57 protein-coding genes and 1 pseudogene (1 of these 58 cut by a window edge) are annotated in these 54,607 nt (G+C 62.8%); 21 read left to right on the top strand and 37 right to left on the bottom strand.

Translation table 11 applies throughout. The annotated features are described in order from the left end of the window. On the top strand, nt 1-1,095 hold the 3' portion of the coding sequence (locus LOKO_RS14240) for a sodium ion-translocating decarboxylase subunit beta (protein WP_066450782.1). It extends 228 nt beyond the left edge of the window; only the last 1,095 of its 1,323 coding nucleotides appear in the window; its start codon lies off the left edge, out of view; the stop codon is at nt 1,093-1,095. A gap of 128 nt (nt 1,096-1,223) precedes the next feature. On the opposite strand, the gene LOKO_RS14235 is transcribed toward LOKO_RS14240, so the two are convergent. The 4 genes from LOKO_RS14235 to LOKO_RS14220 all read right to left on the bottom strand — a co-directional run bounded on the left by LOKO_RS14235 (nt 1,224) and on the right by LOKO_RS14220 (nt 4,546). Further along, a complete protein-coding gene (locus LOKO_RS14235) occupies nt 1,224-1,565 on the bottom strand; it encodes a 2Fe-2S iron-sulfur cluster-binding protein (protein ID WP_066450779.1) in 342 nt (113 codons plus the stop codon). Between the two features lie 204 nt (nt 1,566-1,769). Then, nucleotides 1,770-3,251, bottom strand: coding sequence for a hypothetical protein (locus LOKO_RS14230; protein ID WP_066450776.1), 1,482 nt, complete (start codon nt 3,249-3,251; stop codon nt 1,770-1,772). 195 nt (nt 3,252-3,446) lie between these two features. Continuing rightward, entirely contained in the window at nt 3,447-3,977 is a 531-nt protein-coding gene (locus tag LOKO_RS14225) for a chromate transporter (protein ID WP_066450774.1), read from the bottom strand. Further along, the gene (locus LOKO_RS14220) at nt 3,974-4,546 is read right to left on the bottom strand and encodes a chromate transporter (protein WP_066450772.1); all 573 of its coding nucleotides are present in this window, start codon (nt 4,544-4,546) and stop codon (nt 3,974-3,976) included. The genes LOKO_RS14225 and LOKO_RS14220 overlap by 4 nt, the downstream gene beginning before the upstream one ends. A gap of 178 nt (nt 4,547-4,724) precedes the next feature. On the opposite strand from LOKO_RS14220, the gene LOKO_RS14215 reads away from it, so the two are divergent. The 4 genes from LOKO_RS14215 (at nt 4,725) to LOKO_RS14200 (ending at nt 7,714) form a co-directional block, all read left to right on the top strand. Continuing rightward, on the top strand, nt 4,725-5,378 hold the full coding sequence (locus LOKO_RS14215) for a GntR family transcriptional regulator (protein WP_066450770.1): 654 nt from the start codon (nt 4,725-4,727) through the stop codon (nt 5,376-5,378). Between the two features lie 322 nt (nt 5,379-5,700). Then, the gene (locus tag LOKO_RS14210; protein ID WP_066450768.1) at nt 5,701-6,489 is read left to right on the top strand and encodes a creatininase family protein; all 789 of its coding nucleotides are present in this window, start codon (nt 5,701-5,703) and stop codon (nt 6,487-6,489) included. Nucleotides 6,490-6,556: 67 nt separating this feature from the next. Then, on the top strand, nt 6,557-6,868 hold the full coding sequence (locus LOKO_RS14205) for a hypothetical protein (protein WP_066450766.1): 312 nt from the start codon (nt 6,557-6,559) through the stop codon (nt 6,866-6,868). A gap of 186 nt (nt 6,869-7,054) precedes the next feature. Then, entirely contained in the window at nt 7,055-7,714 is a 660-nt protein-coding gene (locus tag LOKO_RS14200; protein ID WP_066450764.1) for a GntR family transcriptional regulator, read from the top strand. On the opposite strand, the gene LOKO_RS14195 is transcribed toward LOKO_RS14200, so the two are convergent. The 13 genes from LOKO_RS14195 to LOKO_RS14135 all read right to left on the bottom strand — a co-directional run bounded on the left by LOKO_RS14195 (nt 7,705) and on the right by LOKO_RS14135 (nt 19,577). After that, nucleotides 7,705-8,004 carry a DUF1330 domain-containing protein gene (locus tag LOKO_RS14195; protein WP_066450761.1) on the bottom strand — a complete coding sequence of 100 codons (300 nt, stop codon included), beginning with the start codon at nt 8,002-8,004 and terminating at the stop codon, nt 7,705-7,707. The two genes, LOKO_RS14200 and LOKO_RS14195, sit on opposite strands and share 10 nt — an antisense overlap. A gap of 74 nt (nt 8,005-8,078) precedes the next feature. Then, entirely contained in the window at nt 8,079-8,879 is an 801-nt protein-coding gene (gene nadX / locus LOKO_RS14190) for an aspartate dehydrogenase (protein ID WP_066450758.1), read from the bottom strand. 91 nt (nt 8,880-8,970) lie between these two features. After that, the gene (locus tag LOKO_RS14185; protein WP_066450756.1) at nt 8,971-9,309 is read right to left on the bottom strand and encodes a 2Fe-2S iron-sulfur cluster-binding protein; all 339 of its coding nucleotides are present in this window, start codon (nt 9,307-9,309) and stop codon (nt 8,971-8,973) included. A 30-nt stretch (nt 9,310-9,339) separates the two neighbouring features. Then, the gene (locus tag LOKO_RS14180) at nt 9,340-10,356 is read right to left on the bottom strand and encodes a 2Fe-2S iron-sulfur cluster-binding protein (RefSeq protein ID WP_066450753.1); all 1,017 of its coding nucleotides are present in this window, start codon (nt 10,354-10,356) and stop codon (nt 9,340-9,342) included. Nucleotides 10,357-10,477: 121 nt separating this feature from the next. Then, a complete protein-coding gene (locus LOKO_RS14175; protein ID WP_066450750.1) occupies nt 10,478-10,957 on the bottom strand; it encodes a GlcG/HbpS family heme-binding protein in 480 nt (159 codons plus the stop codon). Between the two features lie 42 nt (nt 10,958-10,999). After that, nucleotides 11,000-12,463 carry an aldehyde dehydrogenase family protein gene (locus tag LOKO_RS14170; protein ID WP_235588873.1) on the bottom strand — a complete coding sequence of 488 codons (1,464 nt, stop codon included), beginning with the start codon at nt 12,461-12,463 and terminating at the stop codon, nt 11,000-11,002. A 93-nt stretch (nt 12,464-12,556) separates the two neighbouring features. Next, nucleotides 12,557-13,288 carry a TenA family transcriptional regulator gene (locus LOKO_RS14165; RefSeq protein ID WP_043516801.1) on the bottom strand — a complete coding sequence of 244 codons (732 nt, stop codon included), beginning with the start codon at nt 13,286-13,288 and terminating at the stop codon, nt 12,557-12,559. A 429-nt stretch (nt 13,289-13,717) separates the two neighbouring features. Next, nucleotides 13,718-15,325, bottom strand: coding sequence for a gamma-glutamyltransferase family protein (locus tag LOKO_RS14160; protein WP_066450747.1), 1,608 nt, complete (start codon nt 15,323-15,325; stop codon nt 13,718-13,720). An 11-nt stretch (nt 15,326-15,336) separates the two neighbouring features. Further along, nucleotides 15,337-16,854 carry a tripartite tricarboxylate transporter permease gene (locus LOKO_RS14155; protein ID WP_066450744.1) on the bottom strand — a complete coding sequence of 506 codons (1,518 nt, stop codon included), beginning with the start codon at nt 16,852-16,854 and terminating at the stop codon, nt 15,337-15,339. A gap of 16 nt (nt 16,855-16,870) precedes the next feature. Beyond that, the gene (locus LOKO_RS14150; protein ID WP_066450743.1) at nt 16,871-17,341 is read right to left on the bottom strand and encodes a tripartite tricarboxylate transporter TctB family protein; all 471 of its coding nucleotides are present in this window, start codon (nt 17,339-17,341) and stop codon (nt 16,871-16,873) included. Between the two features lie 49 nt (nt 17,342-17,390). Next, nucleotides 17,391-18,365: a Bug family tripartite tricarboxylate transporter substrate binding protein gene (locus tag LOKO_RS14145; protein WP_066450741.1), complete on the bottom strand. Its 975-nt coding sequence runs from the start codon at nt 18,363-18,365 to the stop codon at nt 17,391-17,393. Nucleotides 18,366-18,474: 109 nt separating this feature from the next. Further along, nucleotides 18,475-19,005 carry a chromate transporter gene (locus tag LOKO_RS14140; protein ID WP_066452369.1) on the bottom strand — a complete coding sequence of 177 codons (531 nt, stop codon included), beginning with the start codon at nt 19,003-19,005 and terminating at the stop codon, nt 18,475-18,477. A 2-nt stretch (nt 19,006-19,007) separates the two neighbouring features. Further along, nucleotides 19,008-19,577 (bottom strand): chromate transporter, encoded by a 570-nt coding sequence (locus LOKO_RS14135; protein ID WP_066450738.1) that lies wholly within the window; start codon nt 19,575-19,577, stop codon nt 19,008-19,010. 152 nt (nt 19,578-19,729) lie between these two features. Here LOKO_RS14135 and LOKO_RS14130 point away from each other — a divergent pair, with 152 nt between their 5' ends. After that, nucleotides 19,730-20,401 carry a GntR family transcriptional regulator gene (locus LOKO_RS14130; RefSeq protein WP_066450736.1) on the top strand — a complete coding sequence of 224 codons (672 nt, stop codon included), beginning with the start codon at nt 19,730-19,732 and terminating at the stop codon, nt 20,399-20,401. Between the two features lie 13 nt (nt 20,402-20,414). Here the strand turns inward: LOKO_RS14130 and LOKO_RS14125 are convergent, their stop codons facing one another. Both LOKO_RS14125 and LOKO_RS14120 read right to left on the bottom strand, forming a co-directional pair. Beyond that, on the bottom strand, nt 20,415-21,032 hold the full coding sequence (locus tag LOKO_RS14125) for an IMPACT family protein (protein WP_066450728.1): 618 nt from the start codon (nt 21,030-21,032) through the stop codon (nt 20,415-20,417). Further along, a complete protein-coding gene (locus tag LOKO_RS14120; protein WP_066450727.1) occupies nt 21,032-21,502 on the bottom strand; it encodes a LexA family protein in 471 nt (156 codons plus the stop codon). The genes LOKO_RS14125 and LOKO_RS14120 overlap by 1 nt, the downstream gene beginning before the upstream one ends. A 204-nt stretch (nt 21,503-21,706) precedes the next feature. Between LOKO_RS14120 and ccmA the strand changes: the two genes are divergently transcribed. From ccmA to LOKO_RS20295, 9 genes and pseudogenes are all read left to right on the top strand, one after another. After that, nucleotides 21,707-22,351, top strand: a complete 645-nt coding sequence (gene ccmA, locus LOKO_RS14115) for a cytochrome c biogenesis heme-transporting ATPase CcmA (protein WP_066450726.1) — start codon at nt 21,707-21,709, stop codon at nt 22,349-22,351. Then, nucleotides 22,338-23,078 (top strand): heme exporter protein CcmB, encoded by a 741-nt coding sequence (gene ccmB, locus LOKO_RS14110; protein WP_066450724.1) that lies wholly within the window; start codon nt 22,338-22,340, stop codon nt 23,076-23,078. The genes ccmA and ccmB overlap by 14 nt, the downstream gene beginning before the upstream one ends. A 14-nt stretch (nt 23,079-23,092) precedes the next feature. After that, nucleotides 23,093-23,833 (top strand): heme ABC transporter permease, encoded by a 741-nt coding sequence (locus LOKO_RS14105; protein WP_066450722.1) that lies wholly within the window; start codon nt 23,093-23,095, stop codon nt 23,831-23,833. Beyond that, the gene (ccmD, locus tag LOKO_RS14100; RefSeq protein ID WP_066450721.1) at nt 23,833-24,072 is read left to right on the top strand and encodes a heme exporter protein CcmD; all 240 of its coding nucleotides are present in this window, start codon (nt 23,833-23,835) and stop codon (nt 24,070-24,072) included. The genes LOKO_RS14105 and ccmD overlap by 1 nt, the downstream gene beginning before the upstream one ends. Continuing rightward, nucleotides 24,062-24,592 carry a cytochrome c maturation protein CcmE gene (gene ccmE / locus LOKO_RS14095; protein ID WP_066450719.1) on the top strand — a complete coding sequence of 177 codons (531 nt, stop codon included), beginning with the start codon at nt 24,062-24,064 and terminating at the stop codon, nt 24,590-24,592. Before ccmD ends, ccmE begins: the two co-directional genes overlap by 11 nt. A gap of 12 nt (nt 24,593-24,604) precedes the next feature. Continuing rightward, nucleotides 24,605-26,611 (top strand): heme lyase CcmF/NrfE family subunit, encoded by a 2,007-nt coding sequence (locus LOKO_RS14090; RefSeq protein WP_066450717.1) that lies wholly within the window; start codon nt 24,605-24,607, stop codon nt 26,609-26,611. Then, nucleotides 26,608-27,135, top strand: coding sequence for a DsbE family thiol:disulfide interchange protein (locus LOKO_RS14085; protein ID WP_066450715.1), 528 nt, complete (start codon nt 26,608-26,610; stop codon nt 27,133-27,135). Before LOKO_RS14090 ends, LOKO_RS14085 begins: the two co-directional genes overlap by 4 nt. After that, on the top strand, nt 27,126-27,599 hold the full coding sequence (locus LOKO_RS14080) for a cytochrome c-type biogenesis protein (RefSeq protein WP_066450713.1): 474 nt from the start codon (nt 27,126-27,128) through the stop codon (nt 27,597-27,599). The genes LOKO_RS14085 and LOKO_RS14080 overlap by 10 nt, the downstream gene beginning before the upstream one ends. Before the next feature lie 69 nt (nt 27,600-27,668). Further along, nucleotides 27,669-27,818: pseudogene (locus LOKO_RS20295) on the top strand (class II glutamine amidotransferase); the annotation flags it as partial. A gap of 339 nt (nt 27,819-28,157) precedes the next feature. On the opposite strand, the gene prpD reads toward LOKO_RS20295, so the two are convergent. The 6 genes from prpD to LOKO_RS14050 all read right to left on the bottom strand — a co-directional run bounded on the left by prpD (nt 28,158) and on the right by LOKO_RS14050 (nt 36,669). Then, nucleotides 28,158-29,642, bottom strand: a complete 1,485-nt coding sequence (gene prpD, locus LOKO_RS14075) for a 2-methylcitrate dehydratase (RefSeq protein ID WP_066450712.1) — start codon at nt 29,640-29,642, stop codon at nt 28,158-28,160. Nucleotides 29,643-29,754: 112 nt separating this feature from the next. Further along, nucleotides 29,755-30,945 carry a 2-methylaconitate cis-trans isomerase PrpF gene (gene prpF / locus LOKO_RS14070; RefSeq protein ID WP_066450709.1) on the bottom strand — a complete coding sequence of 397 codons (1,191 nt, stop codon included), beginning with the start codon at nt 30,943-30,945 and terminating at the stop codon, nt 29,755-29,757. Nucleotides 30,946-31,038: 93 nt separating this feature from the next. Then, a complete protein-coding gene (gene acnD / locus LOKO_RS14065; protein WP_066450706.1) occupies nt 31,039-33,654 on the bottom strand; it encodes a Fe/S-dependent 2-methylisocitrate dehydratase AcnD in 2,616 nt (871 codons plus the stop codon). 111 nt (nt 33,655-33,765) lie between these two features. After that, nucleotides 33,766-34,893, bottom strand: a complete 1,128-nt coding sequence (prpC, locus tag LOKO_RS14060) for a bifunctional 2-methylcitrate synthase/citrate synthase (protein ID WP_066450703.1) — start codon at nt 34,891-34,893, stop codon at nt 33,766-33,768. Nucleotides 34,894-35,018: 125 nt separating this feature from the next. Next, on the bottom strand, nt 35,019-35,903 hold the full coding sequence (gene prpB, locus LOKO_RS14055) for a methylisocitrate lyase (protein ID WP_066450697.1): 885 nt from the start codon (nt 35,901-35,903) through the stop codon (nt 35,019-35,021). A 55-nt stretch (nt 35,904-35,958) separates the two neighbouring features. After that, nucleotides 35,959-36,669, bottom strand: a complete 711-nt coding sequence (locus LOKO_RS14050) for a GntR family transcriptional regulator (protein ID WP_066450693.1) — start codon at nt 36,667-36,669, stop codon at nt 35,959-35,961. A gap of 237 nt (nt 36,670-36,906) precedes the next feature. Between LOKO_RS14050 and LOKO_RS14045 the strand changes: the two genes are divergently transcribed. The 3 genes from LOKO_RS14045 to glrR all read left to right on the top strand — a co-directional run bounded on the left by LOKO_RS14045 (nt 36,907) and on the right by glrR (nt 40,305). Next, complete coding sequence (locus LOKO_RS14045; protein ID WP_235588872.1) at nt 36,907-38,304, top strand: ATP-binding protein; 1,398 nt, start codon at nt 36,907-36,909, stop codon at nt 38,302-38,304. A 2-nt stretch (nt 38,305-38,306) separates the two neighbouring features. Beyond that, nucleotides 38,307-38,861, top strand: a complete 555-nt coding sequence (locus LOKO_RS14040) for a hypothetical protein (RefSeq protein WP_066450687.1) — start codon at nt 38,307-38,309, stop codon at nt 38,859-38,861. A gap of 157 nt (nt 38,862-39,018) precedes the next feature. Then, on the top strand, nt 39,019-40,305 hold the full coding sequence (gene glrR, locus LOKO_RS14035; RefSeq protein WP_235589027.1) for a two-component system response regulator GlrR: 1,287 nt from the start codon (nt 39,019-39,021) through the stop codon (nt 40,303-40,305). Nucleotides 40,306-40,329: 24 nt separating this feature from the next. Here glrR and xseA read toward each other — a convergent pair whose 3' ends face one another. The 3 genes from xseA to LOKO_RS14020 form a co-directional block, all read right to left on the bottom strand. Then, nucleotides 40,330-41,670 carry an exodeoxyribonuclease VII large subunit gene (gene xseA / locus LOKO_RS14030; RefSeq protein ID WP_066450686.1) on the bottom strand — a complete coding sequence of 447 codons (1,341 nt, stop codon included), beginning with the start codon at nt 41,668-41,670 and terminating at the stop codon, nt 40,330-40,332. A gap of 182 nt (nt 41,671-41,852) precedes the next feature. Continuing rightward, a complete protein-coding gene (locus LOKO_RS14025; protein ID WP_066450685.1) occupies nt 41,853-42,446 on the bottom strand; it encodes a PRC-barrel domain-containing protein in 594 nt (197 codons plus the stop codon). Between the two features lie 88 nt (nt 42,447-42,534). Beyond that, complete coding sequence (locus LOKO_RS14020) at nt 42,535-42,732, bottom strand: CsbD family protein (protein ID WP_066450684.1); 198 nt, start codon at nt 42,730-42,732, stop codon at nt 42,535-42,537. A 229-nt stretch (nt 42,733-42,961) separates the two neighbouring features. Between LOKO_RS14020 and guaB the strand changes: the two genes are divergently transcribed. Continuing rightward, the gene (gene guaB, locus LOKO_RS14015) at nt 42,962-44,431 is read left to right on the top strand and encodes an IMP dehydrogenase (protein ID WP_066450682.1); all 1,470 of its coding nucleotides are present in this window, start codon (nt 42,962-42,964) and stop codon (nt 44,429-44,431) included. A 104-nt stretch (nt 44,432-44,535) separates the two neighbouring features. After that, nucleotides 44,536-46,110: a glutamine-hydrolyzing GMP synthase gene (gene guaA / locus LOKO_RS14010; protein WP_066450675.1), complete on the top strand. Its 1,575-nt coding sequence runs from the start codon at nt 44,536-44,538 to the stop codon at nt 46,108-46,110. An 834-nt stretch (nt 46,111-46,944) separates the two neighbouring features. On the opposite strand, the gene LOKO_RS14005 is transcribed toward guaA, so the two are convergent. After that, nucleotides 46,945-47,934, bottom strand: coding sequence for an IS481 family transposase (locus LOKO_RS14005; RefSeq protein ID WP_066450673.1), 990 nt, complete (start codon nt 47,932-47,934; stop codon nt 46,945-46,947). Between the two features lie 154 nt (nt 47,935-48,088). Between LOKO_RS14005 and LOKO_RS19695 the strand changes: the two genes are divergently transcribed. Beyond that, nucleotides 48,089-48,244: a hypothetical protein gene (locus LOKO_RS19695; RefSeq protein ID WP_158509951.1), complete on the top strand. Its 156-nt coding sequence runs from the start codon at nt 48,089-48,091 to the stop codon at nt 48,242-48,244. 50 nt (nt 48,245-48,294) lie between these two features. On the opposite strand, the gene LOKO_RS14000 is transcribed toward LOKO_RS19695, so the two are convergent. The 8 genes from LOKO_RS14000 to LOKO_RS19515 all read right to left on the bottom strand — a co-directional run bounded on the left by LOKO_RS14000 (nt 48,295) and on the right by LOKO_RS19515 (nt 54,547). After that, nucleotides 48,295-48,738, bottom strand: coding sequence for a DUF411 domain-containing protein (locus tag LOKO_RS14000; protein WP_066450670.1), 444 nt, complete (start codon nt 48,736-48,738; stop codon nt 48,295-48,297). Then, entirely contained in the window at nt 48,735-48,884 is a 150-nt protein-coding gene (locus tag LOKO_RS19945; RefSeq protein ID WP_201025328.1) for a hypothetical protein, read from the bottom strand. The genes LOKO_RS14000 and LOKO_RS19945 overlap by 4 nt, the downstream gene beginning before the upstream one ends. Before the next feature lie 12 nt (nt 48,885-48,896). After that, nucleotides 48,897-50,009 carry a YncE family protein gene (locus LOKO_RS13995; protein ID WP_083517601.1) on the bottom strand — a complete coding sequence of 371 codons (1,113 nt, stop codon included), beginning with the start codon at nt 50,007-50,009 and terminating at the stop codon, nt 48,897-48,899. A gap of 78 nt (nt 50,010-50,087) precedes the next feature. Beyond that, nucleotides 50,088-50,354, bottom strand: coding sequence for a hypothetical protein (locus tag LOKO_RS19525; RefSeq protein ID WP_144439672.1), 267 nt, complete (start codon nt 50,352-50,354; stop codon nt 50,088-50,090). A 136-nt stretch (nt 50,355-50,490) separates the two neighbouring features. Continuing rightward, on the bottom strand, nt 50,491-50,781 hold the full coding sequence (locus LOKO_RS19520) for a hypothetical protein (protein ID WP_144439671.1): 291 nt from the start codon (nt 50,779-50,781) through the stop codon (nt 50,491-50,493). Further along, nucleotides 50,778-53,273, bottom strand: a complete 2,496-nt coding sequence (locus tag LOKO_RS13985) for a heavy metal translocating P-type ATPase (RefSeq protein WP_235588871.1) — start codon at nt 53,271-53,273, stop codon at nt 50,778-50,780. Before LOKO_RS13985 ends, LOKO_RS19520 begins: the two co-directional genes overlap by 4 nt. 93 nt (nt 53,274-53,366) lie before the next feature. Beyond that, nucleotides 53,367-54,005, bottom strand: coding sequence for a Spy/CpxP family protein refolding chaperone (locus tag LOKO_RS13980; protein WP_066450656.1), 639 nt, complete (start codon nt 54,003-54,005; stop codon nt 53,367-53,369). A 119-nt stretch (nt 54,006-54,124) separates the two neighbouring features. Next, complete coding sequence (locus LOKO_RS19515) at nt 54,125-54,547, bottom strand: hypothetical protein (protein WP_144439670.1); 423 nt, start codon at nt 54,545-54,547, stop codon at nt 54,125-54,127. Nucleotides 54,548-54,607: the final 60 nt, after the last annotated feature.

Here is a 54,607-nt window from a genome sequence, read left to right as displayed (position 1 = left end):
GTGCTTCACCAGATCGCCTCGGCGCTGGGGGCGACGCTTGACCCGTTGGCCGGCGAAGAAGCCTGGCGGGCCACCCTCAAGGCGCTTATCGACAACGGCGCCGCGCCCGACCAGCTTCGTGCTGCCAAGGACGTGGCGATCAATGTCGGCTATGGCGACGGCCTGCTTTACACGTTCTATACCGTGGCCGTTGCCTCGGGGATCGCGCCGCTGCTGATCTTCATGGGCGTGGGGGCCATGACCGACTTCGGTCCGCTGCTGGCCAACCCGCGTACTCTCTTCCTGGGGGCTGCAGCGCAGTTCGGCATCTTCGCCACGGTGTTCGGCGCGGTGGGCTTGTCGGCGATGGGCTGGATGGACTTCTCCCTGGAGCAGTCGGCCGCCATCGGCATCATCGGCGGGGCCGACGGACCCACCTCGATCTATGTCTCCAGTGTGCTGGCCCCGGAGCTGCTGGGTGCAATCGCTGTGGCCGCCTACGCCTACATGGCGCTGGTACCCATGATACAGCCGCCGATCATGAAACTGCTGACCAGCAAGAAGGAACGCGAGATCACCATGACCCAGCTGCGGCCGGTGTCGAAGCTGGAAAAGATCGTCTTCCCTCTGTTGCTGTTGATGCTGGTGGCGGTGTTCCTTCCAGACGCAGCACCGCTGCTGGGCATGTTCTGCTTCGGCAACCTGATGCGTGAGTGTGGCGTGGTGGAGCGGCTTACCGACACCGCGCAGAACGCACTGATCAACATCGTCACCATCGTGCTGGGGCTCGCCGTGGGCTCGCGACTGATGGCCGAGACCTTCCTTGCCCAGGAAACGCTGGGGATCATGGCGCTTGGCATGGTGGCGTTTGCCATCGGCACTGCGGCGGGGGTGCTCATGGCCAAACTGATGAACGTCATGAGCAAGATGCCAATCAACCCGTTGATCGGTGCCGCAGGGGTCTCTGCGGTGCCCATGGCGGCTCGTGTCGCCAACAAGGTGGGCCTTGAGTCCAACCCGCACAACTTCCTGCTGATGCATGCCATGGGGCCCAACGTGGCCGGAGTCATCGGCTCTGCGGTGGCGGCGGGGGTAATGATCAAGTATCTGGGCTAGCGCGGCGCCGACAGCTTGCCTAAGGAAAAAGCCCATCAGTTTTCATGCCTGATGGGCTTTTCTGTTGATGGGATTGGGTGTTGAGGGAAGCCTGCTCGGGAGCTGTGCCGGCGACACCTGAAGCGACACTAGGAATTGGTCGTGGTGCCGGGCATCTTCGAGGCGGCTGGGGCGGCGGCAGCCTCCTGGGCCAGTTCCAGATCTTCTTCGACCCAAAGCTGGCAGGCAAGGCGATATCCCTGCTCGAGACGTGATCCCAGCATCTTCTTCTCCTTCCAGTTGGGCTCGGCAAGCGTTTCCCCACCCTTGAGCACCTTGCACATGCACTTGGCACACTTGCCCATGCCGCAGCCGTAGCTGAGATGGGGGTAGGGAAACTGGCGTATACCGGCACGCACGACCAAATTGGTCTTGGGCTGGACTTCGCCTTCGAATACCTCGCCGTTCTTGTGAATCTTGATCAGGGGCATATCGTCACCTAGCTCATTATCGTCAGATCGTGCATGAGGATCTCTCTGCACAGCGTCTGCTTTGCCTTCTGGCATATGGTATACCATGTTCCAGAAGGTGGGTTTCGTCAACCCTCCGTTCCTCTATTTTTTCTTTCCCTGCATAAAAAACTCACCCGGCGCCTAGATGCCGGGTGAGTAGTTGACAGTCAACTTGTGTCGGTCCTACATCAGCAGGAATACGGCAAGCAGCGAGGCTACAACGATACCCGTGATGACCGGTACGAAGTTACGCCGCACCAGGGCTGCGGGGCTGACGCCGGCAATGCCTGCATCAGCTGCCACGCCGAAGGCCCAGGCCGCCAGCGTGCCGCCGCCGGCGAAAATCGCTGCCACCTGGCCGAGGGCTGCCAGCACATGGATGTCGACATTGGCTGCGGTACCCAGTGCACCTGACAGTGAACCCACTAGCGGAAGGCCGGAGAAGCCCGAGCCGTCCATGCCGGAGAGCAGACCGATGAAGGCCATGCCGAAGGTCAGCAGGAAGATATTGCCATCGATGTAGTGGCCGATATTGTGGCCGATATCGAAGAGGAAGCCTGATGCACCTGCACCAATGACCTCGGCGGAATGGCCTGGGTGACCGAGGAAGAAGAAACCGGCGATGGGTATGATCGGTGCGAAGATCTTGATGGCGAAGAAGAAGCCCTCGCGAGTATAGGTGCTGATGCCGTCCAGGGCATGGTGGCCGTGGGAAGCGAACGAGGAGAGCACCAGCAGGATCGTTGCCGTGCCGCCCAGCAAGGCTGTGGCGCCGCCACCGCGAATGGCCTGGTCGGGCATGAACACGGCGCGATAGATCATCAGTCCGGCGATGCTGAGCAGGATGATGGGTACCGCAATGGCAAAGAGGCGGGCGTAGGGGCCGGCCTCGGGCTCCTCCTCTTCCTTGACTGTCTCAGTCTGCACCGCTGCGGCACCTGCCGAACGGGGGGCAAAGACCTCGTCACCCTTGGGCGCCTCGAGCACGCCGGATCGCATATCCCGACGCAGTTGCAGGCAGGCCAAGGTGATGGCAACGACACCCACGACGACTGAGAACAGCAGGGTATAGGGTACCAGCGTGGTGGTTTCAATCCCCGCGGCACTGGCTGTCAGGCGGCTGGCGCCCTGAATGATGGGGTCGGCCGACAGGGCCATGCCGTGGCCGAACAGGTTAACGGCCATGGCTGCGCCGATGGCGGGCAGGCCGACCTGCATGGCAACCGGGATCAGTACGGTACCCACCAGGGCGACGGCGGGTGTGGGCCAGAAGAAGGCCGCCGCGATATACATTGTCACGCCGAGCACGAAGAAGGCGGTCCAGGGGCCTACCATCAGCTTCTTCATGGGGGCGACCATGAGCCGATCGGCGCCCTGGCTCTGTAGCGATTTTAGCATCGCCACCATCAGGGCGATGACCAGCATAATATCGAACAGTTCGGTGCCGGCATTCAATAGAGCCCGAAAGACTACCTGTACGGCAAAGATAACCTGATTGAGCGCGCCGTCGTGCTGAGGCTCGGCGAGCAGGCCCAGCATGAAGATACCGATTATCGAGGGGACGATGACCCCTTTGCGAAAGCCGATGGAGACGAAGATCGCCAGGATGACCAGTAGGAACACCCAGTGCGACGCGGTTAGTTGTACCTGTTCAAGTTGTTCCATATTGCACCTTGGATTGTGTTTGTCAGGTTGGATAGGCGTTGTTTTTATCGCTCGTTGCCTTGTTGCCGTGCCGTTTCGCCAGGTTCAGGCGAAGGGCACCGGCGCGTCTATGCGCCTGGGATTCAGAAAGACGTTGGCTGCATGGGTAATCTCCAGTCTGGTCAATGGCCAGCCTTTTGTGAGGCTGCCTGTGGGTTAGCCCAGCATCACGGCGCCATAGAGCAGTGCGCCCAATACCACGATTGCGGGGTGGGTGCTGAAGCGAAGCAGGGCGATAGCCGCCGCCGCTGCGATCAGTAGCGTGTGGGCCAAGCCGGCCCCATTGACGCCTTCCATGAAGAAACTGGCCACAAGCCACGCCATCATCATGGCGATGACGGGGCGGACCCACTGGCTCATGCGCTTCACGCGCGGCGATTCGCGGTGGCGATAAAGCAGGCCCAGTGCGCCCAGCATCAGCAGCAGCGAGGGTACGACCGTGGCGAACACAGCTATGAGGGCGCCACCAAGGCCGGCGACCTCATAGCCCACGTAACCGGCCATCTTGGTGGCGATGGGGCTGGGCAGGGCATTGCCCAGAGCCAGGATCTCAGCGAACTCCTGGCCGCTCATCCAGCCGTAACGGCCGACCACTTCTGCCTCGATCAGCGGAATGATGGCCGGACCACCGCCGTAGCCGATGATGTTGGGAATGAAGAAGGCGAGAAACAGCTCGAAATGAATCATGGCGCCGTTCCCTCTGCTGCCTTCGCTTTCGAGATTGGCTGCAGCAGTGCCGTAACGAGAATGGCGCCGATGACCCAGCCCGGATGGATGCCGACCCAATAAATGAGACCGCCGGCGATGACTGCCATAGCCAGGCTTACCGTCCAGCCGAGAACCAGGCGGGACTTGTGCAGAAAATCCCAGGCGAGCTGGGCCATCATCACCATGACGACCGGCACTACGCCCTGTCCCATGCCATGGATCCAGCTTACGTCGCGGTATCGGCTGAACAGCCCCAGCATGAGTATCATGGCCACGATCATTGGCAGGATCACCGCAAGGACAGCATTGATGCAGCCGGCCAGGCCGCCGATGCGATAGCCGATGTAGCCCGGCATCTTGGTGGCGATGGGGCCGGGCAGGGTATTGGCGATGGCCAGGATGTCAGCAAACTCTTCGTCTTCCAGCCAGCCATGGCGCTTGACCACTTCCTGGTGTACCAAAGGGATCATGGAAGGGCCTCCACCAAAGCCCAGAAGGCCGATCCGGAGGAAGGAAAAAAAGATTCTGCCCTGTATCGATGCACTCATGGGACGGTCGTCCTTGCTGGGCTGCTATGGGATAAAATCATTGAAATCATCATCATACTGGAACAAGGCCGTGTGTTTTCCTGGTAATAATCGATTATTTAACCTAGAATATGATGCATAAAAGAGAGTCGTCAAGACTTCGGTATACCAAATCCCAAAATAATTTTGGAAGCACGCCATGACACATAATGCAAAGCAACCGGGGGCTACGGCATCGAGTCGGATTTTCGAGGTCCTGCGCCAGGACCTGTTGAGCGGGCGATTCGGCGCCGGTGAGAGGTTGTCAATTAGCTCGCTCAAGGAAACCTATCAGGTGGGGCTGAGCCCGCTGCGTGAAGCACTCAATCGGCTGGCGGCCTATGGCCTGCTACGGCAGGAGAACCAGCGTGGTTTTCGGGTGCTTGAGCTGACCCGAAGCGAGCTCGACGACATTGCCGAGATGCGACGACAGATGGAGGGAATGGCGATCGAGCGTGCCATCGCCAATGGCGACGAGGAGTGGGAATCCCAGTTGCTGGCGGCCAATCATCGTCTGACCCGTGCCGGGTCCTCGACCCCATTGCGAGAGTGGGAACAGCTGCACACCCGGTTCCACAACGCCCTGGTGGCGCCCTGCGGCTCCGTCTGGCTGCTGCGCTTCATCAGCCAGTTGCACGACCAGTTCGATCGATATCGTCGAGTCGCGCCCAGTGCTCCGGAGCTCAGGCAGCGGCTCGATGCCCAACACGGCGAGCTTGTGGCGCTGGCTCTGGCCCGTGATGCGAAGGGGGCTCGCGCATTGATCGAGGAACACATCACTCTCTCCAGTCAGGTGGCGCAGCGCAGCTGTTAGTTAAGTGGGCCTATGCCGCTCAGGAAGTTGTCCGGATGCGGCCAGTATCGCCGGCTTTCCGCGCAGCGCCCGGAGACGGTGCGATCGACCCTGGGCGCGTCGGTGCCGCGGGGTAAGCGCGTGAATCGTTCAGGCGTTCCTGGGCATGCCAGGAGCAGATTGCATTGAGCGACCTCCGGGACTTTACAGGGCGGCATCAAGTGCGTTAGTTTCAGGCATACGGTATACCAAATGCCAGAAGGCTCTGACGACACTGGGCTTTGTCGCGTAGCGCCGGTTGCGAGATAGCCGACAGCAGGGCGGGGCCCGAAAGGAGAACCGAATGAACGGTTTTGTACTAACCGAAATGACCTGGCCAGAGGTCGAGGATGCCCTGAAGACCGCACGCATGGCCATCATTCCTGTGGGTGCCCATGAGCAGCATGGCCCGCACATGAATGAAAGCTGCGATGCGGTGCTGGCCACCGAAATGGCCAAGCGACTCGCCACGGCACTTCACCCCGAGGTATTGGTGACCCCCACCGTCAACATGGGGGTGTCACCGCATCACATGAATTTCCCGGGAACTATCAGCCTGCGGCCCGAAACCCTGCTGGCACTCTTGCGGGACATGGTGGAATCGCTGAAACGGCACGGTATCACCCGGGTCCTGTTCCTCAACGGCCATGGCGGCAATCAGTCGACCCTTGGTCTGGCCTGCACCAGCCTTACCCAGGAGCTCGGTGTGGCGTGCTACTACGCCAAGACCACCGCAGCGGCCAAGAAAGCGATGAAGGAGCACATTCACTCAACGCTCTATGGTCATAGCTGTGAGCGAGAAGTGTCGGAGGCGTTTTACCTGGCGCCTCACCTGGTCCGCCCCGAGAGGCTGGAGAAGGGAGACATTGTATCTGGCGGGCGCTGGGAGGCGCTGCGGCCTGGCAATCCCATCCAGGGTTTCTACCGTTACGAGGAGATGACGCGAAACGGCTGTATAGGGGATGCCACCCAGGCCAGCTACGAGATCGGCCAGGCGATCGTCGAGGAGGCGCTGGAGGGCTTGACGGCGGCAGTTCGGGAACTGCTGGCCGGCCCGGTAGAAACGGCGCCACCGACGCCGGAAATCGCCTGAGGCCGCCTGTCGGCCTGATCACACTATCCAGCGGCATGCCATTACAATGATGAAAGAGGGCACTGACATGTACATCATCCTGACAAGCAAATCCGACGAATACGATGCCAGGCCGGACAACGGCATCTCTCCGGTCGAGACCTATGCCTACTACTTCTACGGCAAGAAAAAAGCCGACTTCACCATTGCCGAAGTCGCTGCCGATGGCAGTCGTGTCAGCATCGTAGAGTGTGGCGATAACGGGCAGACCAATAGTGTGCCGATCAAGTTCTTCGAGAAGTTTGCGACCGTCGAAGAGGCCCGCCAGGAGCTGAAGCAACTGGTCACCTTCGGCACCATCGATACGCGCCTCGAAAAGGTTGCCGCGACGACGTCCTAGCCTTCCGGACGCATCTACTACGATTCAGCCCCTTGGTTTCCCCAGGGGGCTTTTCGTTGCATCGATAGAGACAGGGATGCGGGACTGCACCCTCAAGGTGCTTCGTATGCCAGGAAAGTTCCGCTGTGGTACCCTGTTACATCTGATTATTTCTCGTTTTTTTTGGCCACTCGAAGGTAAGTCCCCATGGCAGAGACCTGGACTCAGGAAGACCTCTCCCCGATCCGCGACAAGGTGTATGTCTACCTCAAGGACGCGATACTGCGTGGGGAATACAAGGCGGGCGATCGGTTGGTCGAGCGGGTATTGGCCGAGAAACTCAATATCAGTCGTACCCCCATCCGCGAGGCGCTGTTTCGACTCGAGACCCAGCGTTTCGTGCGAACGGTGCCGCGCAAGGGAGTTGTGGTCAACGAGATCACCCAGGCCGAGATCCTGGAAGTCTTCATGATCCTGGCTTCGCTCGAGTCGCTGGCCGCCCGGCTGGCGGCACAGAAGGTCAGCGACGGGATCATCGCTGAAATCGACCAGCTCATGGCCGAGATGGAGGAGGCGTTGAACAACGGGGGTGGCGACGAGGTCGAGCTCAACGTCAAGTACAACGAGCTGATTGGGCGGGCCTCCGGCAATCCCAAGCTTCACGAGATGCTGGTCGACCTCAAGGATTACGTGCGTGCCTTCTCAAATCTCAGCAGCGCCTTGCCCGGCCGCACCAAGGCGGCCCTGCGTGAGCACCAGGACGTGTTGAGCGCGATCCGCAGTGGAGAAGCAGACTTGGCCGAGAATTTTACCCGCATCCACCTCGAAAAGTCCCGCCAGGCCTATATGAGCCGCTCTCAGGCTTGAGAGACGCCTCCGACAAGCCGAATATCCCTGACCGCGCCATCGCCGAGGGCTTCCAGCGCTGCAGCGTAAGCCTCACCATCATGCGTCGCACGGGCACTCTCCAAATCGGGAAACTCGATGATGATGGTGCGGTCCTGTTGGCCGTCCTCATAGGCATACGCCGCCACATCCCTGGCCAGGAAGACGCCGCCGCCAGCGGCGATGGCCGGGATTGCCAGCTGTATATAGCTGGCATACTTCTTTGGATCGGATATTTCACGATAGCAAGAGACCCAATAGGCTTTGCTCATCTCTAAAACTCCTTGGTAGGTGAATTCCCACGTATTCCGGGCCGGCATCGCAAGGTTTACCGTGCCCGTAGCCTCTAGCCGATGACGAGAGGAGAAGAGAGATTCTTCAATGCGCGTGCCACACTCATGGCGACGATATACCCGGTCTTGGGGTTGTTCGGGGACGGGGTATTCTGCACCTCAATGCGGACTTCGCCGAATAGCCCCTTGGCCGAGACCTCGTGGACGTTCTTGTCGATGGTGGGGTCGACCAGCACCCGTACCCGGGTCGCCTCGAAGCCTACGCCTGCCAGGCTCAGGGCCGCCGAGACGTTGACGCTCTCGGGGAAGACCCGCGATGACTCCCGCGCATTGCCTTCGAAAATCACGGTGGGCTTCTCGACCGTATCGAGATCCACCACCTCTTCAGCAAACGTGCCGCGCCAGGCCTTAACCGGCTTGCGGGTGGTGAGTGTCACGCTGTCGAGCGGGCCCTGGGCGGCTGCGGCGATGCGGTCGAGGCCGGCGATAGCGGCGGAGGGGACCAGCACCCGTCTGCCATGCCGGCTGGCGCTGTCCATGACCCGGTCATGCAGGGCCTGATCGCAGAAGGCACCGACCGACACCACCATGAAGTCGCAGCCATGGCAGAGCGATGTCTCGGCGTAGCGGATCACGGCTTCATGACCAGCAGTTTCGACCACCACATCGGGATGGCAGGCGAAGAAGGCCTCTTCGCTGTCGGTGATCAGGCCGCCCTCCAGGGTATTGGCATACTTGGCGGTGTCGCGTACCAGGACGGCGGCCAGCCGGGTGTTGCCCGCCTGACCGCCGAGGATGGCTTCGGCGACATCCCTGCCTGCCGTGCCATAACCGATGAGTCCAACACGTATCATATGACCTCGCAATTGTTGTACTGGACCAGCCGCTACCCTGCTGTCGGCGCAAGCCGGACGCTGCGAGCCGGTCGGGGAAAGAGGGCCTGCTTCAGGCTTCCGTCTTGGGCTTGATCTGGCCGGCCTTGATGGGCTTTGCCGGCTTGCTCTCATCCCAGGAGACCTTCACGCTGCCGGTGAGGAAGGTCTGGCAGGCCATGCGATAGCCTTGGCTGATCTCTTCAGGGCTCAGCAGCTTCTCCTCCTTCTTCTTCACGGCATCGGTGTTTTCGATGCCCTCCTCGATAAGGCACTTGCAGGTACCGCAGAGGCCGCCGCCGCACTTGAAGGGAATGCCTCCCTTCTCGCGCAGCGAGACGCGCAGCAGATTGGAGTCCTCCGGGGCGGAGATGGTCTTGTTGTCGTTGGTGATGAAGGTGATGTCTAGCATGGTGGCAACCTCTCTATGGCCGGTGGGGCGTCATGCCACGCTGTCGTTGAGTTCATGAGTGAAGTTGAAGCTGTCGGAGAAGATCCTCTCCACGCTCAGCCCTCGCTCAGCGAAGTTGGACTTCGCGGCGGCGATCATCGGTGGCGGGCCGCAGAGGTAGGCATCGAACTCGCTGAGGTCGGGGTGGTCCTGGCACACGGCCTCGTGGACAAAGCCGCGTCGTCCCTCCCACTCGGGGTCGGCGTCGGAGAGCACCGGGATATAGTGGAAATGGGGCAGTGTTCTGGCCCAGTGCTGGAGCAGCTCGTCGAGATAGAGATCCTCAGCGCGGCGTACGCCCCAGTAGAGCGTGATGTGCGGCGCGTGGGGCTCATCCTTCAGCGATTCGATGATGCTCTTGACCGGTGCCAGGCCGGTGCCGCCGGCGACCATCAGCAGGCGGTTGGTGCTTTCCGCGTCGTGTCGGAAGGCGCCGAGTGGCAGCTCGACGTCCAGGGTGTCGCCGGGCTGGTAGTGCGTGTTGAGGCGCTCGGTGAAATAGCCGCCCGGTACCCGGCGGATATGGAAATCAAAAAGGTCGCTGCGAGGCGGAGAGGCCATCGAGAAGCTGCGCGGCGTGCCGTCGTCCAGCATGATGTTGAGGTACTGGCCCGGCAGGAAGCGCACCTCGCTGGCGGAGGGGATGCTGAGCACCAGATGGGTCACATCGTGGCTGAGCTTCTCCAGGCTGACGATGGTGGCTTCATGGTAGTCGGGGGGAATATAGCCCGCCGGAAACACGTCTGCGCTGATGGTCAGGTCGCTCTGGGCGACCGCTTGGCAGGCCAGGGCGTAGCCTTCCTGCTCCTCTTCCTCGGAGAGCCCCATGGGCATCTCCTCGTAGGCCACCTGGCCCTCCAGCAGCTTGATACGGCAGGCGCCGCAGCCACCGAAACGGCAGTCATGCACGAGGGGGAAACCTGCCCGCTCGGCCGCATCGAGCAGCGGCTCGCCCGGCTGGACGTCGAAGGTCTCAGCGGTGTCGGCAAGAGTGATTCGGTATGTCATAGCTGCCTCCTGGCGCACACCCTGGCATTGGCATGCCCTTGTGTTTTGGGGGTGTCGGCACCTGGCTTGTCGTTATCATGCGCCGGCAGGGTCGCAGGGCCCTGCCGGCGGAGTCGGGGGATTACTTCTTGATGTCGGCTTCGACCATCACTTCATGACCGGCACCGCTCAGGTGCTCCTGCAGGGCCTGCAGGGCGGCGAGGCCGGCCTTGGTGTCCTGCTCGCCGTTGCCGCCGCTGAGGCCCACGCCGCCGACGACTTCACCATCGACAACGATCGGGAATCCGCCGACGAAGACGGCGAACTTGCCCTCGAAGCTCCACTGGATGCCGAATGCCTCGTTACCGGGCAGGGCGGGGCCATTGGGCGCGGTGTTGAACAGGTGCGTGGAGCGCTTGTGGCCGGCCGCAGTGAAGGCCTTGTTCCAGGCGATCTGCGGGCCGGTGATACGAGCGCCGTTCATGCGCTCCAGTGCCAGCGGATAGCCGCCGTCGTCGACGATGCAGATGCTCTCGAGGACGTTGATCTCCTCCGACTTCCGCTTGGCCGCTTCGACCATCAACTTGGCTTCTTCGAGTTCGAGACGAAATACCTGTTTCATGGGGCTCACCTTGTCGTCAGGTTGTCGTTGTAGGTGCCGCGCTCAGCGGCCGATGTAGACGGTCTTGGTCTGAGTGAAGAAGTCCAGCCCGGCGCGTCCCGACTCGCGGAACGTGGAGGTGCTCGACTGCTTCAGGCCGCCAAAGGGCGCATTGACCAGATTGCCCGTGGTGGTGCGGTTGACCTTGACGGTGCCGGCCTGGATGTCGTTCGGAAAACGCTGGATGTATTCGATATTGCGCGTCACCAGGGCAGCCGCCAGCCCATAGGGCGTATCGTTGGCCTTGGCGATGGCATCGTCGTAGCCGTCGATCTCGATGACCGCTACCACGGGACCGAAGATCTCCTCCTGGGCGATGCGCATCTCTTGCGTCACGTCGCTGAAGATCGCCGGCGATACGTAGAAGCCCTTGTCGTAGTCACCGCCGCTCAAACGCTCGCCGCCGTGGACATGGGTTGCCTCGCGCTTGCCGGTATCGATATAGCCGAGCACGGTGTCGAGCTGCTGGCGGGTGGCGAGTGGACCGATCTGGGTGCCCTTGTCCAAGCCGTTGCCGATCTGCAGTTCCTTGACTCGTTCCACCAGGCGCTCTAGATAGACGGCCTTGATCGAGGGGGCGATGAGCACACGGCTGGTGCCGGTACAGGCCTGGCCCGTGAGCGAGAAGCCACCCTTGATGGTGAGGTCGACGGCCGTGTCGATATCGGCATCGTCGAGTACGATCAGCGGGTTCTTGCCGCCGAGCTCCATCTGGGTGCGCGTCGCCATCGGGGCGCTGCGATGGATCTTCTCACCGGCTGCAGTGGAGCCGGTGAAGGAGATCGCACGTACCACAGGCGCAGCGGTGATTTCTTCACCGATGGCCGATGCGCTGCCGGTAATGAAGTTGAAGACACCTTCAGGGACGCCGGCATGATGCAGCGCTTCCGCCAGGCGATAGGCGATCAGCGGCGCATCCGACGAGGGCTTGAAGACCACGGTGTTGCCGGTGATCAGGGCCGGTGCAATCTTTCTTGCCGGAATCGAGATCGGGAAGTTCCAGGGCGTGATGATGGTTGCCACGCCCAGCGGTTCGCGCTGGGTGTAGACCATCATCTTGGCGTCGTCCTGGGGGAAGGTCTCGCCGGTGATGGTCTGGCCCTCTACGGCGTAGAAGCGCAGGGTCTGGGCCGAGCGGGCGATCTCGTCGCGGCTGTTGGCGAGCAGCTTGCCCTCTTCGCGGGTCAGCTCCTCGGCGAACTGCTCGATATTCTCGACCAGATAATCCGCCGCCTGGTTGAGGATTTTCGCGCGCTTTGAAATGGGGGTGTCCCGCCATGCGGGGAACGCCTTCTCGGCTGCTGCGATGGCCTGCTGGGCATCTTCCGCGGAAGAGGCCTGGAACTGGCCGAGCAGGTCGTCCTGGTCTGCCGGGTTGCGGTTCTCGAAGGTCGAGCTCGAGCCGCAGGGCAACCATTTGCCGTCGATGTAATTGAGAAACTGAGTGACGTTATCCAAGAAGCTCACCTCGTGTGATCATTGGAGCCCTGTCCTGGGATCGATGCCTGCCGGCCTGGGCCGGCAGGCATCGTGCGGAGATACGAACCGAAACGGCTGGTATCAGGCCGCCAGGTCGAGCTCGGAGAGGGGCAGGTCGCTGGCCACGTAGTCGTAGTAGAGTGCCGTGGTGTAGAGCAGGCGCATCTGGGCGCCGATCTCGCAGATCTTCAGGCAGCGCTGCTGCAGTTCGACGGTGTCGGCGTGCTCGAGCACGATCTGATAGCCGCGCTCGCCGTGGATCTCGTCGGAGACGATGTGCAGGTCGAAGAACTCGACCTCTTCATCGGTGAAGCCATACTTGTCGCGCAGGGTCGGGGTCTGCTTGCGATAGATGGAGGGCACCTGGGACTCCAGGCCAACCACAAGGCCGGCCACGGCTACCACCGGGTGCTCGCGCATGGCAACGGCATAGCACCAGCTCTGCAGGCCACGGGTGGTGGGCGACATGTTGTCGGGGTTCTCGACCCGCTCGCGAGTGGTGCCGCAAGCCTCGGCGAAACGGATCAGCAGGTCGGTGTGACGGTCACCGCCGAGCTCTTCCTCATACATGTTCTGCAGCAGGAAGTCCTTGGCCTCGGTGTAGTTCTCCGGGGTGTTGGCGTAGATGTAGGCCAGGTAGTCGGCGAAGGGGCCAACGTAGTGATAGTGGTTCTCGGCCCACTTGGCGAGGTGGGCTCGGCTCAGCTTGCCGCTGGCCCATGCCACGCTGAACGGTGCCTTGTTGGCGCTCTTGCCCTTGATGGCGTCTTCGAGGGCGGTGCGGAATTCGTCACGATTCATCAGTTCGGCCATGGGGATCTCTCCTGGTTGCCTGGGTATTGGCTGTTGCAGCCAATGGCCCGTTTTATTGGTATGCCTACGGGAGTCAGGGAAGTGCAGTGACAGTTGATGTTGTGGGTCTCTGTCTTCCGGTTTGGCTCATGGTATACCAAAAGCCATGTGGCAAGCCTAATTTCAATCCTCCGGCACTGTCAAGGGGTTTTCTGACCTGGATCAAATTTCTGAGTGGGCAGGGTGCGGCATTGCCGCGCAGCAGCGAAGATAACGCCACCCCCAGGCAGTAAAAATCAGGGTTGCCGGCAAGAGGGAGGGTGGCTTGCGAAGTGGGAGAAGGCCGCCGGATTAGGGGGTAAGGCGAGTTGGCCAGGCGCGGGGGAAGGGCGCGGCCACGGCTTGCCATTTCAATATATGGTATACCGGGCCGGCCTTTCTGCGGGTTCGCTACCAGGCCAGCACGGCACTGTCGGTGCGGGGCTCGGTGCCGCCGCACAGTACCCCGCTATCGCTGTTGCGCAGAATGATCTGGCCACGGCCGAAGCTCAGGGTATCCGCCATCTTGACGATGTCATGGCCGCGCCGCGCCAAGGCCTGGGCGAGGTGGTCGGGAAAGTGCGGCTCTACCTCCACTGTCTTGCCCTTGGTCCATTTCCAGCGAGGCAAGTCCAGTGCTGCCTGGGGGTTGAGGTGGTCGTCGAGTATGGCGGTGATCACCTGCACGTGGCCCTGGGGCTGCATGTAGCCGCCCATCACGCCGAACGGCCCCACCGCCTGGCCATTCCTGGTGATGAAGCCGGGAATGATGGTGTGGTAGGTGCGCTTGCCGGGCGCCAGTGCATTGGGGTGCGCCGGGTCCAGGGAGAACCCCCAGCCGCGGTTCTGCAGGCTGATGCCGGTACCAGGTACCACGACGCCCGAGCCGAAGCCCTTGTAGTTGCTCTGGATGAACGAAACCATGTTGCCGTCGCCATCGGCGGTGGCAAGGTAGACGGTGCCGCCCTTGATCGGGTTGCCGTGCTTCGGGTCGAGCGCCTGCTCGCCGATCAGGTCGGCACGCTCAGCGAGATAGTCGTCTGCCAACAGCTGATCCACGCTCGGGCCCATGGCGTTGCCCTCGGTAACGTAGCGAAGGCCGTCGACGTAGCCCAGCTTGGTGGCTTCGATTCGGCGATGCAGGGTCTCCACCGGGTCACGGCCTTCCTCGCCCATGCGCTCGAGCATGCCCAGGGCCTGCAGGGCGATCAGACCACTGCCGTTGGGCGGTATCTCCCAGATGTCATGGCCGCGGTAGCGGGTGCTGATCGGCTCGACCCACTCCGGCTTGTAGGCCGTAAGGTCCTCCTTGCGCAGCAGGCCGCCGTGCTCGCGGAAGAAGGCGTCGATCTTGTCGGCCAGCGCCCCTTCATAGAAGGCGCGTCCCTTGGTCTCGGCAATCGCCCGCAGCGTGCTGGCATGATCCGGGGAGGCCCAGCGCTCGCCGGGGCGCGGGGCACGGCCCTCCGGGGCGAAGGTCTCGAACCAGGGCTTCAGGGCGGGGTTATCGTGGCTGCGATAGATGTCATGGGCCTCCTCCCACATCTGGTTAACGATCGGCGAGACCGGGTAGCCCTCTTCCGCCAGGGCGATGGCCGGGGCCAGCAGATCGGCGAAGGGCAGCTTGCCGAAGCGCTCGGAGAGGGCAGCCCAAGCTGCTGGCGCTCCCGGCACGGTAACCGGCAGCACGCCATACTCGGGGACCCGCTCATGGCCGAGCGCTTTCATCGCCTCGATGGTGGCCGCCTGGGGGGCAGGACCGCTGGCGTTCAAGCCGTGTAGCTTGCCTTCCATCCAGACGATGGCAAAGGCGTCGCTCCCGAGCCCGTTGGAGGTGGGTTCCACTACGGTCAGTGCCGCGGCGGCAGCGATGGCGGCATCCACCGCATTGCCCCCCTGCTGGAGGATCTGCATGCCGACCTGGGCACCCAGGGGCTGTGACGTGGCGACCATACCGCGGCTGCCGAAAGTGGCCATGCGCCGCGATGGGCTCGGATAGAAATGCGCGTCGTGCTGCATAAAAGGCTCCTTTACTGCTCGGGCAGGTTCTTGGCCCTGAGCTGGTTCTGTTGGATCTTGCGGTCCTGATAAAGCGAGAAGATCACCGAGGCTACGGCCAGTGCCAGGAACAGTGCCGACAGCGGGCGGGTCAGGAAGGTCATCCAGCTGTCGTCGAGTTCGAGGGCGCGGAACAGCTGGCGTTCCAGGTTGTTGCCCAGCACTACCCCAAGGATCAGTGGCGTCAGTGGTACCTCGGCCTTCCACAGCAGGTAGCCGATCACCCCGAACACGAACAGTACCCAGATATCGAACAAGTTGTTGTTCAGTGCGTAGGAGCCGATGGCACAAAGCATCAGCACTACGGGCACCAGGATCTCCTGGGGGATCAGCGAAATCTTGGCAAACCAGCGCACCAGCAGCAGCTGGCAGAGCACCATCACCACGGCGCCGATCAGCAGGCTGGCGTAGATGGCGCCGACCAGTACTGGATTCTGCTCGAACATCAGCGGTCCCGGGTTGATGCCGTGCAGGATCAGTACGCCCATCATGATGGCCATGGGCAGGTCGCCGGGAATGCCAAGTGCCAAGGTCGGCACAAAGGCGCCGCCGGCTACGGCACTGTTGGAGGCCTCCGAAGCGACGATGCCGCTGGGGGTTCCCTTGCCGAAGGTTTCCGGGTGGCGGGAGAATTTCTTGGCCTGGTCGTAGCTGATGAAGTTTGCCACCGTACCGCCGGTACCGGGCAGCGCCCCGACCAGGCTGCCGATCAGCGACGAGCGCAGGGTGTTGAGCTTCTGGCCGGCCATGTCCTTGAGGATGAGGCCATAGGGAATGGTCACACTGGTGTCGACGCCCTTGGCCTTGCCCTGTTCGTCGCGCAGCTTCTCGAGGTTACCCATCAGCTGCGAGAAGGCAAAGATGCCGATCATTACCGGGAGGATCTCGAAGCCCGAGCCCAGCGCCGGGATGTCGAAGTCGAAGCGCAGGTTGCTGTTGCGGTCATACCCGACGGTGGTGATCAGCAAGCCCAGGGTGGCAGCCAGCAGCCCCTTGAGCAGCGCACCACTGGAGAGCCCGGCGACCAGAGTCAGGGCAAACACGATCAGCGCGGTGATCTCCCAGGGACGAAAGTTCATGCTGAAGCTGGCGATCAGCGGGCCGAAGAACACCAGCACCGCGACGCTGATAAGGGTGCCGATAAACGAGGCTGCTACGCCAATGCCCAGGGCACGGCCGGGTTCGCCGTTCTGCGCCATGGGGTAGCCATCGTAGACGGTGGTGATCGACGACGGGGTGCCGGGGATTCCCAGCATAACTCCGGAGACGATACCGCCGGAGTAGCCGCCGACGAACACGCCCACCATCAGCGACACGCCGCTGACCGGATCCATGGCAAAGGTGAAGGGAAAGACCACCAGGATGGCCATGGTCACGGTGAAGCCGGGAATGCTGCCACCGATGATGCCGAACAGCACGCCAATGACGATCAGCGCCAGTACCGAAGGGCTGCTGACCTGGCCGAGGGCCTGTAGAAAGAAATCCGCCATGTGTTACTCCCAGGCCTCAGGGCAGCCAGACATTGAGGCCGAAGCGGAAGATCACGAACACCAGCGGCACCAGGGTGCAGCTGACGGCGAGGTTGATGATCCACTTGCGGCGAGAATCGATCCCCAGCAGCAGTCCCAGCGATGTCACCAGGAAGGCCAGGGTGGCAATGATGTAGCCGAGCACCGGAAGCAGCGCGGCATACAGCCCGAACAGCACGAACAGCGAGAACACCGTGCGGTTGTGGCCCAGCCACTCGCCGAAGCTGCGTCGTGGGGCGCTTCGCTCACCGGGGCCGGTGATCAGCGAGCGCACCAGGATCAGCAGCGACAGCAGGCCGGTGACCACCAGCAGGATGCGCGGAAAAAGCGCCGAGCCGTAGGGCTGCCAGGAGGTGGGTGGGCGAATATTGCCCGACTCGACCCACATCACGGCAACGATCAATAGCAGGACCAGCGCCAGGGCGCGGTCCTTGGTAAGTGTCAACATCGCAACGTCTCCCGATCCCCGCCCCGGCAAGCCGGGACAGGGAACTCACTCAGTTCTGGAAGTCGATGTTCTCGGCGGCCGCCGACAGCGCGGCTTCGTTCTCGTCGAGGAACTCGAGATAGTCCTCACCGGCAAGGAAACGCACCACCGAGCCGAACTCGTTCTCGATGCGGCTGCTCACTTCCTCGTTCTCGAGCGCCTGGCCATAGGCCTCGGCGATGGTGTCGAGGACCTCCTGCGGCGTGCCCTTGGGGGCGAAGATGCCGCGGCTGGTGGAGTGATCCATCTCGATGCCCAGTTCGCGCAGGGTGGCGACGTCGGGCATGCTCTCCAGGCGCTCGGGATGGGCGATGCCCAGCGGACGGAAAGTGCCTTCCTCGAAGTACGAACCGCCGGACGGCAGGTTGAACATGGCGAAATCGATCTCTTCTGCCATCAGCGCCGAGACCTGCTCACCGGTATCCGGGTAGCCCACCAGGCGTACGTCGGCCATGTCGATTCCGGCTTCCTGGAAGAACTGTGCCCAGAAGAAGTGGTCGGTGGAACTCGGGATCATGCTGAAGCGCACCTGGCCGGGGTTTTCGCGCACGTAATCGGCGATCTCGTCGGCGCTCTGCACCTCATGGTTGGCATGGGCGGTGGGAATGTTGATGGTCTGGGTCAGCAGCGCGATCGGCTCAAAGGCATCGTAGGAGTAGTCGACGGTGCCGGCCAGCTTGGACAGCGCGATGGTGTCGTGGCTGCCGAGCAAGGTGTAGCCGTCCGGACTGGCATCCTTGACGTTGCGCGAGCCGAGGGTGGCGCCGGCGCCTGCCATGTTGACCGGCACGATTGATTCGCCCAGATGCTGTTCGGCTTCCTGGGAGATCAACCGGAAGATGATATCAGTGGCGCCACCCGGTCCGTAGGGAATGATCAGTCGGATGTCCTGCTCGGGGTAGTCGGCCTGGGCGGTGCCGGACAGGGCAATGCCGGTGGCGAGGCCGAGGGCGGCGAAGGTATGGGTCAGTTTCGTACGCGTCATGATGGAACACCTTGATATTGTTGGTGGTGTGGTAGCTGCCGCTCGCGCCGGGCGAGGCGTCAGCGGGGTGAGCGCGTGCTCCCGCTTTGGGATGTTGTTGTCGAGTGTGTCAACTGAGGAAGAGGCCTCCGTAGACGAGTGCGGCCAGAACCACGAAGGCCGGGTGGGTTCGAAAGCGCAGCAGGGCGATGGCCGCTGCCGTGCCGATGAGCAGGGTATGCAGTAGGCCGGCGCTATCGAGGCCCTCGTTGAAGAAGCTCCAGGTCAACCAGGCCATCATCATGGCGATCACCGGCCGTACCCACTGGCTCATGCGCTGGACGCGGGGTGAATGCCGATGGCGGTAGAGCAGACCCAGCGCGCCCAGCATCAGCAGCAGCGAAGGCACCACCGTGGCGAATATGGCGACCAGGGCGCCGCCGATACCCGCCACGTCATAGCCCACATAGCCGGCCATCTTGGTGGCGATGGGGCTTGGCAGGGCATTGCCCAGCGCCAGGGTCTCGGCAAACTGCTGGGCGTTCATCCAGCCATAGCGGCCGACGACCTCGGCTTCGATCAGCGGAATGATCGCCGGTCCGCCGCCATAGCCGATGATGTTGGGGATGAAGAAAGCCAGGAACAGCTCCCAGTAGACCAGCATCAGGCGTCACCCCGCTTGGGTGTCGGGCGTAGCAGCGCCGCCGCCAGGATGCCGCCGATCACCCAGCCGGGGTGGATGCCGAGCAGGTAGATCAGCGCGCCGGCGACCACCGCCGTGGCCAGGCTCATTGCCCAGCCCAAGGCCAGGCGCGATTTGTTCCAGAAGTCCATGGTCAGTTGCCCCATCATGACCATGACCACGGGGACGACGGCCTGGCCCATGCCGTGGATCCAGGTCACGTGGCGATAGTTGCTGAAGAGGGTCAGCAGCGCGATCATGGCCACGACCATGGGCAGGATGACGGCGGTCACGGCGATGACACAGCCGGCCACCCCGGCTACCCGATAGCCGATGTAGCCAGGCATCTTGGTCGCAATGGGTCCAGGCAAGGTGTTGCCGATGGCCAGGACATCGGCAAATTCCTCGTCGTTCAGCCAACCATGCCGCTTGACCACTTCCTGCTGTACGAGGGGGATCATCGCAGGGCCGCCACCGAAGCCGAGCAGACCGATACGGGTAAAGGCCCAGAGCAGGGCGCTCAGCGGGGCTTCGGGGGGCTGGGGCGTCATGAAAAGACCCTATAATTGTCGGTTATGAAGCGAACTGTTGATTTATTTTTCATTCGTCACTTTACCGTTATAAAATCGATTATTCTTTCCAGGGTAGATTACTCCAGGAAAGAAGGTCAACCTTCGGGCTGTGGCAATCTGAAGGAGGATGCATGGTTATATCCAGGGAAAAGGGGCGTACGACGACCTCCGGGCGCATCTACGACACCCTGCGTCAGGACCTCGTCAACGGACGCTTCGCGGCGGGCGAGAAAGTGTCCATCAGCGCCCTCAAGGAGCACTACGGCGTAGGGCTCAGCCCGCTACGCGAAGCGCTTAACCGGCTCGCCGCCTATGGCTTGCTGGAGCAGGAGAGCCAGCGTGGCTTTCGGGTGCCTCGGCTGGATCGCAGGGAGCTGGATGACATAGCAGAGATGCGTCGCGAACTGGAGGGCATGGCCCTGGAGCGGGCGATCCGCTTCGGTGACGCGGAGTGGGAGTCGGAGCTGCTGGCGGCAGCGCACAGGCTCAAGCGGGCCGACATGGTGCCGGAGGCGGTCGACGAATGGGAGCGATTGCACAACCGCTTCCACCGTACCCTGGTGGCCCCGTGCGGCTCGGTCTGGTTGCTGCGCTTCATCGAGCAACTCCACGACCAGTTCGACCGCTATCGTCGCATGGCGCCGGAAGAGCCCCAGGTGCGACGGGTACTCGATGCCCAGCACGGTGAGCTGGTCACGCTGGCCCTGGAGCGCGACATCAAGGCCGCGAGAGAGCTGATGGACGACCATGTCCAGCGTTCGTATGAAGTGGCTCTGAAAGGGGCGATGACGGGGGCTGATTAGGGGCTGGGTTGACCTAGGTTTCGATCAGGGAGAGATTGCCGCGCAGCCGGGCTTCGAGCGGCCCGAGGTCGACAGCGGTGTCCCGGGGCCAGCCGACGGTGAGTATGACGCCATCGGCGGCGTACTCTGCGGCGGTTACGGGAACCGCCAGGCTCTCGAGCCAGGTGCGGGCCTCGGCTTCGCCGGCGAAGCCGACCTTGAGTCGAAGCGGGCTGCGTTCGGTGACCTGGTGCAGGGGCAGCTCGACCAGGGCCTGGCTCACTGCCTGTGCATAGGCACGGGCCAGGCCGCCGGTGCCGAGCTTGGTGCCGCCGAAGTAACGTATGACCACGCAGCCGACCTGGCCGAGGCCGGCGCCTTCGAGCACCTGAAACATCGGCCGACCCGCAGTGCCGCCGGGTTCGCCGTCATCGGAAAAGCCAATGGCATTCTGCTCGCCCGGTGGGCCGGCGATAAAGGCGCTGCAGTGATGGCTGGCATTGGGGTGGGCCCGGCGGGCTTCGGCAAGCAGGGCGGTAAAGCTTCCCACCCGGGGTGCATGGCAAATCCAGGTGATGAAACGACTCTTCTCGACCTCGGTCTCGGCTTCCCGGTGGGTACCGGCGGGCAGGTCGGGGACCGGATAGCGCATCAGTGAGTGATCTCGTGCTGGCGCACCACGCCCATGACCATGCCCAGCACCTGGATGTCGCTGTTCTTCAGGTAGATGGGGGGCATGCTCTCGTTGGCCGGCTGCAGGCGGACCCCGTTCTTCTCGATATACAGTTTCTTCAGGGTGACCTCCTGCTGGTTGATCAGCACCACGGCGGTTTCGCCATTCTCGGCACTCTCCTGGCGCTCGATGATGATCACATCGCCGTCGAAGATGTTGCAGTCGATCATGGAGTCGCCGCGTACGCGCAGAGCATAGGTGTTGCGGCGTACCATGCAGGAGGGCGCATGAATGGCGCCGATGGTAGGGCAGGCCTCGATGGGCATGCCGGCCGAGACGTCGCCCAGCAGTGGTATCTCGACGAGGTCCTCGCCTTCGACGCGGATCCAGGCCTCGGCCATGGGCAGGTTGGGGCGTCGGTGCAGATAGTGCGTGGAAGCCTGTGGCATGTGGCGTTTCCCCCTCTGATCGACCCTGTGGAAATGTACAGGTATCAAGCATCATAGCAGGCGATGCCTCTCAGGCAAGTTCCCCGGTCAGGAGCAAGCCTTGACCTGCGGCAAGAGTGGCGCCGTGACGCAGGCGGATTACTAGTAGCAAAAGGCCTTTCCGTGTAGCATTTCCAACGAATTTACCATTCCTGGAGAGTGCCGTTGAGCCTGCGTCTGCAAGCGCAAAATCTCGCATGTGAGCGTGATGATCGTTGGCTGTTCCGGGGCCTGGACCTGGACATCCGCGCCGGCGAGATCGTGCGGGTGGAGGGACCCAACGGCAGCGGCAAGACGACCCTGTTGAAGATCCTGTCCGGGCAGCTTGCCGACTACGAAGGCGACCTGTTCTGGGATGATCGTCCCATGCGACAGTCGCGGGACTCCTTCCTGTCGAACCTGCTCTACCTGGGGCATGCCCCGGGGGTCAAGGCGGCGCTGACGCCGCTGGAAAACCTCACCTGGTACCAGGCCATGGCGGGGCAGCCAAAGGATGAGGCGGCACGCTATGCGGCGCTGGAGGATGTCGGCCTGGCCGGTTTCGAGGACCTGCCGGCTGGCCAGCTCTCCGCCGGACAGCAGCGCCGGGTGGCGCTGGCCCGGCTGGTGCTCACGCCGCGCCCGCTATGGGTACTGGACGAGCCCTTCACTGCCATCGACCGCGACGGCGTTGCGGCACTGGAGCAGCGACTTGTCGCCCATGCGCGCCGGGGCGGCTGTGTGCTGGTGACCACTCACCACGAGCTGACGCCCTGTGCCGAGCTGCGCCGTATCCGCCTTGGCGGGGGAGGTCTCGATGCCGGCAACTGAAGGGCTGTTGAACAAGGAGATCCCGGTGGACTTTCACGGGGAACCTGGCGGCGGGTTAGCTGTCGCATTCTGGGCAACGCTCAAGCGCGACCTGGTGCTCCTGCTGCGGCGGCGCAGCGAGGTGATGAACCCGCTGGTGTTCTTCGCCATCGTGATCACCCTGTTTCCGATCGGAATCTCCCCCGACCCACAGCTGCTTGCGGCCATTGCCCCGGGCCTGCTGTGGGTGGCTGCGCTGCTCGCGGCGCTGCTGTCCCTGGACAGCCTTTTTCGGGCCGATTACGACGACGGCTCGCTCGAGCAACTGCTGCTGACACCGCAGCCCCTTGCCTTGCTGGCCCTGGCCAAGGTGGCCGTACACTGGCTGCTGACCGGCTTGCCCCTGGCGCTGATGGCGCCAGTGCTGGGCATCATGCTGGCGCTGCCCGCGGGAAGCTATGGCGTGCTGGCGGTATCACTGGCACTGGGCAGTGCCAGCCTCAGCCTGATTGGTGCCATTGGAGCGGCGCTGACGGTGGGGTTGTCCCGCGGCGGTGTGTTGCTGTCGCTGCTGGTCCTTCCCCTATATATTCCGGTGCTGATCTTCGGTGCCGGAGCCGTACAGGCCGCCATCTTCGGCGACGGTGTCATGGCGCATCTGGCAATTCTCGGCGCGCTGTTGGCGCTCGCCCTGATTCTTGCGCCCCTGGCAATCGCGGCATCGCTGCGCATCAGTATCAACGGTTGAGAGGTTGACTAGGCATGTGGGCCTTCATAAACAAGCTGCGTTCCCCCAAGTGGTTCTATGACATCAGCGCCAGGCTCCAGCCCTGGTTCTGGGCGGCGGCGCTGATTCTCATCCTGGTGGGTAGCGTCTGGGGGCTGGCCTTCGCCCCGGCGGACTACCAGCAGGGCAACAGCTTCCGCATCATCTACGTCCATGTGCCGGCCGCCTTCCTGGCGCAGTCGATCTTCGTGTCCATGGCCATCTCGGCGCTCGCCTTCATGGTCTGGAAGATCAAGATCTGCGACATGGCGGCCGCAATGATGGCGCCGCTGGGGGCGGCCATGACCTTCATCGCGCTCTTTTCCGGCGCCGTCTGGGGCGTCCCCACCTGGGGAACCTGGTGGATGTGGGATGCGCGCCTGACCTCGATGCTTATCCTGCTGTTCCTCTACCTGGGCGTCATCGCCCTGCGCGGCGCCTTTACCAGTCGCGACAGCGCCTCACGGGCGGCCTCCGTGCTGGCCATGGTGGGGGTCATCAATATCCCCATCATCAAGTATTCGGTCGACTGGTGGTACACCTTGCACCAGCCGGCGACCTTCACCATTACCGGCCGTGCCGCCATGCCCATGGAAATGTGGCTGCCGCTGCTGATCATGGTGCTGGGTTTCTACAGTTTCTTCATCGCCCTGACGCTGATGCGCACCCGTAGCGAGATACTGCGCCGGGAAGCCAACAAGCGCTGGGTGCGCGAACTGGCCTGGGAGGCGCCGTAATGTTCTTCGACAGTTTTTCGGAACTCTTTGCCATGGGTGGCCATGCCCCCTATGTCTGGGCAGCCTGGGGCGTTACTGCCGTACTGCTCCTGGGAGCCGTGATACATGCTCGCGCCGAGCGCCGTCAGCTGCTGAATCAACTGCAGCGTCGCGTCCGTCGCGAAAGTCGCCTGGCGGGCCGTTCCGCCGAGGCGCAACCGATTCAAACTAGCAGGGGTGGAGGCACCAATGAGGCCTAAGCGTAAGCAGAAACTGTTCATGGTACTGGGGCTCGTGTCGCTCTCGGCGATCGCCATAGGGCTGACGCTCTATGCGCTTCGAGCCAATATCAACCTCTTCTTCAGCCCGATCGAGATCGCGGCGGGGGACGCGCCCTTTGAGCGCCAGATCCGTGCCGGCGGCATGGTCAGGGAGGGCAGCGTGGAGCGTAACCCGGATAGCCTGGACGTGGAGTTCACTGTCACCGACTATGTCGAGGACCTGCGTGTCTCCTACAGTGGTATCCTTCCCGACCTGTTTCGCGAGGGCCAGGGTGTGGTAGTCGTCGGTCAGTTGAAGCAGGATGGCATGTTCCGTGCTGACCAGGTGCTCGCACGCCACGACGAGAACTACATGCCGCCCGAGGTGGCCGACGCGCTTGAGGCGGCCGGCTATTCTCCCGCCGACTTCCAGACCAAGGCCGCCAAGGTGGCAAAGCGCGTCGAGGAACAGGAGTCAGGCGAAGGCGATAGCCAGAGTCAAAGCCAGAGCCAGTACTGATCCGGAGTAACCATGTCGATCCAGATGATTCCCGAAATCGGCCATTTCGCCCTGGTCATCGCCCTGCTGCTGGCGGTGGCCCAGACGGCAATGCCTCTGGCCGGTGCCACGCTGCGCCGGCCGCTGCTGATGGCCTATGCCCGCCCCATGGCAAGCGGACAGTTCCTGTTCGTGGCGATTGCCTATGCCGCACTCACGGCGAGCTACATGCTGGACGATTTCAGCGTGGCCAACGTGGCCAACAACTCCAACTCCATGCTGCCCTGGTACTACAAGTTCAGCGCCGTATGGGGCAACCATGAAGGTTCGGTGCTGCTGTGGAGCCTGATGCTGGCCGGCTGGGGCTTCTTTGCCGGCCGCTACTCCCGTGAGCTGCCGCGCGATATGGTGGCCCGGGTCCTCGGTGTGCTGGGGGCGGTCTGTGTCGGCTTCCTGCTGTTCATCCTGATCACCTCCAACCCCTTCGAGCGGCTGCTGCCCCACGTGCCCCAAGATGGCGCCGACCTCAATCCGCTGCTGCAGGACATCGGCCTGATCCTGCATCCGCCGATGCTTTACATGGGGTACGTCGGTTTCTCGGTGGTCTTCGCCTTTGCCATCGCCGCACTGCTGGGTGGTCGCCTGGATGCCGCCTGGGCCCGTTGGGCGCGGCCCTGGACCAATCTGGCCTGGGCATTCCTGACCATCGGTATTGCCCTGGGCAGCTGGTGGGCCTACTACGAACTCGGCTGGGGCGGCTGGTGGTTCTGGGACCCCGTCGAGAATGCCTCGCTGCTGCCATGGCTGACGGGCACCGCCCTGATGCACTCCCTGGCGGTGACCGAGAAGCGCGGCTCCTTCAAGAGCTGGACGCTGCTGCTGGCGATCACCACCTTTTCGCTGTCGCTGCTGGGCACCTTCCTGGTGCGCTCGGGGGTGCTGACGTCGGTACACGCCTTCGCCAACGATCCGTCCCGCGGCTTCTTCATCCTGGTGTTGCTGGGTATCACCGTGGGGATATCGCTGCTGATCTTCGCCCTCCGCGCGCCGCGGGTCAGCCACAAGACCAGCTTCAACTGGCTTTCCCGTGATGCCCTGCTGCTGATCAACAACATCATGCTGGTGATCATCACCGTCACCGTGCTGATGGGTACCGTCTATCCGCTGCTGCTCGACGCCCTCAACCTGGGCAAGATCAGCGTGGGCCCCCCGTACTTCAACGCCCTGTTCGTGCCGCTCACGGTGATCATGTGCATCTTCATGGGACTCGGCCCCATCGCACGCTGGAAGCAGACCGAGGTCCGCTCGCTGGTCAAGCGGCTCTGGCTCGCCGGTGTCGCAGCGCTGGTGATCGGCGTCACCATGCCCTTCATCTTCGGGCAGGAGTGGAACGCCTGGGTCGCTATCGGCCTGGTAACCGCCATGTGGATCGTGCTGCCGATGTTCCGGGACATCTATGAAAAGACCCGGCATGCATCGACGCGCATCGCCGGACTCAAGAAGCTGTCCCTGGCCTACTGGGGCATGCAGCTTGGCCATCTTGGCGTGGCGGTGACCATCATCGGCGTGGCGGTGGTCTCCAACTACAACATCGAGCGCAACGTGCGCATGGGCGTGGGGGACAGCGCCCAGGTCGCGGGCTACACCTTCACCATGACCGAGCTCACCAGCCGTCGCGGCGCCAATTTCCTGGCCGACCGGGCGGTGATCGAGGTTCAGCGTGATGGCAGCAGCCGCAGCTTCACCATGAACCCCGAAAAGCGCCTCTACATCGCCCGCGGCATGCCCATGACCCAGGTCGCGCTGCGCCCCGGCCTGTTCCGTGACCTCTACGTGGCCATGGGCGAGGACCTCGGCGACAACACCTGGGCGATGCGGGTGCAGTACAAGCCCTTCGTGCGCTGGCTCTGGCTGGGTGGCCTGCTGATGGCCGGTGGCGGCATCCTTGCAGTGGCCGATCGCCGCTATCGGCGCCTGGCCACGTCGGAGGATCCGGAAATGGCACCGGGGCCCGCGGCGTCGAAGGAGGCCACGGCATGACGCGGCGCCTGATACTGCTGTTGCCACTGATCGGCTTCCTGGTGCTGTCGGTGTTTCTCTACCAGGGGCTGTCGCTGAACCCGTTCCACCGCGACTCCGCGCTGATGGCCCGGGACTTCCCGGCCTTCAACAAGGAAACCCTGAAGGATCCGGAGCAGCGGGTGGATGAGTCGCTGTTCCTGGGCCAGGTCACCCTGGTGAACGTCTGGGGCGAGTGGTGCCCGGAGTGCAAGCGCGAGATGCCCCAGCTGCTCGACCTGGCCGATCGCGGCATCCGCCTGGTGGGGATCAGCTACAAGGACACCCGCGAGAAGGGCATGGGTTTCCTGCAGGACTTCGGCGACCCCTTCGAAGTCAATATCTTCGATCCGGAAGGCGACCTGAGCTTCGAGCTCGGTGTCTACGGGGCGCCCGAGACCTTCCTGGTGGATCGCGAAGGCATCATCCGCTATCACCACACCGGCTATATCTCGCCGGAAGACATTCGTAAACACATCCTGCCGGAGGTGGGAAAATGGCAGTGATTCGACTGACCCTCACTGGTTTCCTTTTGCTGCTGATGGCCGGCATGGTGCATGCCGGAGCCATCGAGGTAAGGGAATTCGACGACCCGGTCATGGAGCAGCGCTATCGTAGCCTGACCGCCTCGCTGCGCTGTCCGACCTGCGAGAACCAGGCCATCAACGACTCCGACGCGCCGGTCTCCCGGGACATGCGTGACCGGGTCTACGAAATGCTGATGGCCGATAGGGCAGACATGGAGATTCGCGACCACATGGTCGAGCGTTTCGGCAACTATGTGCTCTACAATCCGCGCCTGGAAGGCCGCACCTACCTGCTTTGGGGGCTGCCGGCCGGGCTGGTGGTGCTCGGCGGCATTCTGGTAGTGCTGGTGGTGCGCGCCCGGCGAAACGCCTCGGCCCGCGCCCTGAGCGTCGAAGAGCGTGCGCGTCTCGACGCCCTGATCAATCGCGGGAGAACCCCATGAGTCTTTTGTGGCTGGCCTTTGCTATCCTCCTGCTGCCCGCGCTGTGGTTTCTGGTGGCTCCCCTGCGGCGGGCGCGCCTGGTGCTATGCCCATAATGGCCAGCTCGAGGGTTGGCAGGCGCTGCCGCTGAATTTCTATCGTCCGGTGGGCGATACCGACAGCGAGCATGCTTTCTGCTGGCTGCTGGCCGAACTGCGCCATCGCTTCCCCGATGCCCCTCGGCAGGGCGAGNGGCCTCACCGGGGTGATTTTGCCGCGAAGCGCCGCTCTTGCCGGCTGCCTTCAGCGTGGCGTGCATTCTACCGTCTCCGGCGCTTCTGTCAATCGCGAATCTCATCAGCCGATCCGGAAAAACCAAACAGAAACAAGCACTTTCTCCACTTCCACTGCCGATAACGTTTGCCCGTTGCCGGCAGCGGATGCGTACTTTACTCATTACCGGAGCTGTGCACAACCCCTGGCCGTCAAAAAACTATAGTCCACTCTGCCGGAGCCTTCCATGACCATCATCAAGTCTTTCGACGACCCGGTGGAAATGCAGCGCAGCAGCATTGCTGGTCAGATCACCCACAGGTCGACGAACTGATGCACCGCGGTCTTTTCGAGCCGAGGCTGGTCGCGACACAGCTCGAATATCCGAGCGGTACGCCCCGGAGGGAACCGCGTGGCCAGATTGCGCCTGAACTTCTCCTCCAGCACGGTGATGCCTTCGGAGCGACGCCGACGGTGCCCGATCGGGTACTCGACCTCGACCTTGTCGGTGGCACTGCCATCCTTGAAGAAGACCTGGATGGCGTTTGCTATCGAGCGCTTCTCGGGGTCGTGATAGTCGCGTGAATAGCGCGGGTCCTCGACCACCTCCATCTTGGCGCGCAGCTCATCGATGATGGGATGCGCCGCGTGGAAGTCGTCCTCGTAATGCTCGGCCACCAGACTACCGAAGGCGAGCGGCACCGCGGTCATGTATTGCAGGCAGTGGTCGCGATCGGCCGGGTTCGCCAGGGCGCCGGACTTGGAGATGATGCGGATCGCCGAATCGTGGGTGGTCAGTACGATCCTGTCGATTTCACCCAGTCGATCCTTCACCTGCGGATGCAGGGTCACGGCGGCTTCGCAGGCGGTCTGGGCATGGAATTCGGCCGGAAAGGAGATCTTGAACAGCACGTTTTCCATGACATAGCTGCCGAAGTCACGCTGGAAGGTGAACTTGCGCTCCTCTTCCGGCTTGGTCGCCAGGTCCTTGTTGGTATGGCTGAACAGCACGTCATAGAAACCCCACTGCGGGGCGGACAGCGCTCCCGGCACGCCCATCTCGCCGCGCAGGGCGATATCGGCAAGGCGCACCCCGCGGGAGGTGGCGTCGCCGGCGGCCCAGCTTTTTCGCGACCCGGCGTTGGGGGCATGACGATAGGTACGCAGGCTCTGGCCATCGACCCAGGCGTGGGACAGTGCGGAGAGTATCTGCTCCCGATCGGCACCCATCATCCTGGCTGTCACGGCAGTAGAGGCCACCTTCACCAGCACCACATGATCGAGACCGACGCGATTGAAGGAGTTGTCCAGCGCAAGGACACCCTGGATCTCATGCGCCATGATCATGGCTTCGAGTACGTCGCGCATGGTCAGCGGCGCCTCTCCCATGGAAACGCGTTTCTGAGAGAGATGATCCGCCACCGCCAGGATGCCCCCCAGGTTGTCGGAGGGGTGCCCCCACTCCGCGGCCAGCCAGGTATCGTTGTAGTCGAGCCAGCGCACGATACAGCCGATATCCCAGGCCGCCTTGACCGGGTCGAGGCGAAAGGATGTGCCCGGCACCCGAGCGCCGTGGGGCACCATGGTGCCTTCGACGAGCGGGCCCAGGTGTTTGGTGCACTCAGGAAAACGAAGGGCCAACAGGCCGCAGCCCAGCGTATCCATCAGGCAGTTGCGGGCCGTATCCCAGGCTTCGGCGCTATCGACCCGGTAGTCGAGAACATAGTCGGCAATTTTCTGCAGCTCGATGTCGTAGTCCGGGCGCACATTGGCTTCCACGGTGCTGCTCATGATGGTCTCCTGTTTCGACGTTGAATCCATGCCTTCACTATAGAAAACGCCCCGGGTCCTGCGACCCGGGGCGTACTTCAATGAAGTCTTTCAGCAATAGGTCCATGCTTTTCTAGAAGCTGTCGCCGGGCACTCGTATATGGCCTTCCATCAGCACCCGTGCACTGCGGCTCATGATCGCCTTGGTCACCGCCCAGTCGTTGCCCACGCGCGTGGCTTCGGCGCCAACCCGCAGGGTGCCCGAGGGGTGGCCGAAGTGCACCGAGGTGCGATCCCCGCCACCCGCCGCAAGGTTGACCAGCGTTCCCGGAATCGCCGCGGCGGCACCGATGGCAACGGCGGCCGTGCCCATCATGGCGTGGTGCAGCTTGCCCATGGAGAGCGCACGCACCAGCAGATCCACATCGCTGGCCTTGACCGCCTTGCCGCTGGAGGCGATGTAGTCCACCGGCTTGGCGACGAAGGCCACCTTGGGCGTGTGCTGACGGTTGGCTGCCTCGTCGATATGCTGGATGAGCCCCATGCGCACCGCACCATGGGCGCGAATCGTCTCGAACATCGCCAGCGCATCGGGATCACCGTTGATGGCGTCCTGTAGCTCATTGCCGGTGTAGCCGATGGCTTCCGCGTTGATGAAGATGGTCGGGATGCCGGCGTTGATCAGGGTCGCCTTCAGTACGCCCCCTTTCACCACGTCAGCCGGCACCTCGAGATCGTCCACCAGGTTGCCGGTAGGGAACATCGCGCCTTCACCGTCGGCCGGGTCCATGAACGCCACCGGCACCTCCGCCGCAGGAAAGGTGACGCCGTCGAGTTCGAAGTCACCGGTCTCCTGCACGGCGCCGTCGGTCATCGGTACCTCGGCGATGATGGTCTTGCGAATATTGGCCTGCCAGATGCGCACCGTGGCGATGCCGTTGTGCGGTACCCGTGCCGGGTCCACCAGGCCGTTGCTGATGGCGAAGGGCCCCACCGCCGCCGACAGGTTGCCGCAGTTGCCGCTCCAGTCGACGAAAGCCTTGTCGATGGATACCTGGCCGAACAGGTAGTCGACATCGTGGTCCGGCTGGGTGCTCTTCGACAGGATCACCGTCTTGCTGGTACTGGAGGTCGCCGCCCCCATGCCGTCAATCTGCTTCTGGTAGGGATCGGGGCTGCCGATCACCCGCATCAAGAGCCTGTCCCGCGCCGCGCCGGGAGCCTGGGCCGCTTCGGGGAGATCCTGCAGGCGAAAGAACACCCCCTTGCTGGTACCTCCACGCATATAGGTGGCGGGGATTCTGATCTGGGGAGCATGTGCCATGAACAGCGCTTCCTTGAGAAAGTAAGGGTAGAGACAGATCGACCCGGACCTTGTTTGGGGCCGGGTCGATAGGGTCCGTCAGACTGTCAACGCTCAGCCGACCGCTTCGACCTCGGACTCGAGGAAGTCCTTGGCGAAGCGCTGCAGCACGCCGCCGGCTTCGAAGATCGAGAGCTCCTCGGCGGTATCGAGACGGCAGGTCACCGGCACTTCCACGCGCTCGCCGTTCCTGCGGTTGATCACCAGCGTCAGGGTGGCACGGGGCCTCGGTTCGCCCACCACATCGAAGGTCTCGGTGCCGTCGATAGCCAGCGTCTTGCGCGTGGTACCCGCTTCGAACTGCAGCGGCAGCACCCCCATGCCGATCAGGTTGGTACGGTGAATACGCTCGAAGCCTTCCGCGGCGATGGCCTCCACCCCGGCCAGACGCACGCCCTTGGCCGCCCAGTCACGGGAAGAGCCCTGGCCGTAGTCGGCACCGGCGATGATAATCAGTGGCTGCTTGCGCTCCATGTAGGTCTCGATCGCCTCCCACATGCGGGTGACCTTGCCGTCCGGCTCGACCCGCGCCAGCGACCCCTGCTTCACCGCACCGTTCTCCTGCACCATCTCGTTGAGCAGCTTGGGATTGGCGAAGGTGGCGCGCTGGGCCGTGAGGTGGTCGCCCCGATGGGTGGCGTAGGAGTTGAAGTCCTCCTCCGGCACGCCCATCTTGTGCAGGTACTCACCCGCCGCGCTGTCCATCATGATGGCATTCGATGGCGACAGGTGATCGGGGGTGATGTTGTCGCCGAGTACCGCCAGGGGACGCATGCCCTTGAGCGAAAGCTCGCCGGCCAGGGCACCCTCCCAGTAGGGCGGACGGCGGATATAGGTGCTCTGGGGCCGCCAGTCGTAGAGCGGGCTCACCTGGGCCCGCGCGCCCTTGTCCACATCGAACATCGGGATATAGGTCTCGCGGAACTGCTCGGGCTTCACGCTGGCCTTGACGATGGCATCGATCTCTTCGTCGCTGGGCCAGATATCCTTCAGCGTGATGGGCTTGCCATCCTGGTCGAAGCCCAGCGCGTCCTTCTCGATGTCGAAGCGAATGGTGCCTGCAATGGCATAGGCCACCACCAGCGGAGGCGAAGCCAGGAAGGCCTGCTTGGCGTAGGGGTGGATCCGGCCGTCGAAGTTGCGGTTACCCGACAGCACCGCCGTGGCATAGAGGTCGCGGTCGACGATCTCCTGCTGGATCACCGGGTCCAGGGCGCCGCTCATGCCGTTGCAGGTGGTGCAGGCAAAGGCCACCACGCCGAAGCCGAGGTCTTCCAGCTCGGGCAACAGCCTGGCCTCTTCCAGGTACATCTTGACCGTCTTGGAGCCCGGCGCCAGGGAGGACTTCACCCAGGGCTTGCGGGTCAGCCCCAGCTTGTTGGCGTTACGGGCGATCAAACCCGCGGCCACCATGTTGCGCGGGTTGCTGGTGTTGGTGCAACTGGTGATGGCAGCGATGATCACCGCCCCATCGGGCATCTTGCCCGCCTCGTTTTCCACCGTGCCGCTGATGCCACGGGACGCCAGTTCCGAGGTGGGCAGCAGGGCATGGGGGTTGGAGGGACCGGCCAGGGTACGGGGTACCGAGGAGAGGTCGAAGGTCAATACCCGCTCATACTCGGCCTTTTCCAGGCTGTCCGCCCACAGGCCGGTCTCCTTGGCGAAGCGCTCCACCAAGGCGACCTGGTCGTCCTCGCGGCCGGTCAGCCTGAGGTAGTCGATGGTCTGCTCATCGATATAGAACATGGCGGCAGTGGCGCCGTACTCCGGAGTCATGTTGGAGATGGTGGCCCGGTCGCCCACGGTCAGGCTCGAGGCCCCTTCACCGTAGAACTCCAGGTAGGCACCCACCACCCGCTCGCGACGCAGGAACTCGGTCAGCGCCAGCACCATGTCGGTACTGGTGATGCCCGGCTGCAGCTTGCCGGTCAGTTCGACACCGATGATATCCGGTAGACGCATGTAGGAGGCACGCCCCAGCATCACGCTCTCGGCTTCCAGGCCACCCACACCGACGGAGATCACGCCCAGGGCATCGACCATTGGCGTGTGGCTGTCGGTACCGACACAGGTATCGACGAAGGCGACACGTCTTCCCTTCTCGTCTGGGCGAACCTGAACCACCGGCGACATCTTCTCCAGGTTGATCTGGTGCATGATGCCGTTGCCGGGGGGAATCACATCCACATTCTCGAAGGCGGTCTTGGTCCAGTTGATGAAGTGGAAGCGGTCGTCGTTGCGCCGATCCTCGATGGCGCGGTTCTTCTCGAAGGCATCCTTCTCGAAACCGGCATGCTCCACGGCCAGCGAGTGGTCGACGATCAGCTGGGTCGGCACCACCGGGTTGACCTTGGCCGGGTCGCCACCCTTGGCGGCAATGGCATCGCGCAGGCCGGCCAGGTCGACGAGCGCCGTCTGGCCGAGGATGTCATGGCACACCACCCGAGCCGGATACCAGGGAAAATCCAGATCGCGCTTGCGCTCGATCAGCTGCTTCAGCGAATCCGTCAGCATCGCGGGGTCGCAGCGGCGCACCAGGTTTTCGGCCAGCACCCGCGAGGTGTAGGGCAGCGTGTCATAGGCACCGGGCTGGATCGCATCGACGGCGGTGCGCACGTCAAAATAATCCAGGTCAGTGCCGGGCAGGGGTTTGCGATAGTCGGTATTCATGGCGTCGGGCATCCGTCGAGTCGGGCTCAGAGGCGCTGGATGGGCATTCGCCCACCTCTGCTAAGAGGGACAAGGCGACGGCCGTGGGGAGGCCGCCGCCACTTGCGCAGATCAGTCGCGCTGTTCGATAGGCACCCACTCGCTCTTCTCGGGGCCGATATAGTCAGCGCTGGGTCGGATAATGCGATTGTTGGCCCGCTGCTCAAAGACATGGGCGCACCAGCCAGTCACACGCGAGCAGACGAAAATCGGTGTGAACAGCTTGGTGGGGATGTCCATGAAATGATAGGCGCTGGCGTGGAAGAAATCCGCGTTGCAGAACAGCTTCTTCTCGCGCCACATGACGTCCTCGACCCGCACGGAGACTGGATAGAGCACGGTGTCGCCCACATCCTGGGCCAACTTCTCCGACCACTCCTTGATGATGGCGTTACGCGGATCGGACTCGCGGTAGATCGCGTGCCCGAAGCCCATGATCTTCTCCTTGCGCTCGAGCATGCCCATGATTTCGCGCTCGGCCTCTTCCGGCGACTTCCAGTTCTCGATCATGTCCATGGCCGCCTCGTTGGCACCGCCATGCAGCGGACCGCGCAGGGAGCCGATGGCACCTGTCACGCAGGAGTGCATGTCGGAGAGGGTCGAAGCACAGACGCGCGCGGTGAAGGTCGAAGCGTTGAACTCATGCTCCGCATAGAGGATCAGCGAGACATTCATCACGCGGGCGTGCAGTTCGGAAGGCGCTTCACCACGCAGCAGGTGGAGGAAGTGGGCGCCCACCGACTCGTCGTCGGTTTCGGTCTCGATGCGTACCCCGTCGTGGGAGTAGCGATACCAGTAACAGATGATCGAGGGCAGCACCGCCAGCAGCCGGTCGGAGACATCCTGCTGTTCGTCAAAGTTCTGCTCGGTCTCGAGGTTGCCCAGCATGGAGGCACCGGTACGCATCACATCCATGGGATGGGCATTGGCCGGAATCTGCTCGAGCACGGCCTTGAGCGCCTCAGGCAGGCCACGCAGGCCCTTGAGCTTGGTGATATAGGCATCGAGTTCGGCCTGGTTCGGCAGCTTGCCCTTGAGCAGCAGGTAGGCCACTTCCTCGAAGCGCGCCTTCTCGGCCAGTTCCTTGACGTCAAAGCCACGGTAGGTCAGGCCCGAGCCGGTCTTGCCGACGGTGCACAGTGCCGTGGTGCCGGCGCTCTGGCCGCGCAGGCCGGTACTGCTGACGGGTTTATCTGACATGTCGCGTCTCCTGTATTAGTCGGTCTTGCGTCTTTTATATGTGATGGGCGCCACGCCACCAGGCCGGGAACCGAGCCTCCGTGTGACGCCACCGGGATGCTTCGCCTTGCGTTATGGCGCTCCCTTCACTCGCCGCCCTTCTCGAACAGCGCGTCCAGCTTCTGCTCGAAGCTGTGATAATTGAGGAAGTCGTAGAGTTCGTCACGGGTCTGCATCAGCTCGACCACATCTCGCTGGTGACCGTTGTCGTGGATGCTCTGGTAGACCTTCAGCGCAGCGGCGTTCATGGCGCGGAACGCCGACAGCGGATAGAGCACCATGCGACAGCCCACCTCGCCGAGCTCCTGCTGGCTGAACAACGGCGTAGCGCCGAATTCGGTGATGTTGGCCAGGATCGGCGCATCGACCCGCTCGCAGAAGGCACGGTAGTCATCCAGGGTATGCACCGCTTCGGCGAAGATGGCATCGGCACCGGCTTCGATACAGGCGCTGGCCCGCTCGATGGCCGCATCCAGGCCATCCTTCTGGAAGGCGTCGGTGCGGGCTATCAGGTAGAAATCCGGATCGACCTTCGCGTCGGCGGCCGCCTTGACGCGGTCCACCATCTCCTCCTGGGAGACGATCGCCTTGTTGGGACGGTGGCCGCAGCGTTTCTGGGCTACCTGATCCTCGATATGCACGGCGGCGACACCGGCACGCTGCATCTCCTTGACGGTACGGGCGATGTTGAAGGCGCCCCCCCAGCCGGTATCGATGTCGACCAGCAGCGGCAGGTCCGTGGCCCCGCAGATGCGGTGGGCATCCGCCACCACGTCGTTCATGGTGGTCATGCCCAGGTCGGGCAGACCGAAAGAGGCGTTAGCCACGCCACCACCGGAGAGGTAGATCGCCTGATGCCCCACCCGCTCGGCCATCATGGCAGTATAGGCATTGATGGTGCCGACGATCGGCAGAGGCCGGTTGGCCTCCAGGGCGGCACGAAAACGCGCACCGGGTGTGGATCGAGTCATGACAAGGTTCCTCTATGTTTCTGGCTATCAATGTACGGAATAGGTCCAGCCGGCCTCAGTTGGTCGCCTCAGCTTGCTGTGTGAGAATCGTGGCGTAGCGGTCAACCACATTGGCCCGCGAGGCGCTGACGTGACGACGCATCAGCAGCTCGGCCAGCTCGGCGTCCCCGGCCTCGATGGCATCGACAATACGATGGTGTTCGACGAAGGCTCGGTGCGGTCGTGTCCCGCTGGCGCTGAATTGGGTACGGTATAGCCGCACCAGGTAATAGAGGTCATCGCACAGCATCGTCATCAACATGCGATTGTGGCTGCCAAGGACGATACGGTAATGAAAATCCAGATCGCCTTCGCGCTGATAGTAGGCTTCCCCGCTCTTGAGATCGGCCTGACGCTCATGAAGAGCCAGCACTTCACGAAGGCCGGCGATTTCCTCGGCGCTCATGTGTTCCGCGGCCAGGCGAGCCGCCATGCTTTCAAGCGCCTCCCGGACATCGAACAGCTCCAACAGCTCCTTCATCGACAGCTTGACCACGCGAGCACCGACGTGGGGCACCCGTTCGATGAGGCGATGCGCTTCCAGCCGTCGCATGGCCTCGCGCAGCGGACCACGGGAGATGCCATAGGCCTTGGACAGGCCTGGCTCGGTTATCTTGCTGCCCGGCGCCAGCTCGCCACGAACAATGGCATCCTGCAGCTCATGAAAAACCCGTTCGGCCAGGGTGCGAACCTCAGGAGCGGTCTGTTCTGGTACGATTGAGTTCATAGCAATTGTCGACAATTAAATGATGAAGAGACTTTAGACATTGGCTGCGCCCCGGTCAACCACGGGACAAGGCCAAGTAGCTACGTCTTTGGTTGTAGACAACATGGATTTTTCAAAGCCGGCTGTCGACAATCCATGCCAGCGTTGATGGCAATACCCGCAGGCGTTGCATCACGCCATGGGACAAAACGCCGCCTGAACCCTAGAATGGGTCGCCTGTTCCGAAAGGCCCCGGCAATGACCATACGACTCGAGATAACCCCCCTTCCCTACCGAGACGATCCGCTGGGTTACTTTTCCGCCCTGCGCCAGCGCCCGGGAGCCGTACTGCTGGACAGCGGGCGCCCCATCGCGCCCGGCGGGCGCTATGACATCATGAGCAGCGACCCGCTGACAGTGCTGTCGATCGACGACCACGGCAACCTGAGCGGCGGCGTCGAAGGCATGGATGAGGACGACCCGTTCTCCGCCCAGCAGGTCCTGCTGGACAGCCTCGCGCTCGAACTTCCCGACAGCGATCTGCCCTTTCTCGGAGGGTTGATAGGCTACTGGGGCTATGACCTGGGCCGCTGCCTGGAGCCCGTCGGGGGCCGTTCACAGCAGGTGGTGGACCTGCCGGCCAGCCGCGTCGGCCTCTATGACTGGGCGCTCATCCAGGATCATGACGCCGGCGAAACCTGGCTGGTCGCCAGTGCGCAGCGCCGGGGCCTGGTCATGGAGTGGCTCGATGCGCTGCCGGTATCGGGAGGCCAGTTCCGGCTACTGGCCCCCTTCGAAGGCGAGCTCGACCGCGAAGGCTATGCACGGCGATTTTCCGCCGTTCAGGACTATATTCGCGCGGGTGACTGCTATCAGATCAACCTGGCCCAGCGCTTCAGCGCGCCCTTCGCCGGCGACCTGTGGGCGGCCTACCAGCGCCTTCGGCTTGCCACACCGACCCCTCTGGCCAGCGTCCGCGAAGGATCCGCTCTTCTCTCCGATGGCGTGGCGGGCGAGCTTAGCCCGCGCCAGCGCGAGATCCTCTCGCTCATCGACAGCAGTGGCCGTGAGCTGCAGCGGCTTATCGAACAGCTGCTCGATTACAATCTGCTGCAACACAACCAGCGCGTTGCCCTTGCCCAGGTGGACGTGGCTACACTGGTCATGAACACCCTCACCAAGCATCGCCTGGCACTGGAGCAGAAGCGCATGCGAGTGACGTCTTTCGAGGGCCCCCTGGAGTGGGTGATCGACTCCAAGGCGGTAGGGCGCATTCTCGATAACCTGGTGTCCAACGCCATCGCCTATGGCCAGGACGGCGGCGATCTGCTGATTCGCGCCCACGCCGGCCATGATCGGCTGGTACTGGATGTGGCCAATAGCGGCGACCCCATTGCGGAGGATGACCGGCCCAGGCTATTCGAACCTTTCTACCAGGGACGTTCCCGACGCAAGGGGCCGCTGAAGGGCTCCGGCATTGGACTGTCGGTAGCCGCGGACTGTGCCCGTCTGCACAACGGCCAACTGCAATTGGTTGAGGATCGGGAGCTGGAGGTGTGCTTTCGGCTGACGCTGCCGCGCCAGTCTCTGCCCCTCTACAGCAGTGATAGAAATAGAAGGCCCGTGGAAGCGGGCATGGACGCAAGGAGCGACTAACCATGAAGGTCAGAATTCTATTCGCCTGTGCCGCTGCGCTATGGATGGCAGGCTGCGAGTTTCTGCCCGAGCAGGGGCGTGCCGAAGTCACGGAGGAGGAAGTGGTCATAGCGACCGCGGACTGTCCCGGTGGTGTACCGACCTTCGAGGCGGATGCTTGCCTGCTGCCCGACTGGATCGCCCTGGGGCTGGCGTCCCAGCGTGGTGACAGTGATTGGCGCAGTGCCAAGCTGATCGAGCTGGAGCAGGCGCTGGCGGATAATGAGGATGAACGCCATCTGGCCCACGCCATCACGCTGGCCTGGGGCAGCGAGCGCCAGTGGACCCAGGCCGCTGAACTTTTCGAATCACATCTGGGAGCGGCGCCGGAGCAATTGCAGCCACTGCTTCGCTACTGGCGTAATGAGCTGGAGGGGCGTCGCGCCATGTCGGGCCGACTGACTCGCACACAGGGCGAGCTCGTCGCCCAGCGCGAAGAGAACGAGCAACTTGCCGAAAAACTCGAGGCGCTGACGGCCATCGAGCAGAACATCAACCTGAGGCAGCAGTCGCCCTGAGCGACGTGGGAGGCATGACGTGATGGATGTGGCCCGACAAACGGAAACCCGTAGCCCGGAGGTTCGCAAGGCCGGTTCGCGGACGGCCGGCAGCAAGGTGACCGGCGCTCACATTCTGCTGGTGGACGACGATGTCAGCCTGCTGCGTCTGCTGGGAATGCGTCTGGAGAGCCGTGGCTTTCGGGTGACCACGGCAGAGAGCGGCCAGGAAGCGCTGCGCTGCCTGGACGCCGAGTGCCCCGACCTGGTGTTGTCCGACCTGTGCATGGACGAGATGGACGGCATGGCGCTGTTCCAGGCCATTCAACGGCAGATACCGGGCCTGCCCGTCATCATCCTCACCGCCCATGGCTCGATACCCGATGCCGTCAGTGCCACTCAGCAGGGGGTCTTCAGCTTCCTCACCAAACCGGTGGATCGCGACCAGTTGTTCAGTGCCATCGACGAGGCCCTGGCTCAGGGCGCACCCACGGGGGGAGGAGAGGGCGACGACGCTTGGCGCGCCAGCATCATCACCCGCAGCCCGGACATGGAACGGGTGCTGGAGCAGGCACGCATGGTGGCCTCATCCGATGTCAGCGTGCTGGTCACCGGCCCTTCCGGCTCGGGCAAGGAGCTGCTGGCGCGGGCCATTCATGACGCCAGCCCCCGGGCCGATAAGCCTTTCGTGGCGATCAACTGTGGCGCGCTGCCGGAACAGCTGCTGGAAAGCGAGCTCTTCGGCCACGCCAAGGGGGCCTTCACCGGCGCGGTCAGCGATCACAAGGGTCTGTTCCAAGCCGCCGACGGCGGCACCCTGTTTCTCGACGAGATCGGCGACATGCCGCTGGCGCTGCAGGTCAAGCTGCTTCGCGCCCTGCAGGAGCGCCAGATACGGCCGCTGGGCTCCACCACCTCGTTCCCGGTCAACGTGCGGATCCTCTCGGCCACCCATCGCGATCTGAGCCAGGCCATGCAGCAGGGCGAGTTCCGAGAAGACTTCTTCTACCGCCTCAACGTGGTGAACCTTCGCCTGCCACCGCTCAAGGATCGTGCCGAGGATGTTCCGCTGCTGGCGCGCCACCTGGTTGCACAGGCGGCGGCCCGGCACAAGCCGTTCGTCAAGGGGTTCTCGCCGGAGGCACTCAATGTGCTGGCGACCAGTGCCTGGCCGGGTAACGTGCGCCAGCTGGTCAACGTGGTGGAGCAGTGCGTCGCCTTGACCCGTTCGCCGATGATTCCCGAGGCCCTGGTGTCCCAGGCGCTGGCGGCGGAGGAGAGCGCGCTGCCCACCTTCAACGATGCCCGGGCCACCTTCGAGCGCAGCTACCTGGTCAAGGTGCTCAAGATCACCGAGGGCAACGTGACCCAGGCGGCACGCATCGCCGGGCGCAACCGCACCGACTTCTACAAGCTGCTCTCACGCCACGAGCTGGAGCCGAGCACCTTCAAGCCGGTGTCCTAGGATCGGGCTCCTGGCTGAAAAGGGCTATTCCATGCGCTTTTTGACTTCCACGCGCAACTTGCCTTTACCCAGGCGGGCGGTCAGCGCCTGCCCGGGCTGGGTATCGCCGGCGCGACGCACCACCTGCCCCTGATCGTCTTCCAGAATCGCATAGCCCCTTCCCAACACCGCCAGCGGGCTGACCGCCTGCAGCTGTCGCACCAGGCCGGCCAGGCGCTCTCGCTGCCGGGTCTGGGCGTGCTGCATGGCCTGGTCGAGCCGGCCCCGGGCGGCGGCGAGCCTTATCCCGGCCTGCTCCACTTCGCGGCGCGGCGGTCGTGCCACCAGCCGCTGGCGCAGCTGGGCGAGGCGACGTTGATCGTCTGCCAGGCGGCGCTGCATGGCCCTGGCCAGCCGGGCGTCGATCTCACCCAGGGTGAGGCGCTGGCGATTCAGCACCTCGCCGGGGTGGCGCAGCCGTGCCCGCAGGTGGTCCAGCCGCTGGGCCTCGCGGTTTAGGCGGGCCTGGGTGGCGCGCTGCAGCTGGCGCTCCAGGCTCACCAGGCGGCGCAGCAGGTCCTGGCGGTCCGGTACCAGCTGCTCCGCGGCGGCGGAAGGGGTCGGCGCACGCACGTCCGCGGCCAGGTCGGAGAGAATGGTGTCCACTTCATGCCCCACCGCCGACATCACCGGCAGGCGGGAATGGAAGATCGCCCGCGCCAGATGCTCGTCGTTGAAGGCCCAGAGGTCCTCCAGGCTGCCGCCGCCGCGGGTGATCAGGATCACATCGCGGGCCGGGTCCAGCGCGTGCTGACGATTGAGCAGCCCGAGGGCAGCGATAAGTGCCGGGGCGGCCTCGCGGCCCTGGACTGGCACCGCAATCAAGGTGACCTTGGCCAGCGGCCAGCGCGCCGCCAGCACGGCCATGACATCGCGGATCGCCGCGCCGGTAGGGGAGCTGAGAACCAAGAGGTGGCGGGGGGGGTAGGGTAGCGGACGCGCGTTGGCAAAAACCCCCTCGGCAGCCAGGCGCTGCTTGAGCCGTTCCAGGGCCGCCAGCAGTTCGCCTTCGCCCACCGCCTGCACCGCCTCGGCGATCAGCTGATAGTCGCCGCGGGCTTCGAACAGGGAAACCCGCCCACGCATCTTGACCCGGTCGCCGTCGCGCATGGGGGAGGCGACAAAGCGTGCCCGGTTGCGAAACAGGGCGCCGCGCAGCTGGGCAGAGGCATCCTTCAGGGTGAAATAGATGTGCCCCGAAGCGGGCCGCGACACCCCGGACAGTTCGCCCTCCACCCAGACTTCCCCGATGCCCTGCTCCAGCAGCGAGCGGGCACGGCGGTTCACGTCGCTGACGGACAGGGTGGGGCTATCGGCTGGCGGCATGGCGGTATGTTCCTGATCAATCCCTGGCTTCTGGTGAAACGAGGTACGGGTGCAACCCTGGCGCTACTCTAGCATGGCCATATTGCGGACTAGAAAAGGATAACTGTCGAACAACAAAAGGCGCCGAGCCCTGTCAGGACCCGGCGCCATTTACCTCTTGCATTTACGTCATGCAATCACGATCAATCGAAATCGTCCTCGATATCCTCATCGGTGTACTCGGCATCGTTATCGTCGCGATCACGGTCGTCGTGTTGACGATCATCGTCGCGCATACCGTTGCCATCGCCCGCAGTGCCGGTTCCAGTGGTTCTCCAGGCGCTTTCGCGGTCGCCATGCTCTTGAGCGCGGCGGTCACGTTCGGTGGTGAACCACTCCTCCTCATACTCCGGGAAGGTCTGGAGCTCATCTTCGGTGGCATTGACCAGAATTCGATGGCTGACGTCATCCTGACCGAAGATGCCGCCTTCATCACGATGCGTTTCCATGGTGAAATGCTCAATGCCAACGACAACATCGTCGCCGCCCATGCCCCACAGGCCGCCAGCGCTTACGATGAGAGCGGCCACCTTGCCTTCTTCATCCAGCAGGATGTTCTCGACGGTGCCGACTTCCTCATCAGGGTCTGCGGCGTGATACACATCGGCGCCGATGATGTCATTCGCAGAGTAGAGGCCTTGTGCGGCGCTTGCGTCCTGATCCTGTTGAGCATGGGCACCGAAGGTGAGACCACCGGCGATAGCTGCAACGGCAATAGTCAGAATATGTTTTTGCATGGTTCAATCTCCTTAAACCTGTCCATAGACTTAGGATCTTGGGTTGCTGTCGACATCAGATAATGGGATCTGATAGTGAAACAGCGGATCAGAGCCCCTTGGCCCAATCGTCGACCTGGCGTTCTGCTTCCTCGCGCTCCAGGCCATATTTTTTCTGAATCTTGCCGACCAGCTCGTCCTTCTTGCCACCGACCTGATCCAGCTCGTCGTCGGTGAGCTTGCCCCAACTGTTGCGGGCCTTGCCCTTCATTTCCTTCCACTGGCCTTCGATCTGGTCCCAGTTCATGTCTTCACTCCTATCCTTAGAGCGTCTTCGTAACGCACTCTTCAAGCTAGTTCACCTTGCGAGGGTTGTAAGTAACATCTAGGTATTCTTATGTGTCCAAGTGTGCGGGATCGGTCAGAGGGCCGACCCGCACGGGTGCCCGACACGCATTGCCCCACCCCGAGCCGGCCCGTTATAATGGTCGATTAACTTCGCTCCCCTCCCACCAGCGCACTGGGTGTTGCCGATTATGCTACGTATGGCACAAGAAGCTCTTACGTTCGATGACGTCTTGCTCGTACCCGGCTACTCGGAGGTCCTGCCCAAGGATGTCAGCCTCCGGACCCGCCTGACCCGCGACCTCTACCTCAACATTCCGCTCGTCTCCGCCGCCATGGATACCGTGACCGAAGCCCGCCTGGCCATCGCCATGGCCCAGGAAGGCGGCATCGGCATCATCCACAAGAACATGACCATCGCCCAGCAGGCGGCAGAGGTACGCAAGGTCAAGAAGCACGAGAGCGTCATCGTCAAGGACCCGGTCACCGTGGGGCCCAAGGCCAAGCTGGAAGACCTGCTGGCCATGGCCCAGGAGCACGGCTTCTCCGGCTTCCCGGTGGTGGAGGGCGAGACCCTGGTGGGGATCGTCACCGAGCGCGACATGCGTTTCCAGCCCAACCACGGCGACAGCGTGGCCGACATCATGACCTCACGCGAGCGCCTGGTGACCGTACTGGAAGGCACCCCGCTTTCGCAGATCAAGGCCAAGATGCAGGAGCACCGCATCGAGAAGATGCTGGTGGTCAACGACAGCTTCCACCTACGTGGCCTGGTCACCTTCCAGGACATCGAGAAGGCTCGCACCTTCCCCAACGCCGCCAAGGACAGCGACGGCCGCCTGCTGGTCGGCGCCGCCGTGGGCACCGGCCCTGAGACGGTAGACCGCGTCACCGCCCTGGCCGAAGCCGGCGTCGATGCCATCATCGTCGACACCGCCCATGGCCACTCCCGCGGCGTGATCGACCGCGTGGCCTGGGTTAAGGAGCACTTCCCGCAGATCCAGGTGATCGGCGGCAACATCGCCACCGCCGATGCCGCCCGCGCCCTGGCCGAAGCCGGCGCCGACGGCGTCAAGGTCGGCATCGGCCCCGGTTCCATCTGCACCACCCGTATCGTTGCCGGCGTCGGTGTGCCGCAGATCACCGCGGTCTCCAACGTGGCCGAGGCGCTCAAGCCCTATGACATCCCGCTGATCGCCGACGGTGGTGTGCGCTTCTCCGGCGACCTGGCCAAGGCCATCGCCGCCGGTGCCAGCTCGGTGATGGTCGGCGGCCTGCTGGCCGGCACGGAGGAAGCTCCCGGCGAGATCGAGCTCTACCAGGGCCGTACCTACAAGGCCTACCGCGGCATGGGCTCCATGGGCGCCATGTCCCAGAGCCAGGGCTCCTCCGACCGCTACTTCCAGGACAAGTCCGAGGGCGCCGAGAAACTGGTGCCGGAAGGCATCGAAGGCCGCGTGCCCTATAAAGGTGTGATGAGCGCCATCGTCCACCAGCTGATGGGCGGCCTGCGCGCCTCCATGGGCTACACCGGCTGCACCGACATCCTGCAGATGCGCACCAAGCCGGAATTCGTGCAGATCACCGGTGCCGGCTTCGCCGAATCCCATGTGCATGATGTGCAGATCACGAAAGAAGCGCCCAACTATCGAGCGGGATGACCGCTCGCTGAGTATCGACCGCGGCGGAGGCTAACTCCGCCGCTCGTCTTTTCAGACGCCTTGCCCTTGCCCCGCCGAATTACGTTGCCAGTAGAGACGCCCAGATGACCGACATTCACGCCCACAAGATCCTGATCCTCGACTTCGGCTCCCAGTACACCCAGCTGATCGCCCGCCGCGTTCGCGAAATCGGCGTCTATTCCGAGGTTCGCGCCTTCGACATCACCGAAGAGGAGATCCGCGCGTACAAGCCCAACGGCATCATCCTCTCCGGCGGGCCGGAGTCCACCGTGGCCGAGGGCTCGCCCCGGGCACCTGAGTGCGTGTTCGAGCTGGGCCTGCCGGTGCTGGGCATCTGCTACGGCATGCAGACCATGGCCGAGCAGCTCGGCGGCGCCGTGGAAGGCTCCAACAAGCATGAATTCGGCTACGCCCAGGTCACCATCGACAGCAGCGACGACATGTTCCGCGACATCAAGGACCATGTGGACCATGATGGCAAGGCGCTGCTCGACGTGTGGATGAGCCACGGCGACAAGGTCGCCCGTGCCCCGGACACCTTCACCGTGACCGCCTCCACCCCGAGCTGCCCTATTGCCGCCATGAGCTGGGCCGAGAAGCACTTCTACGGCGTGCAGTTCCACCCCGAGGTGACCCACACCCTGCAGGGCCAGCGCATCCTCGAGCACTTCGTCGTCGGCATCTGCGGCGCCGAGAAGCTGTGGACCCCGGCCAAGATCATTGAAGACCAGATCGCCCGGGTGCGCGACCAGGTGGGCGACCGCCACGTGCTGCTCGGTCTTTCCGGCGGCGTCGACTCCTCCGTGGTGGCAGCACTCCTGCACCGCGCCATCGGCGACCAGCTGACCTGCGTGTTCGTCGACAACGGCCTGCTGCGCAAGAACGAAGGCGGGCAGGTGATGGAGACCTTCGCCAAGCACATGGGCGTGAAGGTGATCCGCGTCGACGCCGAAGCGCTGTTCCTCGACAAGCTCAAGGGCGTTGCCGACCCCGAGGCCAAGCGCAAGGCGATCGGCAACACCTTCATCGAGGTGTTTGACGACGAGGCCAGCAAGATCGAGGGCGTCGACTTCCTGGCCCAGGGCACCATCTACCCCGACGTCATCGAATCTGCCGCCAGCAAGACCGGCAAGGCCCACGTGATCAAGTCGCACCACAACGTCGGCGGCCTGCCCGAGACCATGAAGCTCAAGCTGGTCGAACCGCTGCGCGAACTGTTCAAGGACGAAGTACGCCGGCTCGGCGTCGAACTCGGCCTGCCCTACGACATGGTCTACCGCCACCCCTTCCCGGGGCCGGGCCTGGGCGTGCGCATCCTCGGCGAAGTGAAGAAGGAGTACGCCGACATCCTGCGCGAAGCCGACGCCATCTTCATCGAGGAACTGCACAACGCTGACTGGTACCACAAGACCAGCCAGGCCTTCGCCGTCTTCCTGCCGGTGAAGTCCGTCGGTGTGGTTGGTGACGGCCGCCGCTACGAATGGGTCATCGCCCTGCGCGCCGTGGAAACCATCGACTTCATGACCGCCCGCTGGGCGCATCTGCCGTATGAGTTGCTGGAGAAAGTCTCCAACCGCATCATCAACGAGATCGCCGGCGTCTCGCGGGTGACCTATGACGTGAGCAGCAAGCCGCCCGCGACGATCGAGTGGGAGTGAGGCACGCCTAGGCAGAACGCCTGGCACGGCTAATCTGACCAAGATCAAGGGTCTACCAAAGGGTAGGCCCTTTTTTTGCAATTTGTTACAGGGTTTAGTTAACTCAGGTTAAGTTCGCTGAGATGAGCGTCGATAGAACAGGTAGTACAACGCAGACAAGGACGGTCGCAGGGAAAGGATGTCATCCCCGGGCGGTAGCGTGTTTAGGCACATAACAGCAGCCGGATATTCCGATTTCGTTGCCTTTGAGAAGTATTACGGAAGTTGAAGCCCTATTCCGTCATTCAAGAATCAGAATAGTCTAGCTAAGTTACAGTCAGAGTTTCGCTTCCGACCAGAGATAATCATTAACGGTCGAATTAACGATTGTTGGAGGTAGCTTTAGCTCGCGACTGGCGGGGGCGCCGTGGCTTGATGGGGGCAACTTGGTATCGGTATTTTCGTAGGGTTGAGCGAAAGGCAGAAAACGACCCAAAGCGGTCGTGCCGGCAAAGGCAGCAGGCATGTTCATCTGGGATATGTGGCATGCGCGATGATTGGTGTTATGTAGCCGAGCATCCTTAATGCAAAGGAATTTCAATATAGGATGAAAGGTGGTCGGGCACGCAGCATACCATTATTTACGCGCATGCACGTTCAAGTGGAATATCGAGTGTGCTACATAATACAATGTTATATTTCAGGGAATTGAGAATGAGTTATACCGTACGAACGCTGAGTATTGATGAAGTTCGTGAGGTGCTTGAAGACGAGGGGTACGAGAGCGTCCTTGAGCACATTCACGAAGACGGCAGCAAGTATCAACTCAAACAGGATGCCTCTGGCATATCTCCACTACCTGTCGGGTCCCGGGTGATTAACTACCCGTTTGGTAAATAGCTTAGGCCGTTTGGCCTGCCATTCTTTCATCGCTGCAATCGGTGTTTGATGGTGCAGCGCCTTCTGCGGGATATGGTGATTATACAGCCAGCAATAGCGCTTGAGGGTCTGTTCCAGGTCTTCGCCTGATTCATAGCGCCGGGTAGCCAGCACATCGCTAATACGGCCATTGAATCGCTCCACCATCCCGTTTGTTTGTGGCCGTCCCGGCTTGATCAGACGATGCTCGATGTCATGGGCTTGGCACTCCTGGTCGAACGGGTGGCGACCACTGGGCTTGCGCTCACCGGCCCGTGTGAAGCGATCCGTAAAGGACTTACCGTTGTCAGTCAGCACCGTCTGGATCTTGAAGGGCGCCTTTTCTACCACCCGCCTCATGAACGCCCGAGCATCCTTGGCAGACTGGCTGCTCCTGATCTCCAGGTACACCCAGCGGGTTGCCCGGTCGATGGCGACGTACAGGTAGCGCTTCTGCTCCTCATCGGGCATCTGGGGCAGGTGCTTGATATCGATGTGCACGTACCCCGGCTCGTAGTCCTTAAAGGGCTTGTGCCGAGGCTTCTCGTCACCGCCGGTATCCTGTCGAGCCAACTCCGCCAGCGTCGGCACCTCGCGCCGCTTGAGCATGCGATGCAGGCCGGATCGAGACAGCCGCGGATTCAAAAATTCGCGTGCCACAATCAGCAGATCATCAAGGCTGAGCCGCAGGAACTCGCGGGCGGCGATCAGCACTTCCTCCTGCTCGGAAGTGAGCGTGGCCAGTAGATTGTGACGGGTATGCGGTCGGTCATGGACATCGTCGCGGTAGCGCCAACGCCGGATGGTCGAGTCGGATACACCATACTGGCGAGCCAGCTCACTATCACTTATGTTGGTAGGCGATGCCTGGATCTCGGCACGGATCTTTGGCGTGGTGGTGGCCTGCTTATGCAGCTTGATGTCCATGAGCCTGCTCCCGGATGAATTGCTGTAGAAGCTCCCTTGCTGACAACAAAGGATAACTCCTGGTATGGATTGACCTGTCAAGGGTTCGGTTGTCTCTGGTGCATGCGGTGTCCTCAATGCCTACGGGTCAGGGAGCGAGGGGCTATCAGCGACGGTGGATCTCTCTGGTATTCGTGGGTTGGGGGAGGTGCTGATCGCCCACGACGACGTGGTGGTGGAGTCGGGCGATCACCTGATCCTGTTCGTGATCGACAAGCGCCGCATTCGCGAGGTGGAACGCCTCTTCCAGGTCGGCCTGACCTTCTTCTGAGGCACGTTGCGAAACAGGTGGCGCCGGCCGAGGCCGGCGCCGCGAGGGCGTTACAGGGTCATGAACGGCATGGGCTCCTGGTCGGTAAACTGGTAGACCTCCCAGTCGCCCTGCTTGGGCCCTGGCATGCCCGGTGTGCCGATAGGCATGCCGGCCAGGCCGATCCCGCCAACGTTCAGGCGCTGCTTGAACAGCGTCTCGATGGCCTCGAAGGGCACGTGGCCCTCAATGGCATAGTCACCCATCAGCGTGGTGTGGCAGGAGCCTTTGCCATAGGGCAGCCCGACCTGCTGCTTGATCTTGCCGACTTCCACATCGTCGATGACGGTGACCGCGACGCCGCGCTCCTCCAGCAGGCGGGCGTATTCGTGGCAGCAGCCGCACTCCGGATTCATGTAGAGCGTGGCTTCGTCAGGCATGGCAGCCTGCGCCGTGGCGGCACCACCCAGCAGCAGGGCGGAGGAGAGCATGAGTGAGGTGATTGAACGGTTCATGAGCTTGCTCCGGTCGTTGGAGTCGATTTGGTCGAGGTGAAGAGGTATTTGCCCAGGGCGGCAATGCCCAGTGTCAGCAGTAACAGCAGGGCCAAAGGCATTACGGTTCCGAGTATCCCGGCGGTCATGGCGCAGTCGGTCATCATCTTGGCTCTCCTTCAGTTCGTTACCCAGGTGACCCCATTGGGGCCTTGGCCAGTGGCATGGTTGGCAATGACTTCGCCGAGCGCCAGGTCGATGACGGACAGGCTGTCGTCATGGATATTGGTGATGAAGGCGAAGCGGCCGCTGTCGTCGACACTGACGCCATGGGCTCCCATGCCGACTTCGTAAGTGGCAACGACCACGCGAGTGGCAATGTCGACGGCCGAGACACGGTTGTCGGGCTCTGCCTCGCTGCCTTCATTGGCGACAAGCATCAGGCTGCCATCGGGGGTGGCGTGGACCTGAATCGGCAGGCGTCCGACGGCCACACTATCGATGACGCTGCGGCTGGCCGTATCGATCACGGCAACTCGGTTCTCGTCACGCAGCGAGACATAGACCTGCTCGCCGTTCGGGGTGAAGCCCACCTGTACCGGGGCTTCCCCCACCGGGATGCGTGCCACTTCTGCCTGCGCTGCGACATCGATCACAGAGACGCTGCCGTCCAGCACATTCGCCACATAGAGCTCCCCACCATCCGGGCTCAGGCGTAGGCCGTGGGGATAGTGCCCCGTCTCGACGGTAGCCACTGCCTGGTGTGTTGCCAGATCGACGATAGAGATGGTGTCGTCACCGGCATTGGTCACGAAGGCATATTGGCCGGCAAGGTCGCTGACCACATGGGCCGGGTGGCTGCCTACCGGGATGCTGGCCAAGGGGCCGGCGCCGAAGTCCCCGGTATTGAATACCTGCAGTTCCCCGGGATCGTCGCCGTGGGCGTGACCACCGCCTCCATGGGCGTGGTCGTCATTGGCTGCATCGCCCACCGCCAACAGGTAACGGCCATCGGCACTGACTTCAACGTTATGGGGGGATATGGAAATGTCCTGAGTGGTGGTTACTCCACTTTCCAGTTGGATGCGGGTCAATGACGCTCCGTGTTCGTCGGCGGTAAAGACCTGTCCGGCAGGGGGCGTGCCAGCGAAGCCGGCTGAGCTCCCCAGCGCCAGGCTCGCGGCGAGGAGCCAGCCAAGCGGGCGGGTGTTGAGCGCGCTGGCATGAGTGATTGTGTCATTGCGGTGGTTTACGAGGCGTGCAGTGACGCCCTGAATAAAGCGAAATCCCATGGTCTTGCTCCTGATGAACGCAGGGTGCAGAAAAGAACGGAAGTTCTTGCAAGCGGCCAAGGCCGCTGGGGCGTTCATTCAGGTTCTTGGAGGGCGCCTAGGGGGCAGGGGGGTGCGATCCGCGTATGTCACGGCAAGCACGGTGGACGGTACGGCCGGCTCGGCAGTCGACAGGGCGGGAAGGGGCATCAGTGCCGAGCAGGCGGAGCAGCGATGATCATCGGCGTCTACCGAGTCGAGCTGCATCATTGCTTGCGGTTGAAGACAGTCGGCTGAGTCGGCCTGGATTGCACCATGACCCGACAGGCTCGTCATCGCCAGCAGCAGCGCGAGCAGCAGGGCCATGAACCGGCCTCCCGCTCTTACGTGCTGTGATGTGCCGATATGCCGTGTCATGGAAAACCCCTTTATGGTGTTGCCTCTACATTGAAACCGATCCGGAGCGACATTTCATTGACGCAGCGCAAAGAGCGCGTGGTGATCAGTCATCGCCATGCCGATGGCCATGGCGGTGCATCAGGAAATGCATGCCGATACACAACAACATCGGTGCAACCAGCAGCCAGGTGCCGCCTCCCAGGTTGCCCCGCCAGAGGACGAACAGCATGGCGCCCCCCATCGCCACCAGGCAGAAGAGCATCATCCAGCGGTGTACATTGCCGGTGGGTCCGTCTTGATTCGACGTTTCATCTGGCGCACCGGATGGCGGTGCGCCAGTGGTTTTTGCAGGATCTTCTTGCGTGCGTTGATTGGGAATGTGAGTTCGACTCATGAGTGGTCTCCTGAGGGTTGTTCACGCGCATAGCGCCGCTTGAGCAGCAGGGAGTTACCGATGACCGACAGTGAGCTGGCGGTCATGGCGATGACGCCGATCATGGGGTGCAGCAGGCCCGCGGCGGCGATGGGGATGGCGGCCAGGTTGTAGCCGCTGGCCCAGATCAGGTTCTGTACGATCTTTCCAAAGGTGGCCTTGGAGAGGTGCATGGCATCCACCACGGCCGTCAGTTCACCGCGCACCAGGGTCACATCCGCCGCCTCGATGGCGACATCGGCACCGGCGCCGATGGCAATGCCGACGTTGGCCTTCTTCAATGCGGGGGCGTCATTGATACCGTCGCCCACCATGGCAATATGGTTGCCATGCTTTTCCTGAAGCTTCTTGATGGCATCCACCTTGCCATCGGGCAGCACCTCGGCCTGCACCTCGTCGATGCCCACTTCGTCGGCCACGGCCCGGGCGGCGCGCTCGTTGTCGCCGGTGATCATCACCACATGCAGGCCAAGGTCATGCATCCCGCGAATGGCGTCCTTGGACTTCTCCTTCAGCGTATCGGCCACGGCCACGAGGCCAACCGCCTGCCCATCGGCGGCCACGATGACTACGGTGCGCCCCTTCTCCTCGAGCTCCTGCTTGGCCTCTTCCAGCGCATCCAGGCCGCTGATGCCTTCTTCCTCGAGCAGACGACGATTGCCGATGAGTACTGTTTCTTCACCCACCTTGCCGGATACGCCCCGGGCGCCGGTGGACTTGAAATCGCTGACCCTCTCGAGTGTTACATCGCGCTCTTTGGCTCCGTCCACGATGGCTCTGGCAATGGGGTGCTCGGACGCGTCTTCGACGCTGGCGGCCAAGGTCAGGAGTCGCTTCTCCTCTACCCCTTCGACGGGAATGGCATCGGTGAGCTTCGGCTCGCCGCGGGTGATAGTGCCGGTCTTGTCGAGCACAATCACCTTGATGTCCTTGAAGGTCTGGATCGCCTCGCCTGAGCGGATCAGGATGCCGCGCTCCGCGCCGATACCGGAACCAACCATCAGTGCCGTAGGTGTGGCCAGACCCAGGGCGCAGGGGCAGGCGATGACCAGCACGGCAATGGCAGCCAGAATCGCGAGGATTGGTGTGGAGGCGGTGGGGTCGACCCAGGGCAGGACGTTGGCGCCCCATTCGAGGATCGGCCGCAGGGCATCGCCCGCGAGCAGCCATGCCAGGAAGCTGGCCAAGGCGATCACCAGGACTGCCGGTACGAAGCGGCCGGTCATGCGATCGGCGAACTCCTGGATCGGCACGCGCGAGCCCTGCGCCTCGTCGATCAGCTTGACCACCTGAGACAGGAAGGTATCGCCGCCCACCCGGGTGGCCTCGACTCGGAGCCGCCCCTCCTTGTTGATGGTGGCACCGATGACGCTGTCGCCCTCGCTCTTGTAGACCGGCACCGACTCACCGGTGGCGATGGATTCGTCGAGGTGACTCTCGCCTTCCACCACCTTGCCGTCGGTGGGTATCTTTTCGCCGGGCCTTACGATCATGATGTCGCCGGCTTCCAGCTCTTTTACCGGGACCTCTACCTCTTCACCATCACGATCGACTCGGGCGGTCTTGGCGCTCATGTCCATTAAGCGACGAATCGCTTCGGAAGCACGACCTTTTGCCATCGCCTCCAGGTAGCGTCCCAGGAGGTGGAAGGTCATGATGGTTGCGGCCATCTCGATGAACGATGTCATGGGAAAGAAGAAACCGAGCAGCCCCAGCAGGTAGGGCGGCAGGCTGCCCATGGAAATCAGCACGTCCATGTTGAAGGTGCCGTTCTTCAGCGAACGCCACGACGCCTTGTGGGTCGCCGCCCCGCCGAAGAGGAATACCACCGGGAAGGCGAGAATGGCGACGATGGCGAGGTAGCCGGGAATCGGCTGCCAGAACATGTGCGGCATCATCAGGATCATGATCAGGGTGGTGGGCACCGCCGCGATGATCAGCCGCTTGCGTGCTTCCTGGAGATAGTCTTTCTCGATCTGGCTATCGTCATCGCCTTCTGCGTCACTTTCGTCATGAACGCCCTTGACGTCATACCCGGCTCCCTCGATGGCTTGCTTCAAGGCGTCGCCATCGGGGCCGTCCTTGCCCAGCGTGACAGTGACCCGGTGGCTGGCGATATTGGTCTGGACGTCTTCGACACCCTCCTGACGCTCCAGTGTCTTGCGTACGATGCCAGCGCAATGATCCGAGCCCATGCCCGGCACGTTGAGGCGGATCTTGCGCTGGGTGGCATCGCCGCGGACGGCCTTGACGTCGTAACCGGCGCCTTCGATGGCCTGTTTGAGTGCTTCCCCATCGGGGCCGTTGTCCTTGTTGACACCGACGCGAACCCGGTGGCTGGCAATATTGGTCTGGATCTCTTCCACGCCGTCCAGGCGCTGAAGTGTCTCGCGCACAATACCTGCGCAGTGATCGCTGCCCATGCCCGGCACGGTCAGGGTTATCTGTTTCATGCTCGTATCCGTCATTGCATGGCCTCTAGCGGGGGGAGTCGGGCGGGCGGCCTCCTCTGGCCGCCTGCCATGGCGTCAACTCAGCAATACCGGTCAGTGGTGGGCGGCATGATCGTCCGGATCGTCGGCCTCGGGCGTGGTTTGCTGCAGCTGTTCCCGCTGTTCATCGGTCATGAGATCGTGCATGGCGTTACGCATACGCACCATCTCGGCCATCATTTCCCCATGCAGTTCGGCCATCCGCCCATGTAGAGCCTGAACTTCATCGGGGTCGGGGCGCTCCCCATGCATTTCTGCCATCAGGTCATCGCGCAGGTTCATCATTCGACCCATACGCTCGAACTGGGCGGGGCGGTGCTCCTGCATCAGCTCACGCATTTCGCTGCGTTGCTCGGCATCGAGCATTGCCATCATGCCCTTGCCGCCGCCCATCATGGGGCAGGGCATCATGCCACCGCCCATCATTCCTGGGCCCATGCCGCCCTGGTCGCCGCCCATCATCATGCCCGGGCCCATGCCGCCCTGGTCGCCGCCCATCATCATGCCCGGGCCCATGCCGCCCTGGCTGCCGCCCATCATCATGCCCGGACCCATGCCGCCTTGACCGCCCATCATGGAACCTTGGCCTTGATCCATACCCTGCCCCATGCCTTGGGCGAGGGCGAAGCCGGGCGCGGAAATACCGACAGCCAGGGCGAGGCCCATGGCAATGGTGTGCTTGCGAAATGTCATGGTAGTTCTCCTGAGGGCTCGATCGCCCTGTGGTGATTGCTTCAAGAGGCGACTGTCAAATAGACGTCACCGGAATCAATGGGAAAGGAGAAGGAGTGCGTACCTTCGAGCGGAAGTGCTCAGTGACGCAGGCGCTGCGTCAACAGGTAAGTCGGTGGGGCGCTGGAATCAGGCCGGCCATGGGGCGTACCCGAGACAACTAGGACAGCAGGGGGAGGGGCCAACCGAGCCAGGCTGCACAGCGCCACGCCATGTTCGGTTTCCTGGCGTTCGGTGCGCAGAAGCGGATGGGGCGCGAGGGGGACATGGCCGGGGTGGCAGTGCGGTCCCCGGTGAGGGTCGGCGACGAAGGTGGCGGTCGGTGTCGTGTCATGAGCATGGCCGACAACGTCATGGTGTATCTCGGAAGAGGCAGTGGCATGCGCCGCCGCTCCATTGGCAACAAGCAGCAGAACCAGGCACAGGAGTGTGAACAGCCCATGGCGCAGCCATACCGCAAAGGGCAGGGTCTGGCATGTAGTTGTCGCGTCCTGCCAAGCCATGGGTGAGACTCCCGAGGTGTATCGTACCCACACCATAGAACAATAAGACGCTTGCGCACT

This window comes from Halomonas chromatireducens (genome assembly GCF_001545155.1).
Classification (GTDB): domain Bacteria; phylum Pseudomonadota; class Gammaproteobacteria; order Pseudomonadales; family Halomonadaceae; genus Halomonas; species Halomonas chromatireducens.
Note: the sequence above shows the minus strand (reverse complement) of the source record. Positions and strands in the feature narration are given on the sequence as shown.

What these genes read in the sequence shown, in the direction of transcription:
- prpD (WP_066450712.1), bottom strand. Translation starts at nt 29,642, where the DNA reads ATGAGCAGCACCGTGGAAGCCAATGTGCGCCCGGACTACGACATCGAG.
- LOKO_RS19515 (WP_144439670.1), bottom strand. Translation starts at nt 54,547, where the DNA reads ATGGCTTGGCAGGACGCGACAACTACATGCCAGACCCTGCCCTTTGCG.
- LOKO_RS14165 (WP_043516801.1), bottom strand. Translation starts at nt 13,288, where the DNA reads ATGGCCGAACTGATGAATCGTGACGAATTCCGCACCGCCCTCGAAGAC.
- LOKO_RS14195 (WP_066450761.1), bottom strand. Translation starts at nt 8,004, where the DNA reads ATGAGCAAAGCCTATTGGGTCTCTTGCTATCGTGAAATATCCGATCCA.
- LOKO_RS14200 (WP_066450764.1), top strand. Translation starts at nt 7,055, where the DNA reads ATGGCAGAGACCTGGACTCAGGAAGACCTCTCCCCGATCCGCGACAAG.
- LOKO_RS14205 (WP_066450766.1), top strand. Translation starts at nt 6,557, where the DNA reads ATGTACATCATCCTGACAAGCAAATCCGACGAATACGATGCCAGGCCG.
- LOKO_RS14185 (WP_066450756.1), bottom strand. Translation starts at nt 9,309, where the DNA reads ATGCTAGACATCACCTTCATCACCAACGACAACAAGACCATCTCCGCC.
- LOKO_RS14020 (WP_066450684.1), bottom strand. Translation starts at nt 42,732, where the DNA reads ATGAACTGGGACCAGATCGAAGGCCAGTGGAAGGAAATGAAGGGCAAG.
- LOKO_RS14105 (WP_066450722.1), top strand. Translation starts at nt 23,093, where the DNA reads ATGTGGGCCTTCATAAACAAGCTGCGTTCCCCCAAGTGGTTCTATGAC.
- LOKO_RS19520 (WP_144439671.1), bottom strand. Translation starts at nt 50,781, where the DNA reads ATGAGTCGAACTCACATTCCCAATCAACGCACGCAAGAAGATCCTGCA.
- LOKO_RS14175 (WP_066450750.1), bottom strand. Translation starts at nt 10,957, where the DNA reads ATGAAACAGGTATTTCGTCTCGAACTCGAAGAAGCCAAGTTGATGGTC.
- LOKO_RS14025 (WP_066450685.1), bottom strand. Translation starts at nt 42,446, where the DNA reads ATGCAAAAACATATTCTGACTATTGCCGTTGCAGCTATCGCCGGTGGT.
- LOKO_RS14150 (WP_066450743.1), bottom strand. Translation starts at nt 17,341, where the DNA reads ATGTTGACACTTACCAAGGACCGCGCCCTGGCGCTGGTCCTGCTATTG.
- LOKO_RS13995 (WP_083517601.1), bottom strand. Translation starts at nt 50,009, where the DNA reads ATGGGATTTCGCTTTATTCAGGGCGTCACTGCACGCCTCGTAAACCAC.
- LOKO_RS13980 (WP_066450656.1), bottom strand. Translation starts at nt 54,005, where the DNA reads ATGACATTTCGCAAGCACACCATTGCCATGGGCCTCGCCCTGGCTGTC.
- LOKO_RS14135 (WP_066450738.1), bottom strand. Translation starts at nt 19,577, where the DNA reads ATGACGCCCCAGCCCCCCGAAGCCCCGCTGAGCGCCCTGCTCTGGGCC.
- LOKO_RS14235 (WP_066450779.1), bottom strand. Translation starts at nt 1,565, where the DNA reads ATGCCCCTGATCAAGATTCACAAGAACGGCGAGGTATTCGAAGGCGAA.
- LOKO_RS14080 (WP_066450713.1), top strand. Translation starts at nt 27,126, where the DNA reads ATGGCAGTGATTCGACTGACCCTCACTGGTTTCCTTTTGCTGCTGATG.
- ccmD (WP_066450721.1), top strand. Translation starts at nt 23,833, where the DNA reads ATGTTCTTCGACAGTTTTTCGGAACTCTTTGCCATGGGTGGCCATGCC.
- LOKO_RS14125 (WP_066450728.1), bottom strand. Translation starts at nt 21,032, where the DNA reads ATGCGCTATCCGGTCCCCGACCTGCCCGCCGGTACCCACCGGGAAGCC.
- LOKO_RS14090 (WP_066450717.1), top strand. Translation starts at nt 24,605, where the DNA reads ATGTCGATCCAGATGATTCCCGAAATCGGCCATTTCGCCCTGGTCATC.
- LOKO_RS13985 (WP_235588871.1), bottom strand. Translation starts at nt 53,273, where the DNA reads ATGAAACAGATAACCCTGACCGTGCCGGGCATGGGCAGCGATCACTGC.
- LOKO_RS14210 (WP_066450768.1), top strand. Translation starts at nt 5,701, where the DNA reads ATGAACGGTTTTGTACTAACCGAAATGACCTGGCCAGAGGTCGAGGAT.
- LOKO_RS14225 (WP_066450774.1), bottom strand. Translation starts at nt 3,977, where the DNA reads ATGATTCATTTCGAGCTGTTTCTCGCCTTCTTCATTCCCAACATCATC.
- prpB (WP_066450697.1), bottom strand. Translation starts at nt 35,903, where the DNA reads ATGACTCGATCCACACCCGGTGCGCGTTTTCGTGCCGCCCTGGAGGCC.
- LOKO_RS14005 (WP_066450673.1), bottom strand. Translation starts at nt 47,934, where the DNA reads ATGGACATCAAGCTGCATAAGCAGGCCACCACCACGCCAAAGATCCGT.
- LOKO_RS14130 (WP_066450736.1), top strand. Translation starts at nt 19,730, where the DNA reads ATGGTTATATCCAGGGAAAAGGGGCGTACGACGACCTCCGGGCGCATC.
- LOKO_RS14085 (WP_066450715.1), top strand. Translation starts at nt 26,608, where the DNA reads ATGACGCGGCGCCTGATACTGCTGTTGCCACTGATCGGCTTCCTGGTG.
- LOKO_RS14145 (WP_066450741.1), bottom strand. Translation starts at nt 18,365, where the DNA reads ATGACGCGTACGAAACTGACCCATACCTTCGCCGCCCTCGGCCTCGCC.
- LOKO_RS14220 (WP_066450772.1), bottom strand. Translation starts at nt 4,546, where the DNA reads ATGAGTGCATCGATACAGGGCAGAATCTTTTTTTCCTTCCTCCGGATC.
- LOKO_RS14050 (WP_066450693.1), bottom strand. Translation starts at nt 36,669, where the DNA reads ATGAACTCAATCGTACCAGAACAGACCGCTCCTGAGGTTCGCACCCTG.
- ccmE (WP_066450719.1), top strand. Translation starts at nt 24,062, where the DNA reads ATGAGGCCTAAGCGTAAGCAGAAACTGTTCATGGTACTGGGGCTCGTG.
- LOKO_RS14000 (WP_066450670.1), bottom strand. Translation starts at nt 48,738, where the DNA reads ATGAACCGTTCAATCACCTCACTCATGCTCTCCTCCGCCCTGCTGCTG.
- LOKO_RS19525 (WP_144439672.1), bottom strand. Translation starts at nt 50,354, where the DNA reads ATGGCCCTGCTGCTCGCGCTGCTGCTGGCGATGACGAGCCTGTCGGGT.
- LOKO_RS14155 (WP_066450744.1), bottom strand. Translation starts at nt 16,854, where the DNA reads ATGGCGGATTTCTTTCTACAGGCCCTCGGCCAGGTCAGCAGCCCTTCG.
- nadX (WP_066450758.1), bottom strand. Translation starts at nt 8,879, where the DNA reads ATGATACGTGTTGGACTCATCGGTTATGGCACGGCAGGCAGGGATGTC.
- guaB (WP_066450682.1), top strand. Translation starts at nt 42,962, where the DNA reads ATGCTACGTATGGCACAAGAAGCTCTTACGTTCGATGACGTCTTGCTC.
- acnD (WP_066450706.1), bottom strand. Translation starts at nt 33,654, where the DNA reads ATGAATACCGACTATCGCAAACCCCTGCCCGGCACTGACCTGGATTAT.
- prpC (WP_066450703.1), bottom strand. Translation starts at nt 34,893, where the DNA reads ATGTCAGATAAACCCGTCAGCAGTACCGGCCTGCGCGGCCAGAGCGCC.
- prpF (WP_066450709.1), bottom strand. Translation starts at nt 30,945, where the DNA reads ATGGCACATGCTCCCCAGATCAGAATCCCCGCCACCTATATGCGTGGA.
- LOKO_RS14215 (WP_066450770.1), top strand. Translation starts at nt 4,725, where the DNA reads ATGACACATAATGCAAAGCAACCGGGGGCTACGGCATCGAGTCGGATT.
- LOKO_RS14045 (WP_235588872.1), top strand. Translation starts at nt 36,907, where the DNA reads ATGACCATACGACTCGAGATAACCCCCCTTCCCTACCGAGACGATCCG.
- guaA (WP_066450675.1), top strand. Translation starts at nt 44,536, where the DNA reads ATGACCGACATTCACGCCCACAAGATCCTGATCCTCGACTTCGGCTCC.
- ccmB (WP_066450724.1), top strand. Translation starts at nt 22,338, where the DNA reads ATGCCGGCAACTGAAGGGCTGTTGAACAAGGAGATCCCGGTGGACTTT.
- LOKO_RS14120 (WP_066450727.1), bottom strand. Translation starts at nt 21,502, where the DNA reads ATGCCACAGGCTTCCACGCACTATCTGCACCGACGCCCCAACCTGCCC.
- LOKO_RS14180 (WP_066450753.1), bottom strand. Translation starts at nt 10,356, where the DNA reads ATGACATACCGAATCACTCTTGCCGACACCGCTGAGACCTTCGACGTC.
- LOKO_RS14230 (WP_066450776.1), bottom strand. Translation starts at nt 3,251, where the DNA reads ATGGAACAACTTGAACAGGTACAACTAACCGCGTCGCACTGGGTGTTC.
- xseA (WP_066450686.1), bottom strand. Translation starts at nt 41,670, where the DNA reads ATGCCGCCAGCCGATAGCCCCACCCTGTCCGTCAGCGACGTGAACCGC.
- LOKO_RS14160 (WP_066450747.1), bottom strand. Translation starts at nt 15,325, where the DNA reads ATGCAGCACGACGCGCATTTCTATCCGAGCCCATCGCGGCGCATGGCC.
- glrR (WP_235589027.1), top strand. Translation starts at nt 39,019, where the DNA reads ATGCGTCTGGAGAGCCGTGGCTTTCGGGTGACCACGGCAGAGAGCGGC.
- LOKO_RS14040 (WP_066450687.1), top strand. Translation starts at nt 38,307, where the DNA reads ATGAAGGTCAGAATTCTATTCGCCTGTGCCGCTGCGCTATGGATGGCA.
- LOKO_RS19945 (WP_201025328.1), bottom strand. Translation starts at nt 48,884, where the DNA reads ATGATGACCGACTGCGCCATGACCGCCGGGATACTCGGAACCGTAATG.